This is a genomic window from Hyphomonas sp. UBA4494, assembly GCF_002388935.1.
In the GTDB taxonomy this organism is placed as follows: Bacteria; Pseudomonadota; Alphaproteobacteria; order Caulobacterales; family Hyphomonadaceae; genus Hyphomonas.
The window spans coordinates 1-44,686 of the sequence record NZ_DGNK01000010.1 but is presented as its reverse complement, the minus strand read 5'-3'; the positions used below and the strand labels follow the sequence as shown (position 1 = coordinate 44,686).

Annotated in this window: 46 protein-coding genes; 27 read left to right on the top strand and 19 right to left on the bottom strand. The window is 58.4% G+C overall.

Translation table 11 applies throughout. The features are described from left to right. The 3 genes from B2P82_RS03610 to B2P82_RS03600 all read left to right on the top strand — a co-directional run. The coding region (locus B2P82_RS03610; protein ID WP_290495193.1) for an inorganic diphosphatase at positions 1-294 on the top strand (294 nt) is incomplete at its 5' end. Positions 295-313: 19 nt separating this feature from the next. Further along, positions 314-1,480: a sialidase family protein gene (locus tag B2P82_RS03605; protein WP_290495191.1), complete on the top strand. Its 1,167-nt coding sequence runs from the start codon at positions 314-316 to the stop codon at positions 1,478-1,480. Beyond that, a complete protein-coding gene (locus tag B2P82_RS03600; protein WP_290483749.1) occupies positions 1,481-2,104 on the top strand; it encodes a LysE family translocator in 624 nt (207 codons plus the stop codon). A gap of 18 nt (positions 2,105-2,122) precedes the next feature. On the opposite strand, the gene B2P82_RS03595 is transcribed toward B2P82_RS03600, so the two are convergent. Beyond that, positions 2,123-2,746 carry a carbonic anhydrase gene (locus tag B2P82_RS03595; RefSeq protein WP_034817223.1) on the bottom strand — a complete coding sequence of 208 codons (624 nt, stop codon included), beginning with the start codon at positions 2,744-2,746 and terminating at the stop codon, positions 2,123-2,125. Between the two features lie 151 nt (positions 2,747-2,897). On the opposite strand from B2P82_RS03595, the gene B2P82_RS03590 reads away from it, so the two are divergent. Then, positions 2,898-3,497, top strand: a complete 600-nt coding sequence (locus B2P82_RS03590) for a TetR/AcrR family transcriptional regulator (RefSeq protein WP_290480313.1) — start codon at positions 2,898-2,900, stop codon at positions 3,495-3,497. A gap of 56 nt (positions 3,498-3,553) precedes the next feature. After that, positions 3,554-4,612, top strand: coding sequence for an acyltransferase family protein (locus B2P82_RS03585; RefSeq protein WP_290495189.1), 1,059 nt, complete (start codon positions 3,554-3,556; stop codon positions 4,610-4,612). Positions 4,613-4,628: 16 nt separating this feature from the next. Here the strand turns inward: B2P82_RS03585 and B2P82_RS03580 are convergent, their stop codons facing one another. Together B2P82_RS03580 and B2P82_RS03575 are read right to left on the bottom strand one after the other, a co-directional pair. Continuing rightward, a complete protein-coding gene (locus B2P82_RS03580) occupies positions 4,629-5,177 on the bottom strand; it encodes a DUF1465 family protein (RefSeq protein WP_290495187.1) in 549 nt (182 codons plus the stop codon). A gap of 63 nt (positions 5,178-5,240) precedes the next feature. Further along, the gene (locus B2P82_RS03575) at positions 5,241-5,426 is read right to left on the bottom strand and encodes a DUF1192 domain-containing protein (RefSeq protein ID WP_034817216.1); all 186 of its coding nucleotides are present in this window, start codon (positions 5,424-5,426) and stop codon (positions 5,241-5,243) included. A 93-nt stretch (positions 5,427-5,519) separates the two neighbouring features. Here B2P82_RS03575 and B2P82_RS03570 point away from each other — a divergent pair, with 93 nt between their 5' ends. The 4 genes from B2P82_RS03570 to B2P82_RS03555 all read left to right on the top strand — a co-directional run bounded on the left by B2P82_RS03570 (position 5,520) and on the right by B2P82_RS03555 (position 9,445). Further along, a complete protein-coding gene (locus B2P82_RS03570) occupies positions 5,520-6,497 on the top strand; it encodes an NAD(P)H-quinone oxidoreductase (protein ID WP_290495185.1) in 978 nt (325 codons plus the stop codon). A gap of 135 nt (positions 6,498-6,632) precedes the next feature. Next, positions 6,633-7,310, top strand: a complete 678-nt coding sequence (locus B2P82_RS03565) for a DUF1013 domain-containing protein (protein WP_206991779.1) — start codon at positions 6,633-6,635, stop codon at positions 7,308-7,310. A gap of 765 nt (positions 7,311-8,075) precedes the next feature. Further along, the gene (locus tag B2P82_RS03560; RefSeq protein ID WP_290495183.1) at positions 8,076-8,789 is read left to right on the top strand and encodes a hypothetical protein; all 714 of its coding nucleotides are present in this window, start codon (positions 8,076-8,078) and stop codon (positions 8,787-8,789) included. 188 nt (positions 8,790-8,977) lie between these two features. Beyond that, a complete protein-coding gene (locus tag B2P82_RS03555) occupies positions 8,978-9,445 on the top strand; it encodes a hypothetical protein (RefSeq protein WP_034813016.1) in 468 nt (155 codons plus the stop codon). Positions 9,446-9,516: 71 nt separating this feature from the next. Here B2P82_RS03555 and phaR read toward each other — a convergent pair whose 3' ends face one another. Further along, positions 9,517-10,089 (bottom strand): polyhydroxyalkanoate synthesis repressor PhaR, encoded by a 573-nt coding sequence (phaR, locus tag B2P82_RS03550; protein ID WP_206991777.1) that lies wholly within the window; start codon positions 10,087-10,089, stop codon positions 9,517-9,519. Positions 10,090-10,240: 151 nt separating this feature from the next. Between phaR and phbB the strand changes: the two genes are divergently transcribed. Continuing rightward, complete coding sequence (phbB, locus tag B2P82_RS03545; RefSeq protein ID WP_290495182.1) at positions 10,241-10,966, top strand: acetoacetyl-CoA reductase; 726 nt, start codon at positions 10,241-10,243, stop codon at positions 10,964-10,966. Here phbB and B2P82_RS03540 read toward each other — a convergent pair. The 4 genes from B2P82_RS03540 to B2P82_RS03525 form a co-directional block, all read right to left on the bottom strand. Beyond that, complete coding sequence (locus tag B2P82_RS03540; RefSeq protein ID WP_206991776.1) at positions 10,963-11,967, bottom strand: zinc-dependent alcohol dehydrogenase family protein; 1,005 nt, start codon at positions 11,965-11,967, stop codon at positions 10,963-10,965. The two genes, phbB and B2P82_RS03540, sit on opposite strands and share 4 nt — an antisense overlap. A 70-nt stretch (positions 11,968-12,037) precedes the next feature. Then, on the bottom strand, positions 12,038-13,501 hold the full coding sequence (locus B2P82_RS03535) for an AMP-binding protein (protein ID WP_290495181.1): 1,464 nt from the start codon (positions 13,499-13,501) through the stop codon (positions 12,038-12,040). Between the two features lie 20 nt (positions 13,502-13,521). Further along, positions 13,522-14,475, bottom strand: a complete 954-nt coding sequence (locus tag B2P82_RS03530) for an alpha/beta fold hydrolase (protein ID WP_290480307.1) — start codon at positions 14,473-14,475, stop codon at positions 13,522-13,524. A 75-nt stretch (positions 14,476-14,550) separates the two neighbouring features. Further along, positions 14,551-14,853: an SCP2 sterol-binding domain-containing protein gene (locus tag B2P82_RS03525; RefSeq protein WP_034812976.1), complete on the bottom strand. Its 303-nt coding sequence runs from the start codon at positions 14,851-14,853 to the stop codon at positions 14,551-14,553. A gap of 173 nt (positions 14,854-15,026) precedes the next feature. On the opposite strand from B2P82_RS03525, the gene B2P82_RS03520 reads away from it, so the two are divergent. Both B2P82_RS03520 and B2P82_RS03515 read left to right on the top strand, forming a co-directional pair. After that, positions 15,027-16,574: an acyl-CoA carboxylase subunit beta gene (locus B2P82_RS03520; RefSeq protein ID WP_290495180.1), complete on the top strand. Its 1,548-nt coding sequence runs from the start codon at positions 15,027-15,029 to the stop codon at positions 16,572-16,574. 78 nt (positions 16,575-16,652) lie between these two features. Next, positions 16,653-17,552, top strand: coding sequence for a DUF4349 domain-containing protein (locus B2P82_RS03515; RefSeq protein WP_290495178.1), 900 nt, complete (start codon positions 16,653-16,655; stop codon positions 17,550-17,552). Positions 17,553-17,591: 39 nt separating this feature from the next. Here the strand turns inward: B2P82_RS03515 and gltB are convergent, their stop codons facing one another. Both gltB and B2P82_RS03505 read right to left on the bottom strand, forming a co-directional pair. Next, entirely contained in the window at positions 17,592-22,133 is a 4,542-nt protein-coding gene (gltB, locus tag B2P82_RS03510; protein WP_290495176.1) for a glutamate synthase large subunit, read from the bottom strand. Between the two features lie 4 nt (positions 22,134-22,137). After that, a complete protein-coding gene (locus B2P82_RS03505) occupies positions 22,138-23,583 on the bottom strand; it encodes an NAD(P)-dependent oxidoreductase (protein ID WP_206991770.1) in 1,446 nt (481 codons plus the stop codon). 233 nt (positions 23,584-23,816) lie between these two features. Between B2P82_RS03505 and B2P82_RS03500 the strand changes: the two genes are divergently transcribed. Then, on the top strand, positions 23,817-24,668 hold the full coding sequence (locus tag B2P82_RS03500; protein WP_290480303.1) for an undecaprenyl-diphosphate phosphatase: 852 nt from the start codon (positions 23,817-23,819) through the stop codon (positions 24,666-24,668). Between the two features lie 2 nt (positions 24,669-24,670). On the opposite strand, the gene B2P82_RS03495 is transcribed toward B2P82_RS03500, so the two are convergent. From B2P82_RS03495 to B2P82_RS03485, 3 genes are all read right to left on the bottom strand, one after another. Next, complete coding sequence (locus B2P82_RS03495) at positions 24,671-25,675, bottom strand: complex I NDUFA9 subunit family protein (RefSeq protein WP_290495174.1); 1,005 nt, start codon at positions 25,673-25,675, stop codon at positions 24,671-24,673. 159 nt (positions 25,676-25,834) lie between these two features. Further along, on the bottom strand, positions 25,835-27,328 hold the full coding sequence (locus B2P82_RS03490) for a glycerol-3-phosphate dehydrogenase (RefSeq protein ID WP_290495172.1): 1,494 nt from the start codon (positions 27,326-27,328) through the stop codon (positions 25,835-25,837). A gap of 1 nt (position 27,329) precedes the next feature. Next, positions 27,330-27,953, bottom strand: coding sequence for a DnaJ domain-containing protein (locus tag B2P82_RS03485; RefSeq protein WP_034812959.1), 624 nt, complete (start codon positions 27,951-27,953; stop codon positions 27,330-27,332). A gap of 31 nt (positions 27,954-27,984) precedes the next feature. Here B2P82_RS03485 and B2P82_RS03480 point away from each other — a divergent pair, with 31 nt between their 5' ends. Both B2P82_RS03480 and B2P82_RS03475 read left to right on the top strand, forming a co-directional pair. Then, positions 27,985-28,257, top strand: a complete 273-nt coding sequence (locus B2P82_RS03480; RefSeq protein ID WP_034812955.1) for a BolA/IbaG family iron-sulfur metabolism protein — start codon at positions 27,985-27,987, stop codon at positions 28,255-28,257. Between the two features lie 78 nt (positions 28,258-28,335). After that, positions 28,336-28,680 carry a hypothetical protein gene (locus B2P82_RS03475; RefSeq protein WP_290480300.1) on the top strand — a complete coding sequence of 115 codons (345 nt, stop codon included), beginning with the start codon at positions 28,336-28,338 and terminating at the stop codon, positions 28,678-28,680. Here the strand turns inward: B2P82_RS03475 and B2P82_RS03470 are convergent. Genes B2P82_RS03470 through B2P82_RS03460 form a run of 3 tightly spaced genes read right to left on the bottom strand, consistent with a single transcriptional unit; the run spans position 28,660 to position 31,645 of the window. Further along, on the bottom strand, positions 28,660-29,922 hold the full coding sequence (locus tag B2P82_RS03470) for an HlyC/CorC family transporter (RefSeq protein ID WP_290480299.1): 1,263 nt from the start codon (positions 29,920-29,922) through the stop codon (positions 28,660-28,662). The genes B2P82_RS03475 and B2P82_RS03470 overlap by 21 nt on opposite strands. A 23-nt stretch (positions 29,923-29,945) precedes the next feature. After that, positions 29,946-31,088, bottom strand: coding sequence for a 3-dehydroquinate synthase (aroB, locus tag B2P82_RS03465; protein WP_206991764.1), 1,143 nt, complete (start codon positions 31,086-31,088; stop codon positions 29,946-29,948). Next, positions 31,073-31,645 carry a shikimate kinase gene (locus tag B2P82_RS03460; protein ID WP_290483036.1) on the bottom strand — a complete coding sequence of 191 codons (573 nt, stop codon included), beginning with the start codon at positions 31,643-31,645 and terminating at the stop codon, positions 31,073-31,075. The genes aroB and B2P82_RS03460 overlap by 16 nt, the downstream gene beginning before the upstream one ends. A gap of 95 nt (positions 31,646-31,740) precedes the next feature. Between B2P82_RS03460 and B2P82_RS03455 the strand changes: the two genes are divergently transcribed. The 5 genes from B2P82_RS03455 (at position 31,741) to B2P82_RS03435 (ending at position 36,766) form a co-directional block, all read left to right on the top strand. Further along, complete coding sequence (locus B2P82_RS03455) at positions 31,741-31,875, top strand: hypothetical protein (protein ID WP_256434941.1); 135 nt, start codon at positions 31,741-31,743, stop codon at positions 31,873-31,875. Beyond that, the gene (locus B2P82_RS03450) at positions 31,865-33,469 is read left to right on the top strand and encodes a hypothetical protein (RefSeq protein ID WP_290495170.1); all 1,605 of its coding nucleotides are present in this window, start codon (positions 31,865-31,867) and stop codon (positions 33,467-33,469) included. Before B2P82_RS03455 ends, B2P82_RS03450 begins: the two co-directional genes overlap by 11 nt. A 67-nt stretch (positions 33,470-33,536) precedes the next feature. Beyond that, positions 33,537-35,492, top strand: a complete 1,956-nt coding sequence (locus B2P82_RS03445; protein ID WP_290495169.1) for a DUF3604 domain-containing protein — start codon at positions 33,537-33,539, stop codon at positions 35,490-35,492. Between the two features lie 40 nt (positions 35,493-35,532). Then, positions 35,533-36,450, top strand: a complete 918-nt coding sequence (locus tag B2P82_RS03440) for a tyrosine recombinase (RefSeq protein WP_290483039.1) — start codon at positions 35,533-35,535, stop codon at positions 36,448-36,450. A gap of 91 nt (positions 36,451-36,541) precedes the next feature. Continuing rightward, complete coding sequence (locus B2P82_RS03435) at positions 36,542-36,766, top strand: hypothetical protein (RefSeq protein ID WP_206991759.1); 225 nt, start codon at positions 36,542-36,544, stop codon at positions 36,764-36,766. Here B2P82_RS03435 and B2P82_RS03430 read toward each other — a convergent pair whose 3' ends face one another. Beyond that, positions 36,767-36,940 (bottom strand): YqaE/Pmp3 family membrane protein, encoded by a 174-nt coding sequence (locus B2P82_RS03430; protein WP_084333150.1) that lies wholly within the window; start codon positions 36,938-36,940, stop codon positions 36,767-36,769. A gap of 211 nt (positions 36,941-37,151) precedes the next feature. On the opposite strand from B2P82_RS03430, the gene B2P82_RS03425 reads away from it, so the two are divergent. The 5 genes from B2P82_RS03425 (at position 37,152) to B2P82_RS03405 (ending at position 40,387) form a co-directional block, all read left to right on the top strand. Then, a complete protein-coding gene (locus B2P82_RS03425; protein WP_290495167.1) occupies positions 37,152-37,796 on the top strand; it encodes a putative 2OG-Fe(II) oxygenase in 645 nt (214 codons plus the stop codon). A gap of 64 nt (positions 37,797-37,860) precedes the next feature. Continuing rightward, positions 37,861-38,916 (top strand): HpcH/HpaI aldolase/citrate lyase family protein, encoded by a 1,056-nt coding sequence (locus B2P82_RS03420; RefSeq protein WP_290480294.1) that lies wholly within the window; start codon positions 37,861-37,863, stop codon positions 38,914-38,916. Positions 38,917-38,976: 60 nt separating this feature from the next. Next, positions 38,977-39,405, top strand: coding sequence for a hypothetical protein (locus B2P82_RS03415; protein ID WP_290495165.1), 429 nt, complete (start codon positions 38,977-38,979; stop codon positions 39,403-39,405). Positions 39,406-39,420: 15 nt separating this feature from the next. Then, positions 39,421-39,849, top strand: a complete 429-nt coding sequence (locus tag B2P82_RS03410) for a nuclear transport factor 2 family protein (protein WP_290495163.1) — start codon at positions 39,421-39,423, stop codon at positions 39,847-39,849. A 13-nt stretch (positions 39,850-39,862) separates the two neighbouring features. After that, positions 39,863-40,387, top strand: coding sequence for a GNAT family N-acetyltransferase (locus B2P82_RS03405; RefSeq protein WP_290495161.1), 525 nt, complete (start codon positions 39,863-39,865; stop codon positions 40,385-40,387). Here B2P82_RS03405 and B2P82_RS03400 read toward each other — a convergent pair. After that, complete coding sequence (locus B2P82_RS03400; protein ID WP_206991752.1) at positions 40,384-42,135, bottom strand: putative bifunctional diguanylate cyclase/phosphodiesterase; 1,752 nt, start codon at positions 42,133-42,135, stop codon at positions 40,384-40,386. The two genes, B2P82_RS03405 and B2P82_RS03400, sit on opposite strands and share 4 nt — an antisense overlap. Positions 42,136-42,258: 123 nt before the next feature. Here B2P82_RS03400 and hisB point away from each other — a divergent pair, with 123 nt between their 5' ends. Beyond that, positions 42,259-42,855, top strand: coding sequence for an imidazoleglycerol-phosphate dehydratase HisB (gene hisB, locus B2P82_RS03395; RefSeq protein ID WP_206991751.1), 597 nt, complete (start codon positions 42,259-42,261; stop codon positions 42,853-42,855). A gap of 6 nt (positions 42,856-42,861) precedes the next feature. Here hisB and B2P82_RS03390 read toward each other — a convergent pair whose 3' ends face one another. Continuing rightward, positions 42,862-44,298: an amidohydrolase gene (locus B2P82_RS03390; protein ID WP_290495159.1), complete on the bottom strand. Its 1,437-nt coding sequence runs from the start codon at positions 44,296-44,298 to the stop codon at positions 42,862-42,864. 111 nt (positions 44,299-44,409) lie between these two features. Between B2P82_RS03390 and B2P82_RS03385 the strand changes: the two genes are divergently transcribed. Further along, a partial coding sequence (locus B2P82_RS03385) for an imidazole glycerol phosphate synthase subunit HisH (RefSeq protein ID WP_524537547.1) occupies positions 44,410-44,686 on the top strand: 277 nt, incomplete at its 3' end.

Below are 44,686 nucleotides of genomic sequence, written 5' to 3'. Positions count from 1 at the left end.
CCGGGCTCGGTCGTGCGCGCCCGTCCCGTCGGCGTTCTGATGATGACCGACGACAAGGGCCCGGACGAGAAGATCCTCGCCGTGCCGCACAACAAGCTGACGTCATACTACGACAAGATCGCGACCTATCACGATCTGCCGCAAACCCTGATCGACAAGACCGCCCACTTCTTCGAGCACTACAAGGATCTCGAAAAAGGCAAGTGGACCCGGATCGAAGGCTGGTACGGCATCGAGAAAGCCCGCGAACTGATCGAAGCCGCCGTCAAGCGCGGCCAGGCAGAAGGCGCCTGATCGCAGCGGCGGGATGCAAATGTTTGAACGCCTGTTCGCACTTTGCCTGATCCTGCTGCTTTTTGCTTGCACCCAATTGCAAGACCGGCCGTCGGCGCTGCATGCACCGGCGGCCGATCTGTATGACGCCTCAGCGCCCGATCTCGGCCTCTCGCCCCTGCCCGGCGCGAAGACCATCACCGTATTTCGGCCCGGCCCCGGCACGGACCAGTTCAGCAATGGCGCCGTGCCCATCGCCTTCAAGGGCCGCGTCTTCGTCCAATGGCAAAGCTCGGCCCGCGATGAAGACGCCCCGGACACATGGGTTGCCTATTCAGTCAGCGACGACAATGGCGATCAATGGAGCGCGCCGCGTCCCCTGACCACACCGTCTGATGACGAGGAGATCCGCTCCAGCGGCGGCTGGTGGACCGATGGCGAAACGCTCGTCGCTTTCATCAATGTCTGGCCGGAAGGCTTCCACAAACGCACCGGCGGCTACACCGCCTATCGCCTCAGCCATGACGGCGAAACCTGGTCCGAGCCCCGCCCCGTGCTCGGCCCAGACGGAATGCCGGTGAATGGCGTGATCGAGCAGGATCCGCACCTGTATGACGGCCGCCTTCACACCGCCTTCCATGTGCGCCCCGGTATCCGGGCGCGCCCCTTCTACACCGACGACCCGCTCGGATTGACGGGATGGCAGGCTGGCGCGTTCGAGAACCTTCCCTCAGACCCGCCCATGAGCCGGGAGCTGGAACCCAGCCTGTTTCAACGCGGCGACTGTCTTGTCATGGTCTTCCGCGATCAGGCGTCGAGCTTTCGCCAGCTTGCATCGGAAAGCTGCGACCGCGGAGCAAGCTGGAGCCATCCGCAGCTGACTGCCATGCCTGACGCACGCACGAAGCAAAGCGCGGGCAATTTACCCGGTGGCACCGCCTTTCTCGTTCACGCGCCAAAAGGCGACAAACTGCGCATTCCCCTCGTCCTGTCGCTGTCAGAAGATGGCCACGTGTTCGACCGCGCCTTTCTCCTGCGCGGCGCCGATGACCTGCAGCCCCTGCGCACCGAGGGCCTCTACAAGCGGCCGGGCTATCATTATCCGAAAAGCAGGGTCGCAGGCGTCTTCCTCTTCATTGCCTACACCGCAAACAAGGAAGACGTCGAACTGACCCGAATTCCCCTTTCCGCGCTGGAGGCGCGCTGAATGGACCTGTCAGTCTGGCTCGCGCTGATGGCGCTGTTCTTCGCTGGCGGCCTGACCCCCGGCCCGGCCGTCATGATGGTGATGAGTGCATCCTTGCGCTATGGTGCGCCGACCGCGCTGGTCCCTGCCGCAGGTGTATCCGCCGCCAATCTTGTCTGGATTTCCCTCGCCGCAACCGGCATCGCGACCTTTGCGGCGCAGGCCCCGCTCGTGCTGATGGGCCTGAAGATTGCCGGCATCTGCTTCATTGCCTGGTTGGCCTGGACTATGGCCACCGCAGACCCGCACCGACCTCGCGCCCGCGCAGATCAGGCGCCTGCGAAGTCCAATTTGTTTGGTCGCGGCGTTGGCCTGCAATTGCTCAACCCGAATGCGCTCGTCTTCTTCGGACTGTTGCTGCCAAGCTATTTCGATCCGGACAAGCCGGTCGTCCAGCAAGCCTTGCTGATCATGCTGACCGTGACCATCACCGAAATGTTCGGCCTCGCCTTCTATGCCTGGCTTGCAGACGCCATGAACCGCCGGTTCCAGTCGCCCGTCTTCACGAAATGGTTCAATCGCCTGGCCGCGTCCGCCATGCTGGTATCGGCCCTGTTCGCGGCGCTTATGACCAGTGGAAACTGACCGCCACTCCGGGGCCAATCAGGGCTCGATCACCTCAAACCGGCTGGTTTTCGGGTTCCGCCAGTGCAGTTCGCCATGCTTGATCGCAAACCAGGCGCCATGCAGTTCCAACTCGCCCGCCTCGACCGCCCGCTTCACGAATGGAAACGACATCAGGTTTCCAAGAGACGTTTCGACACCTTCCAATTCGAGGGCAAATTGCGGATTGACCGATCCGCTTTCCACAACGCGCGCGCGGGCCGCTTCCAGCAAGCGTACCCAAGGCGTCACGAACTCGCCGATTTCCGGTGTACCTTCCCCGGCCAGAGAGGCCGCGACACCGCCGCATCCGCCATGTCCCATCACCACGATGTGCTCTATCTTCAACACGTTGACCGCATATTCGAGGGCGGCGCTCACGCCGTGCAGGCCGTCATCCGGCTGATAGGGCGGCACGAGATTGGCAACGTTACGGACGACGAACAATTGGCCCGGCGCGGCATTGAAAATGTCCGAAGGCTCGGCCCGGCTGTCGGCGCAGGCAATCAGCATGATGCGCGGATTCTGGCCTTCGCCCAGTTCCCGATACAATGCAGCCTGTTTTGAGTAGATTCCCTTCCGGAAGCTGCGATACCCTTGCAGCAGATCCTCGACCGTATTCATGCCAACAACTCCTGTTTCTCTGTAGCACTGACTAGTGCATATTGCAGTCGCGGCAAGCGGAAACGGGAGTTTGTTTACTACTTCACCCTTATGCTTGGCTGACAAAAGCTGTACCTAGTGCAGCGCAGCATTCAAGAAACTGGAGTTGTTCATGCCCACGCCCTCGGAGACCAGCAAGTCTTCCCGGAAGGGGCCGACGCGCAGTGAAGCGTCCAAGGCCGCCATTCTGGACGCAACACGCATAGAGATGGCGGAGAATGGCTGGCGCGGCTTCAGCGTAGATGGCGTCGCCAAACGTGCCAGTGCATCCAAACAGACCATCTACAAATGGTGGCCGTCAATCGGCGCGATGTGTGTCGATGCGGCTTTGGCCCTGATCCCCGACAGCCCGGATGGCGGGCGCGATCCGCAAGAACGGATTACCACGCTCATCGTGCCATTGGAGGCCGCCGCACGTACCGGAGCCGGGCACGCGGTTCTGCGGGTCGCCTTGACGGCCGCTGCTGACGACAAGGATGCAGGAGAATTGTGGCGCGCCTGGATGAACCGCGACATTCGTATGCCCATGCGCATGCTCCTCGCCGAATTGGCTGGAAAACGCGTGATTCGACGTGATTTCGATCTTGATGAAGCGATTGAAGAAATGCTGGGGCCTCTCTGGCACCGTATTCTGATCATGCGCGCACCTGTGCGGGAGGGCTTTTGTAGTGCCCAGTCCGCAAACTTCCTGAAAGTGTACGCCGCGAGCTGATTTCGCGTATGGCGTGAAATTTGCAGAGCTGCTCCTGAAGTTTTCGGGGGCATTGCATGTCTGTTACACGCATCAATTGGATCGATTACGCCAAGGGCGTTTGCATTATCGGGTTTGTCTTGGCGCAGTCTGTCTACGGGTATGTCGCCATGACGGGCCAGTCCAACTGGATGCACTTTGCCGCCGCCTGGGCAGCTCCCATCGTCCTGCCGACGCTGTTCCTCATGTCAGGCTTGTTCCTTCCCCGTACGCTATTCGGATCGAAATCGACGTTTTTCGATCGAAAAGTACTCCGATTCGTCTATTTCTATGTCGTTTGGCTGATCATCCAGACCGTCATCCTCTACGCACCGCACGTCACGTCAAACCCGCTTGTCATTGCGAGCGCAATGCTGAGCGGTCTGGCACATCCCACATCGGGGCTTTGGATCCTGCCCATGCTGGCCCTGTTTCATCTCGCCACATGGCTCGCACGCCGTAGCGCACCGACGAAAATCCTGCTTGTGGCCGCCCTGCTCCAGACGGCGCATGCGGCCGGCATGATCCAGACGGGTTGGCTCGTGATAGATGCCTTTGCGCAGTACTTCGTCTTCTTCTTCGCTGGCTATCACGGAGCAAACCTGTTCCGCCGGTTTGCAGCCCGCTTGTCCGAGGGCTTCTCGGATGTACCGGTCGCACTGATCATCTGGGCCGCCATCAACACGGTCCTGGTCGCGCAGGGTACGGCCACATTGCCCATCATCAGCCTGGTGCTCGGCTTTGCTGGCGCGTTTGCCCTGATCGCCCTGGCGACACGCTTGGCCAACACGCGGCATGGCGCCGCCATGCAATATATCGGGCGGGCGCAGTTCGTGATCTATCTGACCTATTTCCTGCCCATGACGGCCGCGCAAACCCTGCTGGTCCGGAGTGGCCTCCTGCCAGAGCCCGGCCTTACCAGCCTGGCGATTGGCCTGATCGCGATCGCCATGTCATTGGCGTTTCACCGGCTCGTGCGTCGGACCCCGCTCAAGGCGCTCTATCGTCGGCCGATGAGGTTCCGCCTCAAGGGCGCGGAACTCAGCCGGGGCGGCCAGCTGATCGGATCAGCCACCGACCGGGTCGAAGAAGCCTGATTGGAAAAGGTGCGCCTTATTTGGCGCGGTGCCACACCATCAACGGGTCAAACGCGCCGGTTTCGGCGGCCCGCTGCAATTGGCTGATCTGATCGATCACGGGATTGGCGGCCATCGGTTTGCGGGACTGGCCATAGAGCGCGTCATCCAGTCTGCAAATCTGCTCGAACAAGGCTTCCGACCGCGCAACCAGATCCAGGAACCGCGTAGGCAGGCCCAGACCTTGCTGCGCCGCCGCGTCCAGGGCCGGCTCTTCGCGGCGGATTCGGTACTTGCGAGCCGCAGCCTCGTCGCGACGCATTTCGCCATCGCGCACAGCTTTCTGCATCACCAGCCAACTCGCCGCCTGCATCAGGCGCGTCGTCAGTTCCATGCTCCAGGCCGAATAGGTGAGGCCAGCTTCACGGGGCAAGGTCGTCGCAGACTCGCGACCCGGACCGTCCAGATAGGAGGCCGTTTCTTCAACGAGTGCCATGCCGCGCGCAAAAACCGTGTCAAACAGCTTGCCGCCGGTAAACCCGTCCTGGATGTCGAGCTGATCGTCTGGTGACGTGTCTGCCGCCATGAATGATACCTCTATACGCGGGGGTGGAAATTTGGACTTTATCAATCCAGCCTTTCCACCCGCTTAATTGCCGCCCCCGAACAGGGCATCCGCCGCAGATTTCTGCGACTTCTTCTTCTCGATCTCCGCTTCGCAGGCTGCGATGCCTGCCTGGAGCACTTCTATACGTTCATGCAATTCCTGCACCGACATCTGCTCCAGCGTCTGTGGTGTGTTGACCAGAATTGGCTCTTCATCAGATGCGGCCATGGGGGTCACCCTTCAATTCGTGTTACAGCCCTTATCAAAGCAGAAACGCTGCCTAGATGCGACTCTGGAGTCAGAAGGGAAAACACAAGCGACATGGCAACAGAAATGATGAAAGCCGTCCTGGTTGAAGAGGGCGCGCCGCTCAAGCTCGGCGATTTTGAGAAACCGAACCTGAAGCCGGGTGAAGTGCTGGTCAAAGTGGCCGCTTCGGGTCTCAATCGGGCAGATCTGGTTCAGCGCCGCGGCGCCTATCCGCCGCCCCCCGGCGCCTCCCCCATCATGGGTCTGGAAATTTCCGGCACTGTTGTGGAAACGTCAGATGGCACCAGCCGATTCAAGACTGGCGACCGGGTTGCAGGCCTTCTCGCCGGAGGCGGCTATGCCGAGTTTGCGGCGGTCGACGAAGGCTCGCTTTTCCCCGTTCCAGACGGCATGGACATGGTAAATGCTGCCTGCTTCCCGGAAGCGCTGATGACGGTGTGGGCGAATGTATTCGACCGGGTTCACTTCCAGAAGGGTGAAGCATTCCTGTGTCATGGCGGAACCAGCGGGATCGGCGTCATGGCGCTGCAAATGACCAGGATCGCTGGCGCATCAAAAATCTACGCAACTGCCGGATCAGACGACAAATGCGCGCTCTCCAGAGAGCTCGGCGCAGATCGCGCGATCAATTACAAAACCGAAGATTTCGAGAATGTTGTCAAGGAAGAGGGCGGCGTCGACGTCACGCTCGACATGGTGGGCGGGGATTACATCCAGAAGAATATCTCGGTTTCCCGCCCGGATGGCCGGATCATTAATATCGCCTATATGAACGGCTTCACGGCAGAGGTGAATTTCGCGCCCGTCCTGATGAAACGCCTGACCCTTGCCGCCACGACCCTGCGGGCCCGGCCGGTCGAGGAGAAGCGCCGCATCCGCGATGCGGTCGAGCAGGATTTCTGGCCCCATGTCGTCTCCGGCAAAATCCGGCCAATCCTGGAACAGGCGTTCCCGGTGGCCGAAGCCGAAGCGGCTCAGGCCCTGATGGCCAGGGGCGGCCATTCCGGCAAGATTGTGCTGGTCTGGTGAAGCGCACGGCTTTCAATTTCCCAGACATGGCATTATAAGGCCAGCAAGGTTTAAGGCACGTCTGAAACCCGACCGCCCGGCACGATGTGTCGGGCGGCTGCATTTCTGGCGGCCATTTCATTCAGGGAGTTCCCCATGTCAGATATTCTGATGCCCAAGGCGACCGCCGTCTGGCTGCTCGACAATACCAGCCTCACCTTTACGCAAATCGCAGATTTTTGCGGCCTCCACTATCTGGAAGTCAAAGGCATCGCCGATGGCGACGTGGCCGAGAACATGCGCGGCGTTGACCCGATTGCGGGCGGCATGCTGTCGCGCGAAGAAATCCGCAAGGGCGAGGGCGATGAAGCCTACAAGCTGAAGAAGGCTGCCTCCAAGATCGCTCATATCCCACAGCCAAAGCGCAAGGGCAGCCGCTATACACCGGTCATCCGCCGTCAGGACAAGCCCGACGCCGTGGCATGGTTCATTCGCAACCACCCGGAAGTCTCTGACGCTCAAATTTCAAAGCTGATCGGCACAACCAAGTCGACCATCAACAATGTGCGGGACAAATCGCACTGGAACTCACCGAACATCCGTCCGGTCGATCCTGTGACGCTCGGCCTCTGTACACAGATCGAGCTTGATGAAGTGATCGCGAAATCGGCTGACAAGCGCCGCAAACTGGAAGCCGAGAAGGCCGAGAAGTTCGAAGGCCCGGGCCTTGCCCCGGCACAGGACGAAGCGAGCGCCTACGAACCCGAAGAAAAGCCTGCCGAGGACAATGGCGGCAACGTGTCAGCAGACGACATCTTCAAGAATTTCAGCTAGGCACGCCCTCGCAAACCCAAACCAAAAAGGCTGGCCACTGAGCCGGCCTTTTTTGTGGAGTGGGACGCCAGTCTCCTCTCCCCACTTCTCCGGCGCAGGCAGGGGTCCATCTCGGAACGCCTCCCCATGTGCATGAGGCAGCTTCAGGAGATGGATACCTGCCTGCGCAGGTATCTTCGGGGTGAGGGTTTGGTCTCCAATCCGTCTGAGAACTCCCTGCCCCATACTAAGCATCTGCCCTCACAGGAGCCGGATCAGGTACCGTTCTGGTTGTGGGGTCAGGGACAGGATGGTGCGGGTTGGGGCGACGGTCCGATGCGCGCCTAGGCAGGTCAGGCCAGGGTGAGCTTGCGAAAGCAGGTTGGGAAACCGCCTCGTCCGGTCGCACGGGAGAAATCCCCGGATGAGCCATGCGTGGGAAAGCACGATGGATCCGTTTGCGCGGCGCCGGTAACGAAGACCCGGGACCATGGGCCCCCATGAGGGTGCTCGCCGAAACTCCTGTCCGGCGCGGCGGGCGGTAACGCTCCATTCCGTAGCCATTCCAAATCATCCGGCGGAGCGCCACGGCGCCCGCCGCGCCTCGGCTTCGAGGGAGCACAAATCGCACTGCGATTTGCCCGAGAAGGCCCAAGCGCAAGCGCAGGGCTTGTGCTGGAACACGAGATACCCGGATGGCGCGCGCCAGTCCGGCTTTGGGTGCAGGGAACGAAATACATAGTTTCGTATCTTTAACGACGTTTTTATTTACATCATAAACGGGCGATGCGCTTCCTGCTCCTCATCCTCATCAGCCCCGCAATTGTCTGGCTTCTCAGCCCTGCTGCCGCGCAGCTGACAAGTGGAATCTCCGCGCCTGAAATCAGGGAGGGCGCGCATTCGGTCGGTTACCGGGCCGCTTATGACCCGGACAGGTCGGGACTCGCGCAGCGCATCCATGCTGAACGCGCGCTGACCGGGAGCGTCGCCGTGAGGGGCGTGATCCAGGCACGCAAGACAGAGGCCCGCGCGGTTGATGTCGACTATGTTCAGGGAGAGTTGCGCTGGCAAATCACCCCGGATGGGGCGCGGTGGGCATCCGGTCTTCGGCTGGACGCGCGCTTCCGGGATGGCGGTCGCCCGGGCCAGGTCGCGCTACACTGGCTGAATCAGGCGCAGTTGACCGACACAGTGCGGTCCCGGTTTTCGGTCATTGCAAGCATCCAGACCGGATCAGGTCGCGAATCTGGAACCTTCCTGCAAACACGGGGGGAACTCAGCCGGCGGCTGGAGGACGGAGTCGATATCGGCGCCGAAGTTTACAACACTTATGGCCCCGCGAACGATCTCTTGCCCGTGTCACAACAGGACCATCAGGCAGGCCCCTTTGCCTCACTTCCCCTGAAGGAGTCCCTGACTTTGCGGACCAGCGCCCTGGTTGGACTGACCGCCGAATCGACTGACGCAACATTTCGCGTTTTCCTGACCCAACGGTTTTAACCTCACAGAAGTCCCTCGCATCTGACGGATCATTACGGTAAACGTGATTTTAATGCAGACAAAGGACGGGTAAGTCCGCGATGGATCGCGAAACGAAATTGGCCGTCGCAGGTGCGGCTATCGCAAGACGGGAACAGAAGCGTCAAGAAAATGGCGGGTCTGGCGGCAAAACCGAGAAGGGGAATCTCATGCGCGCAATCTTCGGAATCTTCCCGCTGCTGGTTATCCCGGTAGCGCTCTACAATCTTCTGGCCATCGGTTTTGGCGGTTCAGTCGAAATGGCAAACGAATTCGGCGAGATCATTCGCGCGGATTCCGCGCCGATCCTGTCATTGTTGAACGACCGTTTTCTCGGTCTGCCGATGATTTCCGGCGTCGACTGGATCCTCACCAAAGGGGATGCGATCCTCTTGCTGGCCGTGGTCTTCCTGTTTCTGGAAATCCTGAAGTCGACCTCGACAGGCACGTCCACGATCATCAATCACGCAGTCTCGATGATCCTGTTCATCGTCTGCCTGATCCAGTTCCTGCTCTTGCCGAACTTTGCGACATCGACCTTCTTCATCCTGATGTCGATGACCTTGCTGGATGTTCTGGCAGGTGTTGTCGTCACGATCGTTTCTGCTCGCCGCGATTTTGGCGTCGGGGAAATGTAGACCGGTCCTGCCGGTTACAAAAAAGGGCCTGCCAGCCGGCGGGCCCTTTTTCGTTTGAGTTGGAGAGGAAGTCAGTCTTTTCCGTAAAGGTCTGACAATTGTTTCTGAATCGCGGCCATCTGGGCCTGCATGTTGGAAAGCGCCTCCGCCTGGTATTCCATCATCGGATTCATGGAGGGTGTGCCATTCCGGGACTGTGCATTCTTCAGCGTCGGCATGAAGAGTTTCATCGCCTCTTCGAACATCGACATGTTGCGCTTGGCCTGTTGCTCGAACATGCTCATGGGGTTGGCAGCCTTGCGCCACTCCTTCTGGGCTTCGGCAAAACTATTCATGGACATTTCCAGATACGAGGGCAGGAAAGTCTGGGCCCCGCCGCCATAAAAGCCGATCAACTGGCGCAAGAAGTTCAGTGGCAGCGCGCCTTCGCCCTTTGTCTCGTTCTCGAAAATGATCTGAGTCAGAACCTGACGGGTCAGGTCAGCCCCAGATTTTGCATCCCGCACCTCAAAGTCACGCCCTTCCCGGACGAGTTCAGAAAGGTGGTCAAGCGTCACGTAGGACGATGTCGACGTGTCGTAGAGACGACGGTTCGCGTACTTCTTGATAATGATCAGATCGTCTGATCCATTTCCCTTGGCCATGTCCTGCCCTCTGCTTCTCCGACTTGCGAAGCAATTATTGTGCTATGCAACAAGTCTGACACAAATTTGCCCTGCGACCAATGTGCTATTGCTATCGATGCAACAGAATGGCTAGCTGATTGCCGTCAAACAAAACGGGAGGAAACACGTTATGACTAGAGTTGCTCTGGTCACAGGAGGCACGCGCGGTATTGGGCGGGCAATCAGTGAAACACTAAAAAACAAGGGCTATAAGGTTGCGGCCAATTTCGCTGGCAACCAGCAGGCCGCCGACGAATGCGCCAAAGACCTCGGGATCAATTGCTACAAGTTCGACGTTGCAGATTATGATGCCGTTACGGAAGGTCTGGCGCAGATCGAAAAAGAGCTCGGTCCCGTTGACGTTGTGGTCAACAATGCCGGTGTCACCCGCGACGCACCGTTCCACAAGATGACGCGCGAGCAATGGCAGCAAGTGATCGATATCGATCTGACATCAGCGTTCAATGTAACGCGTCAGGTCTGGGAAGGCATGCGTGAGCGCGGCTGGGGCCGGGTCATCAACATCTCTTCCATCAATGGACAGAAAGGCCAGTTTGGTCAGGCGAACTATTCCGCCGCAAAGGCCGGCCTGATCGGCCTCAGCAAGGCACTGGCCCAGGAAGGCGCAAAGAAAGGCATCACCGTCAATACGGTCTGCCCAGGCTATATCGACACCGAGATGGTGCAGGCTGTTCCGGAAAAAGTCCTTGAGGGAATCATTGCGACGATCCCTGTCGGCCGCCTTGGCAAGGCCGAAGAGATCGCCTCAATGTGCGCCTATCTCGCCAGCGACGAAGCTGCCTTCATCACTGGCGCCACCATGACGGTGAACGGGGCGCAATACATCGCCACCTAGAGGCTCAATGTGATCTTGCCGAAATGCTGCTGGCTGGCTTGATGGGCAAAGGCGGCAGCAATTTCGGAAAGTGGGAAATCCTTGTCCAGCACGGGCTTGATGCCGTTGGCCTCGATGGCGGCAATCATGTCTTCCTGATGCCGGCGGGATCCGACCGTTATCCCCGACAGCGTGATGTTCAGAGAGAACAGAGCCGCTGTCGGGACTTCCCCGGACACACCCGTCAGCACACCGATAAGGGAAATATGACCCCCTGGACGCGACGCTGTTATGGACTGGGCCAATGTGCCTGGCCCGCCAATCTCGACAACCTCGTCCACGCCACGCCCTCCGGTCAGGGCTTTGGCTGCCTTTCCCCAGTCAGGCGTGTCCTTGTAATTGATCACATGATCTGCGCCCAGTTCTTTCACGCGCTGAAGCTTTTCATCAGAGGATGATGTGGAGATCACGCGGCACCCAGCCGCCTTGGCAAACTGGAGGGCGAAAATGGATACGCCGCCCGTGCCTTGGGTCAGCACCCAGTCACCCGGCTTGACCTTGGCCTCAACCATCAGGGCGCGCCATGCCGTCAAGGCCGCGCAGGGAAGCGTTGCCGCCTCTTGATAAGAGTATCCCTCAGGCATGCGCGTGAAGGATGTCTCTGGCGCGGCAACGAGTTCAGCGCCGAAGCCGTCAGCGCCATCTCCCGGAACACTGGCGAACCCAGCCGCTTCGATTTCGCCGGCCTGCCAGTTGGGGAAGAACAGCGACACAACCTTGTCACCTGGCTTGAATTTGGTGACACCCTCGCCAACTGCGACGACCTCACCCGCTCCATCCGACATGGGAATTCGTCCGTCATCTGTAGGGATGCCGCCCATGACCACCACGAAGTCGTGATAGTTCAGGCTGCTCGCATAAATACGAACGAGTATTTCCCCGACGGCCGGCTTGGGATCCGCGCGGTCTTCTATGATCAGATTTCCCGGCCCGCCGGGCTTCTTGACGGCAGCAACTTTCATGGTGGTCTCCTCCTGAGTTTCCGACAGGGGAGCTATGGCTCCGCTAGGGAAGTCAAGCGACAGGCGAAAACTAGGTGGTGCTCAATTGCAACCGCGCTTCCCTCAGCGCCTTTCTTCTCACTTTTCCCGCATCATCCCGTACGGGTTCAGGCACAAACTCGAAGCTCTTTGGAATCTTATAGCGCACCAGATGGTCGGCAAGATGTGCAAGCATCGCGTCGTCGTCCACTGAGCCTTCGGGACGGTCGATGATCGCATGCAGCCGGGCGCCCATATCGTCATCCGGCAGGCCAATTACCGCAGATGACCTGACCCCCGGATAGGCATCAATCGCCGCTTCCACTTCGGCGGGGTAGATGTTCGCGCCGCCAGACAGGATCATGTCGGAAAGCCTGTCCGTCAGGTAGAGATATCCCTCTTCATCCATCCACCCGAGATCGCCCAGACTTTCCCAGCCGCCTTCGATGGATTTGGCTTCCGCGCCGATGTAGCGATATGTCGTGCCCTGGCCCGTCAGGGGCCTGAGGAAGACTTCCCCGACGTCGCCGGATGGAAGCGTCTCGCCCGCCTCCCCGACAATCTTGATTTCGCATGCCTCAACAGGCCGGCCTACAGAGCCTTTGTGCGTCAGCCATTCATCCCCGCGGATCATGGTCGTTCCCTGCCCTTCGGTGCCGGCATAAAGCTCCCAGATCACTTCCGCGCCGAGCCACTCAATGAAGCATTCCTTCAGCCAGGCCGGGCAGGGTGCGGCCAGATGCCAGAGCGTCTGCAAGCTCGACAGATCGTAACCTGTCCGTACATCTTCAGGCAGCGCCCAGATGCGGCGCATCATAGTCGGCACCATATAGACGATATTGATCTTCAGGCGTTCCAAAGTCGCGAGAGTCTGCTCGGCATCGAAGCGCGTCGTGATGGCCACGGTACAGCCGCGAAACAGCGCAATCATGGCCCAGACGAACGGTCCGTTATGATAAAGCGGCCCCGGCACCAGCATGGCACCCTGTTGCGGAATTTCCAGATATGGCAGATCAGTATCCCAGGCCGCCGGTTGAGCAGAGACGATCAGCTTTGGCCGTCCGGTAGACCCCCCACTTGTCATCGCTTTCAGGGAAGCCGCTGTCAGCTCCGGTAGGGGCTCTGCGGACAAATGTTCTCCAGGTACAAATCCCTGAGGTACAGAGACTATCTGTTCAAATGCGCCGGTTTCGGCTCCAACGACCAGCGACGGCTTGCCCAGATCAGTAATCTGGTCCCGTTCGGATTTCGGCAATTTGGCAGATATGGGTTGAGGTGTGGCCCCCAACTTCCAGACGGCAAAGCATGCTTCGAAGAATTCTATGCCATTCGGCAGTGCGATGGTAACGAAATCATCTGGTTGTACGCCTAGCTCGGAATAGGCCCGAGCGAGGCGGTTGGTACGCTCTTCAAACTCACCCCAGGTGATGGCCCGTCCTTCATGATCGATTGCAACCCGATCAGCCTGTCTTGCTGCCCAGTATGAAATGATGCGCGACATGGATTGGACTGGCATAGTGTTTCCTCGCTACGTTTTTATATATTGGCTCGCCTGAGCAATCGCTGAAACCCCTCCCAGAATTCCTGTCGGCGGGTATCAGTCTCCATCAGGATTTCATGCATGGCACCTTCAATAACCCCATGTTCGCAATCAGGCAGCCGCGCGCAAATCTTTTCGTGTGCGGCATTGTCGACCAATTGCTCTTCCTCGGCAGATGCAACAAAGACGGGAATGGCGACCTGTTTGAGAGCCTTCGGTTTACTGAACGTATCAACAATGCTGAGTGAAGCACCAAGCCAGCCCCATGTCACCGGGCCCAGCTCCAAATCAGGCTGCGCATCAATTAGCGCGCGCTGCATTTGCCAACGCTGCTTGTCATGCGTGACGATATTTGTCTCAAACGTCTCCGGCGGACCGGGTTGGATGGCATAGTCCCCCGCGCGCCCCGTCGCGCGCATGGCCCAAACGAGATAGCGCATCCCGAAGAAGCGAGACTTCAGGCCCCACATTGGCGCACAAAATGCCGCAGCGTCCACTTTTACGAGACCTTGCGAGATGGCGGCCAATGCGATGGCGCCTCCCATGGAATGTGCGAGAGATACATGCGGACGTGGCAGGCGGTCCTGGAGTTGGTCCAACCCATTGGCCAGCGCGCCCATAAAGGTCTCGAACCGATCAATATGGCCCTTCTTTGTATCATCCAGAAGGCGTTCCGAAAGGCCCTGCCCAGGCCAATCAAGAATTACGACGGCAAACCCCATGGTCTGCAGCTCTCGTCCGACCTCAAAGTATTTCTCGATGAACTCCGTCCGGCCCGGACACACTATCGCAGTGCCACGCGGACCAGACTTCGAAAGCGCAGGGGCCACGCAGGCGCGAAGATTGCGGCCTTCGCTCCCCTTGAACCAGAGTATTTCCGCCCCGTCGGGAGGCGGGTTGCCCGGGATCAGCACAAAGGAGCTGTCCAGTGTGTGGGGACGCGTCGTCATATCGGACCTTCAAAAGAAAGAAGCCGCCCAAGGTTTCCCCGGACGGCTTCAGAGATCAAGTTCGATTCAGCGAAATTAGCTGAACTTCTTCATCAGGTTCTGCAGCTGCATGGCAACAGACATGTCACCTTCAACCTTCAGCTTGCCCTGCATGAATGCCATTGTCGGGTCCATGGCGCCTTCGGAAATCTTCTTGAAGTCGTCCCAATCGACCTTGATGGTCGCGTCGGCATCGGAATCGGAATTGTCAGCCTTGCCAGCAACGCCGTCGATGAAGAGCTTGCCTGCATCACCGAAGTCAAATTTCACCTTCTTGGTGAAGTCACCACCGGCTTCGACGGCCGAATCTGCTTTCGCTGTGAGTTCTGCGAGATCCATTGAATTCCTCCTTGAATGGACTTTGGCCGATAAAGCCGTTCCTTCTATAAGAATGCAAGCCCGCAACGGCCAGATTACCTTGATTTAGTTCAGTTGCGTGGCGGCATCCTCAAATCGCTCAGGTTTTTAAAACGTGTTGACCTCGCGTAGCGGAAGCGTGGAAATTGGACGCCATGAGCTGGCAGAAATCGATCGAAGAATTGCGTCGCCGAGAGCGACTGGCGGAAAAAATGGGCGGCGAGGAGCCCGTGTCCCGGCAGAGGGGCCGTGGAAAGCTGACGGTTCGCGAGCGCGTCGCCTTCCTGGCGGACCCCGGCAGCTTCCATGAAATCGGCAAGATCGCAGGCAAGGCAACCTATGGCGCCGACGACGAATTGGACGATTTCCTGCCCTCGAACTCAGTTATGGGCCGGGCCACCTTGAACAGCAGATCGACAGTGATTCTGGCAGACGATTTCACTGTTCGGGGCGGCGCAGCCGATGCTTCGATCTGGCAGAAAATGGTTCAGGCCATCAAGATGGCGGCCGAGTACCGCCTTCCGCTCGTTCAGATGATTGACGGCACCGGGGGCGGCGGTTCGGTCAAGATGCTGGAGAAGGACCCGCGCACCTATATTCCAGAGACACCTGGTTGGAACGAGATTACCCACGGCCTGACACAAGTGCCCTTCGTATCATTGGCCCTTGGCCCTTGCGCAGGAATGGGCGCGGGGCGAGTAGCCGCCAGCCATTTCTCTGTTATGGTCAAGGAATTGAGTCAGGTTTTCGTGGCGGGTCCGCCTGTCGCCATCGCGCTTGGTGAAGATGTCACCAAGGAAGAACTGGGCGGCTGGAAAATTCAGGGCCAGAATGGCACAGTCGACAATGTCGTGGATACCGAAGCGGACGCGTTCGAAACAGCCCGCCGTTTCCTGTCTTACCTGCCATCATCGGTGCACGAACTGCCGGAACGAGTCGTGGCTGGTGATTCGCCAGAGCGTCGGGAGGAGAGCCTACTCTCTATTGTGCCAACAGACGGGAAGACGCCGTACAAGCCGCGGAAAATTGTCGAGGCAAGTGTTGATACGGGCAGCTTTTTCGAGATCGGTCATGACTGGGGTCGGGGTATCGTCTGCGGGTTTGCCCGTCTGGATGGGTATCCTGTCGGGATCTTGGCCGGTGACCCCTTCTTCCTCGACGGCGCATGGACTGCGGATGTCTGCGACAAGGTCACTCGCCACATGGATCTCTGCTCGCAATTCCATTTGCCTGTTGTCCACTTCGTGGACTGTCCCGGCTTTGCCGTTGGCGTGAAAGCCGAAACGGCGGGTGTGACCCGTGCGGGCGTGCGCGCCATGACGGCGATCTATCAGGCCGATGTGCCGGTCTGTTCTGTCGTGATCCGCAAAGCCTATGGCCTGGCTGGATCCGCCATGATGAATCAGAGCCGGACCAAATGGCGCTATTGCTGGCCGAGTGGGGACTGGGGCAGCCTGCCCATGGCCGGCGGCATCGAGGCCGCCTTCCGCAAGGAACTGGCCGAGGCCGAGGATCCGGAGGCCCTGAAGGCCCAGCTCTACAAGAAATTCGATGCGATCCGGTCTCCCTTCAGGACAGCAGAATCCTTCTATGCCGAGGAAATCATCGACCCGCGGGACACCCGTCCCCTCCTCGTGGATTTCATCCACCACGCCTGGCGCACACTGGAGCCGGGCGAACGGAGAACAGGTTTCCGGCCCTGATCATCCGCCCGAATTCCAACGTGATCTTGCCATTTTGTAGGTTTCATGTGGAAGTCATAGTGGATGTGGAGGGAACAGATGAACATCAAAATTCCAGCAATTGCGACCGCTGCCGTCTTGCTCGCGGCATGTGGCGGTCCTGGCAACGAGTCGGCTGAGCGCGCGATGATGAACGCCCCCCCGGCCCCATCTCCGATGATGGAGCAGGACGTGGCACTGGACGGGTCGTTTTCTAAATCGGGCGGTGACAGCGGGCCGACCGAGGAGGCCGCGCAACAATATATCGCCTATTCGCACTCACTCGGATTGCGGCTGCCAGTGAAGTCCATCGAGCCAGTCATGCAGGGCCATGTTGCCGCCTGTAACCAAGCTGGCCCCTCGGTGTGTATCGTGACGAATTCCTGGTTCAACACCTATTCGGATGATGAAGCCTCCGCATCGCTCCAGCTTCGGGCAACGCCGGATTGGATTGAGACATTCCTGGAAGGCGTCGACGCCGAAGCCGAGCAAGCCAATGGCGACGTTACCAATCGCCAGACGACGGCCGAGGACCTTACCGTTTCGATCATCGACACCGATGCACGCCTGAACGCTCAGCAAACCCTTCAAAAGCGTTTGGAGGAGTTGCTCGCCAACCGGGACGGCGAACTGGGAGACCTATTGGCCACGGAGCGGGAACTTGCCCGGGTCAACGGTGAGATCGACTCGCTGAAATCATCGCTCAAGACTTTGATGCTCCGGGTTCAGATGAGCCAATTGAGCGTGAACTACGAGACCAAGCGCAATCCGGTCTCACAAGGCGCACTCTCGCCGATCGGAAGTGCGTTCGGAGATTTCTTCTATAACCTCTCCAGTGCGCTGGCCGCCGTGATCACCGCCTTTGCGATCGGCCTGCCATGGCTGATCTTGATCGGAGCCTTCCTCTGGATCTGGCTGAAGCTGATCTGGCCACGCATCCGTCGCAAGAAACCCCAATAATGTGAATGACCCCCGGAGCGATCCGGGGGCCATTCATCATCAGGCTTTCTCAGCCACATTTGCCTTCTTGCCCTTGGGCTTGGCATCACCAAGCAACAGGTGGGCTATCTCTTTCGGCACAATCATCAACATCTCGCTGGTGGACGTTTCCCAATTCTCGAGAATGTCTTTCGCACGAAGGGACTTGGTGCGCTTGAAGTGCTCCTCGATCAGCGCCCGGGCTTCTGCAATGTGCTCTGCCTGCATATCTGAGAGGGGATACCAATCAATCGAATCCGGGTTCGCCACCCGTTCGAACTGGCTTTCCGGATCCCAGATATAGGCCGTACCGCCGGTCATGCCCGCGCCAAAATTGTCACCGACCGGGCCGAGAATGACAGCCCGCCCGCCTGTCATGTACTCACAGCCATTCGCGCCGCACCCTTCAATCACCGTCACAGCGCCGGAGTTACGAACCGCGAAGCGCACGCCCGCCGTACCCGCCGCGAACAACTTGCCCGCGGTTGCGCCGTACAAACACGTATTGCCGATGATAGCGTCACCCGCCCGATGACGCTCTTTCGGCCGTGGCGATACGACAATCGAAGCGCCCGACAGGCCTTTACCTACATAATCATTGGCATCGCCGATGACTTCCAGCAGAAGACCCTGCACCGAGAACGCACCTAGCGATTGCCCTGCGGACCCTTCCAGCCGGATATGCAGGCGGCCCTCTGGCAGTGCCTGCATGCCGAACTTGCGCGTGATCGCAGAACTCGACCGTGCACCGATCGCGCGCATCGTGTTACGCACACCATATTCCAACTGCATCTTCTCGCCGCGCTCGAAGAACGGCTCGGCATCACGTAGAATCTGGGCGTCTAGGGTATCTGGAACCTCTTCACGGCGGTCAGGCTGGTAAATGACCGGATTTTCGGTATCGACTTGGACTAACAGCGGGTTCAGGTCGAGATCATCGAGATGTGTTGACCCTCGGCTTACCTGAGCGAGCAGGTCCGTACGGCCGATGGCTTCGTCAAGCGATTTGAGGCCGAGCGAGGCGAGAATTTCCCGAACGTCCTCGGCAATGAAACTCATCAGGTTCACGACCTTTTCCGGCGATCCGGTAAAGTGTGCACGTAGTGCCTCGTCCTGAACACAGACGCCCACAGGGCAGGTGTTCGAGTGGCATTGGCGCACCATGATACAGCCCATAGCCACGAGTGAAGCTGTGCCAATGCCATATTCTTCCGCACCCAGCATGGCTGCAATGACAATATCGCGCCCCGTACGAAGCCCACCATCTGTGCGAAGGGTGACCTTGTTGCGCAGATTGTTCAACGACAGGATCTGGTGCGCTTCGGCAAGGCCGAGTTCCCACGGCAGACCCGCATACTTGATGGAGGTCTGTGGACTTGCACCGGTGCCACCGACACCGCCTGCAATCAGTATGACGTCTGCCTTCGCCTTCGCCACGCCAGCGGCAACCGTTCCGACCCCGGACTGGGCAACAAGCTTCACGCAAACCCGTGCCTCCGGATTAATCTGCTTCAAGTCATAGATCAGCTGGGCAAGATCTTCGATCGAGTAGATGTCATGGTGTGGCGGAGGTGAGATCAGCATCACACCCGGCGTTGCATGGCGCAGCTTGGCAATGAATTCTGTCACCTTGAAGCCGGGCAACTGACCGCCCTCGCCGGGCTTTGCACCCTGAGCGATCTTGATCTCAATCTCTCGACACTGGTTCAGATATTCCGCAGTCACACCAAAGCGGCCAGAAGCCACCTGCTTGACGGCAGAGTTCATATTGTCCCCATTCGGCAGCGGACGAAACCGGGCGCGATCTTCGCCGCCTTCGCCCGATACCGATTTTGCACCGATCCGGTTCATGGCCACGTTCAGCGTGCCATGAGCTTCAGGGCTCAACGCGCCGAGCGACATGCCGGGCGTAATGAAGCGCTTACGGATCTCATTGATCGACTGAACGACGGATACTGGAACGGGGTCCCCAGCCGGCTTGAAATCGAGCAAGTCACGCAATTGTATCGGATCGCGCGAATGCACTGCTTCGACATATTTGCGATAGATAGAGTAATCGCCGCGATCACAAGCCGCTTGCAATGTGTGGATCAGATTACCGTCAAGCGCATGTGGTTCTTCGGACGCTCTCAAGCGGTAGAACCCGCCTACCGGCAGAGATACAACATCCTCGTCGAAGGCGGCCTCATGGCGAACAAGCGAGTTTTCTTCGAGGCCAGCGAGACCAAGACCAGAAATGCGGCTGTTCATGCCGGGGAAATAATCCGCGACAAGCGCACGCGAGAGTCCCAGCGCTTCGAAATTGTACCCACCCCGATAGGAAGAAATTACAGAAATTCCCATCTTTGAGATGATCTTCAACAAGCCGGCTTCGACCGCTTTTTTGAAATTCAACACGCACTCATTGAGCGGCATCTCTCCGAAAAGCCCTCGGGCTTGCCGGTCCGCAATGATGTCTTGCGCCAGGTACGCATTCACGCACGTCGCACCGACACCGATGAGTACGGCAAAATAGTGCGTGTCGAGGCATTCGGCCGACCGAACGGTGATGGAACAGAACGTACGCAAACCTTGCGCCACAAGGTGCGAGTGAACCGCACCAGTGGCCAGGATCATCGGAATCGCAATCTTGTCCGCAGACTGATACTGATCGGTCAGAATTATGTGCTCGCGGCCTTCGCGTACTGCATCTTCCGCCTCCTGACGGATTCTACTCAGAGCGTTCTTGAGCGCAACTCCATCACCTGCCGCATCTGCTTCATTGAACGTACAGTCAATCTCTGCAGTGCCAACACCCAGGCGATCGATCAGGCGGTCATACATCCCATTGGTCAGGACCGGGCTTTCCAGCACGAATACTTCCTGCTGGGACTTGTCGGTATCGAGAACGTTTCCAAGGTTTTTGAACCGAGTCTTGAGACTCATTACGCGCTCTTCACGCAACGGGTCGACCGGCGGGTTTGTGACCTGACTGAAATTCTGGCGGAAGAAGTGGCTCATTGGGCGGTACGAGAAAGACAAGACGGCCGTCGCAGTGTCGTCGCCCATCGATCCAATGGCCTCCTTGCCACCTTCGGCCATCGGAGAAAGGATCAATTCGAGTGTCTCAAGTGTATAACCCGCGGCTGTCTGACGACGCTGCAGATCTTCCTTGTTGAACATGAGAGGCTCAGGCCCCGGGCCGATTTCCGGCTCCAGTTCGGTCACGGCCTGCAACCACTCTTCATATGGCGCCTTGCCGGCGAGCAGGTCAATTAGCTCGCGATGCTCATAAAACTTTCCGGTCTTCAAATCAGCCGCGATCATGCCGCCAGCCTGGATCAGGCCGCGCTTGGTGACTTCATGATCGCCCAGCGGGCACATACCCGCCTCAGACCCAACCGCAAGAATACCGTCTGCCGTCAGAGCATAACGAAGCGGCCGCAAACCGTTTCGGTCAAGCCCAGCTACGGCCCAACGGCCATCATAGGCCGCGATTCCGGCCGGTCCGTCCCAAGGCTCCATCACGGAGTTGCAATAGTCGTAGAGCGCCTGGTGAGCAGTCGGCATGACCGAATCACGCTTTGACCAGGCTTCCGGGATCAACATGGCCTTGGCCATTGGTGCCGAACGGCCTGACTTGCAAAGAATCTCGAACACAGAATCAAGGGCGCCAGAGTCGGACGTACCATCCGGGATCACCGGCTTTACATCATCAACATGCTCGCCAAAGGCTTCGGATACCATGCGGATTTCGTGGCTCTTCATCCAGTTCTTGTTGCCACGCACCGTATTGATCTCGCCATTGTGCGCGATCATTCGGAAAGGCTGAGCCAGCGACCATTGCGGGAACGTGTTGGTCGAATACCGCTGGTGATATATTGCGAATGCAGAGACGAAACGCTCGTCCTTCAGGTCTAGATAGAAATTGTCGATGTCCTGCGCCAGGAACATGCCCTTGTAGATCAGGGATGAATGGCTGAGTGAACATACATAGAAGGATGGAATCGCGGCCTCACGTGCACGACGCTCGATCCGTCGGCGGCAGATATAGAGCGCACGTTCAAGCTCTTCCGGGCTGCGCCCTATACCATCGCGGAACATGATCTGCTCAATCGCCGGACGTGTATCCTTGGCCTTCTGGCCTATCACGGTCACATCCACGGGGGGCTGGCGCCAGCCATAGATGTAGAACCCGAAATGCAGAACCTCGGTTTCAACCAATGTCCGCGCAGCTTCCTGAGCCGCAAAATCCGTGCGTGGCAGGAATATCTGACCCACACAGATGGGGTCGTCCGTCGGATTGTGGCCTGTGCGAGTGACATGCTCACGGAAGAAATCCTGTGGCACTTCCACGCGAATACCCGCGCCATCTCCGGTCTTGCCATCCGCATCGACAGCGCCTCGGTGCCAGACATTCTTCAATGCCTCGATCCCCATCTCCACGATTTCGCGACGCGGCTTGCCATCGAGTGCTGCGACAAGGCCAACACCACAAGCATCATGCTCATATTCGGGGTCATAGGCGTGGCCGTCCATCAGCTTCTGACGGTTGGCCTCATACTGTTTTACATATTCTGACATCTGACTACTCCGCCGCTACTTTAGAAGCGCGCTCTTGTGCTCTCATCGCCTTGTGCATGGCTTCTGCTGCGTCCCGGCCATCCTTGATGGCCCAGACAACGAGCGAAGCGCCGCGAACGATATCCCCTGCCGCATAAACGCCGGGCAGGCTGGTTTCCATTGTTGCATAATCGACCCGAACCGCGCCCCAACGGTTTACGGTCAAGGTTTCTTCGCCAAACAATTCCGGCAGGTCTTCCGGGTCAAAGCCCAGCGCCTTGATGACCATGTCGGCCTTGATGTCGAATGTTTCCCCGGTCTTGACCGGAGACTGACGACCGGAGGCATCGGGCTCGCCCAGTTTCATCCGGCTCGCGCGAACAGCTTTAAGTTTGCCGGCTTTCGTATCGAGAATGGCATCGGGCGAAGCCAGCCATTCAAAGGTCACACCCTCTTCCTCGGCATTCGTCACTTCGCGCTGACTGCCCGGCATATTCGCGCGGTCACGGCGATACACACAAGATACGCTCTTGGCGCCCTGACGGATCGCCGTTCGCACGCAATCCATCGCAGTGTCGCCGCCACCGATCACAACCACGCGCTTTCCGTCTGCGTTCAAAGTCCCGTCATCATAGGCCGGCACGTCATCGCCAAAATTCTTGCGGTTGGAAGCGGTCAGGTATTCCAGCGCAGGGAATACGCCTTTGGCCCCGCTGCCCGGACATTTCAGATCCTTTGCTGCGTAGACACCTGTCGCGATGAGGATCGTGTCGTGCTGATCTCGCAGCGTTGAGAGAGACACCGTCTCGCCGACCCGCGTATTGAACTCAAACCGGATTCCGGAATCTTCCAAGCGTTTGATACGGCGCTCAACCACATCCTTCTCGAGCTTGAAGCCAGGGATTCCGTAGACCAACAGGCCACCCCCCCGGTCATAAGCATCGTAAACCGTGACTTGATAGCCCTTTCGGCGGAGCTGTTCAGCGGCAGCAAGGCCCGCAGGGCCCGCACCAATAATGCCTGCAGATTGGGCGCGTTCACGTGGGGGCGTGATCGGCTTCACCCATCCCTGATCCCACGCATTGTCAGTGATATACTTTTCAATAGATCCGATCGTGACTGTGCCGTGGCCCGACTGTTCGATGGTGCAGATACCCTCACACAGACGATCCTGCGGACAGATGCGGCCGCAAATCTCAGGCATGTTATTGGTCGCCGACGAGACCTGATATGCTTCTTCGAGCCGGTCTTCGGCGGCGAGCTTCAACCAATCAGGAATGTTGTTGGAAAGGGGGCAGCCCTGTTGGCAGAATGGGACGCCGCACTGCGAACACCGCGCGGCTTGCTCACCAGCCTTGTCCCTGCTGAACTCAGAATAGATTTCGTTGAAATCGTCTTTTCGGTCCGAGGCATCCCGCTTTGACGGCATGCTCCGCTCGACTTTGATGAATTTCAGCATTTTTTCTGCCATTTCGGCGCTCCCGGTATTAGAAGTGTGGGCTTAGAACTTTCCCTCCAAGCTCGCAAGCGCATTCGATCATTCACAACTCACAATGATATTTATAAACTGCACTCGGCCGCCCGTTTTGCCGCCTGTGCGGCTCAATACGGAAAAACAATATCATATTGATCTTTATACGAGTGGTGGCTTTTTTGGTAAATTCCCATAGTTGGGAATTGCGTTGAAACTGTAAGGCTCGCCTGATGTCCCTATTACAGCTCGCCATTATCGCCCTGCTGCAGGGCACGACAGAATGGCTTCCCGTGTCCTCTTCCGGCCATGTACTGCTCGCCGCAGGATTCTTCGAAGCTAGCCCCGGCGACGAGTTATTGATCAATGCCGTGTCAAATCTCGGCACCTTGTTGGCGATGCTGATCTATTTCCGAAAGGACGTGACCAGCGCCATTGCAGGAGGATTTGAACTGGTCGCCGCACCAGTATCAAAATCGCCACTGTCAAAAGGGGCTCGCCTTGCAGCCGCCGTGATTGTTGCAACGCCGGTCGCCGTTCTGGTCGCATTCGCCTACGAAAAATTCCTGCCCGAAAGCATGCTGGAAAGCATGCGCAGCATCTATGTCGTCGCCGCCACAACGATCATCTTCGGCGCCCTGCTCTGGTGGGCCGATGTGAAAGGTGCGCGCGATCGCAGGGAAGAAGACATGACGATGTGGCATGCTTTCCTGATCGGCGCGACCCAGGCAATCGCTGCAATCCTGCCAGGCACCAGCCGTTCCGGCATTACGATGACGGCCGCTCGTGCATTCGGGTATGACCGCACCGAGGCAGCGCGATTTTCAATGCTGATCGGCGCCCCAATCCTCGCCGCTGCCGGACTTTACGGAGCGATGGGATTGGTGACAGCCGATGCCACCGAAACCGTGCTGACCCTGAAGGATGGACTGATTGTGGCAAGCATCGCCTTCATCACGGGGCTGGCGTCCATCTGGTTCCTGATGTCGCTACTCAGCCGAATGAGCTTTCTGCCCTTCGTATTGTACCGCTTCGCACTTGGCGCCGTGCTGATACTGGGATCACCACTCGTCGGACTACTCTAGACTTAGGCCTCGGACGCCTTGTGAAACTCGCCATAGTCGCGGAACCGCCAGAGATAGGAAGGCACGATCGCTTCAACCGTTTCCAGCTCCGTGATGCCAAGATCCTTCAGCGTCAGCGCATCATCGGCGACCACATTGTCGGATTTAAGCATCTCGACCTGGTCTCCTGCGAGGGGCGGATCGCCGAGAAAGCCCCACGAGAATGGTGGAATATAGCGCCAGACAGCTGCTGTGAGATAACCTGCGGGCTTTGCGATGAAGAACGGCAACGGAATTTTGAATCGGCGCTTGTCAATCGTCTCGAGGATCACGTCATACAGTTCATTGAACGTGTAAGTGCGGGGGCCGCCCAATTCGTAAGTCTTGCCTGCTGTGGCTGCATCATCCACCGCCACAGCAATCGCCTCGGCCACATCACCGGCATAGACCGGCTGGAAGCGAGTCGATCCACCGCCAATGGCCGGCAACAGGGGCAATACACTCATCAACGGGGACGTTGCCATCGCAGCAAAGCGGTTGAAGAACTCGTCTTCCGACGCAAACACAATGGATGGGCGTAGAATGGTCGCTGTAGAAATGGCGTCGCGAACAGCGGCTTCAGCTTCTGCCTTTGTGCGTGCATAGTCAGCCGAGGAATCGGCATCAGCGCCGATGGCTGAAACTTGGACAAACCGTGCAATGCCTTTTTCGGCGGCAACTTGCGCCAGCAATCCAGCCCCTTCGCTCTGAGCCGACTCAAACGTCTGAGCGCCTTTCTCAAACATGATGCCAACAAGATTCACGACAGCGTCGGCGCCAACCAGCGCGCGCTCGATCGATTCTCGATTGCGGATATTGGCCTGAATAATATCGACCCAGCCTGGAGGCCCCGCAAGACGAACATCCCCGGCAGTGTTCACGTGCCGACAGGCAACGCGCACACGCCAGCCCTTCTTGACGAGTTCACGGGCGGCATACCGTCCAATGAACCCCGACCCGCCGAAAACAGTTACCAAGCCTTTGGTCATCTTCAGTCTCTCTCAAAGCGACCGCAGCCGCGATAATCCGAATGGCGCCTTTGACCATAGAGCCGTTCGCCTGTCTACCAAGGCACGGCGGGCGAAACAGCGCGGCATGACAGAATATACAGGTATGCCATCAACCTGTGCAGCGCGGCGTCAGAGCGGTCAGGCCTTCACTGCCATTTCAGTCGCCATCCATCCCGCGAACGCATCCCACTCCGCCGCGCTCATGTGCAAGCCCAGCTTGGAACGACGCCACAGAATGTCATCTGCGGTTCGAGCAAACTCTACTTCAACAAGGTAGCGCGCCTCAGTTTCGGTCAGGCTCGCACCAAACATTCGGCCAAGATCGCCGTCCGTTTCGGCTTGCCCCAACAAACGCCGCGCGTCGGTGCCGTAAGCGCGTGCTAGACGCTGCAGAAGGTTAGCGCTCAGCTTGGGATAATCCTGCCTCAATCCTTCATAGAAACCGTCGAAATCCGCGCGAGGCATGTCTCCGCCGGGAAGGTCAGCGTCGCGTGTCCACTCACCACCTGCCTCCGGAAAAACCTTATCCAGTGTCTGAAGCGCGTCTTCAGCCAATTCCCGATAGGTCGTTATCTTGCCCCCGAACACTGACAGGATCGGCGCTCCGCCGTCATCATCCAGTTTCAGGACATAGTCGCGCGTCACTTTGGAGGCGTTGGCAGCGTGGTCATCATATAGTGGGCGCACACCGGAATAGGTCGCCACCACATCTGCTGGAGTGATGGCCCGCTTGTAATACTCGCTCGCGCCCTTGCAGAGATACTCGATCTCATCGGGCGTAATTTTCACCTCGTCGCGATTTGCTTCATACGGAACGTCCGTCGTGCCGATCAGTGTGAACTCGCCGCGCTCATAGGGAATCGCGAACATGATCCGGCCATCACCATTCTGGAAGAAGTAGGCGTAGTCGCCTTCGTGCCAGCGCGGCACGATGATATGGCTACCCTTTACAAGTCGTAGGTGGGTCTCGTTTTTCTTTCCATGGTCGAGCCCCAGAACATCGTCGACCCAGGCACCTGCCGCATTGACGACCGCCCTGAATGACCGGTTCTCGGATCCTTTCGGACTTTCCAGCACTGCATCCCAATGGTCACCACTGCGCACAAGCGACGTACAGCGGGTACGCGTCATGACTTCAGCACCGTGCGATTTCGCATCGACGGCGTTCAGCACGACAAGCCGCGAATCCTCGACCCAGCAATCAGAATACTCGAAAGCAAGCCGGTATTCTTCCTTGAGCGAGTCAAGTCTGGCCGACGATTTGCGCCGAAGCGTTGTGGTTGCAGGCAACAATTTGCGTCCGCCAAGGTGATCATAGATGAACAGACCAAGTCGGATCAGCCAGGCTGGGCGAAGTTCCTTGTGGTGCGGCAGGACGAACCGCATTGGCCAGATTATGTGCGGCGCTGCCTTAAGCAGGATTTCGCGCTCGATCAGGGCCTTGCGCACCAGACCGAAATCATACTGCTCCAGATAACGCAGCCCGCCATGAATCAACTTCGTGCTGGCTGACGATGTATGCTGGGCAAGGTCATCTTTTTCGCAGAGCACCACGTCCAGCCCACGACCAGCAGCGTCGCGCGCGATCCCGGTTCCGTTGATCCCGCCGCCGATCACCAGGATATCGTGCATGTCAGCCCTTCATCAGGCCTGCGGCCTTCAGCAGCTTGCCGGCACGAAGGACGCGCTGGAGCTTGTGTTCTGATGACCGGTCGCCCTTGTTCGAATCCGGGTGGAACCGGCGAACATATTCTGCATAGCGCGCGCGAATCTCCGCTGGCTTTGCATCGGTTTCGAGATCGAGTTCCTTCAAGGCGCGCTTCTGCAGCGTGTTCCGGTGGCCGGACGAGGCCGACTCGCCACTCGCAACATCATCAACATTGAAGAACTTGCTGCCTGCCCAGCGCCGCGGGTCCAACTTCTGAGGTCCCTTTTCGCCGCGCATTGGACCTGTGCCAAATTTCCAGGTGCGCTTGTGACCATACCGCTCAGACCGGGCGAACGAAGCGGCCTCGGCCTGCGACATGCCTTCAAAGAAATCAAAGCTGCGATTGTACTCTGCTGCATGCGCCTGGCAGAAATAATGACGACCATTCCCCTGACGCTTGGGCGCAGGATGGGTCCCCTCAAGATCGCATTGCTTGTGGTCGCAGACACGAGTCTTCTGCGCACGCGCACGGGAAGCCTCGTCTTTGGGAGGCTTGATGCGTATATCTTTGAACTTAACGCGATAGGAAAATGGGTCACCGTCAGACATGACCCGGCATAATAGGGAGTGCAGGTTAAAGATGCCACAGCCAAGTGACAGGTTATCGCGAATTCGTGAGCTTTTAACTGAAGCTTTTCACCCGGTAGAGCTGATTATTACCGATGACAGCCAGAAACATGCAGGTCATGCAGGCGCCGCGCCGGGCGGAGAGACGCATTACACCGTGCGAATCACGTCCTCGGCATTCGAAGGTCTGTCCCGCGTCCAAGCCCAACGCGCGATCATGTTGACGCTGCAGTCCGAATTTGATTCCGGCCTGCACGCACTCGCCCTACACGCGAAAGCGGCATGAATCTTGAAAAATCCGACTCCACGCGGAACCGAAATATGACTCGATCATTAATTTCGCAGCCGTCGAGGAGAACGGGTGATGGTACAGAAACTCATGACTGCCGCCGCAATAGGCGCAATGATTGCAGGTTCAGCGATTGCGGAGACACCTTCCGACAAGGTAAATCTCGGCATGATGCACTGGATTCGCGACACGGTTTGCACTCAGGATAGAGAGATAGTCTTCGTTCCGGTGTCCCATGACGTCCCAACGCTCAGCGGCGAGTGGGCTGTTATCGCCATGGACAATCCCGATCCAGACTCCGCCCACATCGTAACGCTCACCGAGAAGAACTGGCTGAAGGCCAATGGCTGCGACGAAGATCCGTCGCCGCAGATGCATATGGCCAGCCGAGAGCCGAAATCAGGCCGTCTCGGCCTCTGATATGTTCAGGCCAGTGACCTGGTTGCGCTGACGCCTGAGTATGTTGAAGCGATACCCGTGAAAGACAAAGCTCTGTCCGGGCTCGGGAATGGTCTGCGCCTCGTGAATGACCAAGCCTGCAACGGTTACGGCTTCTTCATCCGGCAAGTTCCAGCCTGTCGCCCTGTTCAGGTCCCGAATAGGTACCCATCCATCCACGTTGACTGATCCATTTGGCTGGGGACGCACACCCTGAACGGCCACATCATGCTCGTCATGGATATGACCGACGATCTCTTCCAGAATGTCTTCCAGCGTAATCAGCCCCTGAAGCTCACCATACTCGTCAACAACCAACGCGAAGTGACTCCGTTTTTGAAGAAATGCGTCGAGTTGGTCCTGTACTGGTGTTGTCTCCGGTACAAACCACGGCTTGCGCAAGATCGAGTCGAGATCGAGCGCGCTCAGGTCGCCGCCAAGCGGCAGCGCCGCCCGCAACAGGTCCTTTGCGTGCAAAATGCCGACAATCTCCTCCTTCTCGCCCCGGTATAGCGGCAGGCGCGTATGCGGGCTGGCGAGCGCTTTGGTTACCAACTGCCGAGGCTCAGTATCCGCATTCAACATGCGAATGTTTTTCCGATGGATCATCACGTCTTCGACGGTCAGCTCCTTCAAATCGAGCGCCCCGACCAGTCGCAGACGATCTTCAGCTCCGACACCTCCTTCGGAGGCGTGTAGGTCAATCGCACCGCGAATTTCCTGTTCCGCCGTGACGAGTTCAGCAGGCGCACCAAGGCCGAGGATCTTCAATGTGATGGTGACGACAAATTGGATCAGTTTCACAATCCACGCCACAGCCCAAACCAGACCACTGATCGGCCGCGCTACGCTCATCGCCATAGTGTCGGGACGCGTGATCGCATAAGTTTTCGGCAGGACTTCGGCAAACACCAGTACCAGAATCGTCATCACGCCGGTAGCCAGCACCAGCGCGACACCGCCCGGTCCGAACAATGAGGTAAACAGCGACGTGGCAAGCACCGAGGCGAGGATGTTTACCAGGTTGTTGCCCAACAAGATCGCACCAATCAGATTTTCGCGATTACTGATCAGGCGATTCACTGTCTCGGCCCGCTTGTCACCATCCTTTTCAAGCTGGTGCATGCGCGCACGCGACGCGGCCGTCAGCGCCGTCTCAGACCCCGAAAAGAAGCCTGACATGCCGAGCAGCACGAAAATTGAGATGATGTAACCGGCAATCATGGGTGGGGTCTCATATGTGTGGATCAGCTCTCCAGCAATTCGCTACGGAGAAATGCTTCGACGGACGCAAGATCTGCATCCTTGTGGATGTAGGACTGGCCAATACCGCGTGCGAGGATCAAGGGTACTTTGCCGCCGCTGGCTTTCTTGTCCTGCTGCATTAGCTCGACCAGTCGCGCAGCGATGTAAGGCCCACCCTGACGTCCCGGAATGCTTGATTGCAACCCCGTCGCATTGAGGTGCGCCGTCACACGGTCTGCATCGGATTGCGGCGTGATACGCTGACTTGCGCCATAGCGAAATGCGAGCGCCATGCCGATGGCAACGGCCTCGCCGTGCAACAGATCCGGCGCATAGCCGTTTGCCGCCTCAAGTGCATGGCCAAACGTGTGGCCGAGGTTAAGCAGCGCCCGGACGCCGGTTTCGCGCTCGTCTTCCGCAACGATGGCCGCTTTGGCACGACAGCTGGTGGCAACCGCTTGCGCTATTGCCGCTGGGTCCAGTGCCAGCACCGCTTCGCCATGCTCTTCAAGCCACGCAAAGAAACCCGGATCATTGATCAATCCATATTTCACGATCTCGGCGTAACCAGCGCGCAGCTCTCGCGGCGGCAGCGTTTCAAGCAGGGACGTATCAGCTATCACCAATTGCGGCTGATAGAATGCACCAATCGAATTCTTCCCGCGCGGCGTGTTCACCGCGGTCTTGCCGCCGACCGAGGAATCGACCTGGGCCAACAGGGTCGTCGGCACCTGCACGAATTTCATGCCGCGCTTCATAAGGCTGGCTGCAAGCCCCGTAATATCACCGATCACGCCACCACCGAGCGCAATGAGTACATCGCTGCGGTCAGCAGAGGCCTCAAGTAACCAGTCGAGGATCTCTTCGAGATTGGAAAACGACTTCGTTTTCTCGCCCGGCGTCAGGGATTTCCAATGCGTCGTCACACCGGTTGACCGAAGCGCCTCATCCAGTCGATGTCGGTGCATCCGCTCGACCGTCTCATCTGTCAGCACGAAGACCCGCGGCTGTTTGATCATGGCCGACACGCGCGCACCGAGCTGGTCCAGCGCGCCGTGGCCGACGAGAATGTCATAGCTGCGATCTTCGAGCTCGACCGTGACGGTCTCAAGCGGTGGTGCGGTCACGTTCACTTCGGTGTCCATGTCTGGAGGGCCTTGTATATGGCATTGACGGTGGCCGCGTGCGGTCCGTCCTTTGACGGCACGACGAGATCGGCTTGGGAATAGATCGGCTCGCGCTCTGCCAACAGATTGGTCAGTACGTCCTTCGCATCCGGACGCCTCAGCAAGGGACGCGTATCGCGCTTCTGGACACGTCGCCAAAGAGTTTCGAGATCAGCATTCAGCCAGATGGTGACCGCGTTCTTCTGCATCAACAGGCGGGTCTCATCATTCAGGTAGGCACCCCCGCCCGTAGCCAACACGTGGGGAGGCAACTCCAATAGCCGCTTCAACACCTGATGCTCCCCGCGCCGAAAATCCTCTTCTCCGTGCAGTTTGAAAATATCGGTTATTGATAGGCCCGCCGCCTTCTCGATCTCCGAATCACTGTCATAAAACTCTCGGCCCAATCGTTCGGCCAAGCGGCGCCCGACGGTAGATTTTCCTGCCCCCATCAAACCGACAAGCGCGACGGTTCGCGACATGTAGGGCAATGTCGCGTCAACCGGTCTGGAAGTACTGTCACTGTCAGAAGGCATTCTGGACTTTCGGGCTCCGTTCGGTACTTGTCCTATAGTTGCTGTCGCGCCTTCGCAATCCAGCGCCGGAATTCTGTATCTAGGGGTAAATAGCCATGCGCAAGTTTCTGATCCTTTTAGGCCTGCTGGCAATACTTGTCCTCGGCGCGGCCTGGTGGCTGGGCGGACAGGCCGAAAAGGGTAAACCAGAGCCCGGTGAAGTCCGCATCGAGGTCGACAATGTCCTTTAAGGGCGTTGTCTCGGTCGTGTGCCTCATCCTCGCCGGGAGCTTACCGGCAGGCGCGCAAATCGAGGATTCCGGTCTAGAGCTGGTGAATCCGTGGGGAATGAGCTTCCTCGAGGCGGGCGAGCCTTCCCTGCCAACCGATATGTGGCGCGCGTCCGACGCTGATGATTTGCTGCCATTGATGCGAGATGTCCGCACACACGACCTGACTCCGGCTGAACGCACGTTGATGCAACGCATGGCCCTGTCGCCCGCCACACCACCAGCGGGAATGCAGGAACCCCTGCTAAGGGCCGAACGGGCACGTATCATGTACGACCTCGGCGAAGCCCAAGCCGCAGCCACCCTCATGGCACGACTCGATACTCCTCCTCCTGGCCTCGACGCGGATGAAATCGTTGCAGATCTCAATCTTGCGCTGGGCAATGAAGCAACAGCCTGCGATATGCTGAATGCGCCAGACCGTCTTTCAGGTTATTGGGCCAAATTGCGCGCGGTCTGCGCGGCACTGCAAGGCAATACTGCCGGCGCAGAACTCGCGATTGAAATGGCCTTGCAACAGGATGCCGTCGATTCCTGGCTTCTGGCCGCTGTGTTTGCGACATCCGGCGAACTGCCTGACGCGCCAGAGGCAGATTACTCTTCGGGACTGAACCTTGCCATCTCTGCCGAGGCGGGCCTCACGCCTCCGGAGGCACCCGTCCCCGCGAATCGTCCCGACCTTGCAGCCGCAATGGCCCTGCATCCGAAATTGCCAATCACTCTGCGTGTTCAATCCGCAGGAATGGCCAGCCAAGCTGGCATGCTGGAGACGGATGATTATCAGGCACTCTTCCTCAAGCTGATATCCGAACCGGGCTTCGTGCCCTCTACGCCTTTGGAGAGCGCGCTCTATGCAGCGCGCGATCCGCTTGTCACTGATGAAGATCGCGCTTTTGCGCTCGCCGCAGCACTGGAAGGCGCTATGGACACACCAGCCCATTTCAGCGCGGTCGCGCGGCTATTATGGGAGGACGTCGAACGCCTACCGATCAACACTTTCACGGCAGCCAACGCTCCGATCTTCGCGCGGGCTGCGCTGGCCACCGACCATTACACTGCCGCCAAGGACTGGTCATCCGCCAATACGATGGAAGGCGCGCGCGAAGATGGCAGCTTTGATGCCGCGCTCATGTCGGCTCTGGTGACACTTGCGGGCAGCGAGACGACACGCAGCGCCAGCGACTATATTGGAGAACGTCTAGCCACACTTGCCGAGTCTGACCTGCAAAAGCAGACCGCTGCTCGTCTTTTCGCATTATGGACCGCTCTCGGCATTGCGCCCCCGGCGGATGCGCGCCGCTTGATCGTGAATGCGCCCGAACGCAAATCCACCCCGGAAATAGATTTGCAATTGGTAGGCGTGCTTGCCTCCGCTGAGGCAGATGCTGCAGGAGAGGTTATTCTGTCCACGGTAGGCATGACCAAAGGCGATCCGACCGCACTCGATGACGCCAGCCTACTCTTGCTCCTGAAAGCACTGCAACGGATCGGCGCAGAGGATGCCGCCCGGGAGATGGCATTGGAATCAACTGGCTACTGGAAGGCGCTCAACTAGAAATTTCCCGAATTTCGTTGATCTTGCCTCCAGAAGGCTGATTGTGGACGAAAAACGGGAGGAATCGATGAGGGTATCCATACTGGCCGGGGCGTCTGCACTGGCACTTGCAGCCACGGCATGTGGGGCGCCAGACAAGACACAATCCCAAGCATCCGAACCAGAGCCCGCACCGGCTGCGATTGCCACGGCGAGCTCAACATCAATAGATCCCGCTGACAGGACTGCATTATTCGGCGACCTGCACGTCCATACCGGACAGTCCTTTGACGCCTTCATATCGTCCGTCCGGGCAACACCCGATGACGCATATCGCTATGCAAAGGGCGAGAAAATAATCACCGACGGCGGTTACGAGATCCAGTTGGACAGCCCGCTCGATTTTCTGGCCGTCACAGATCATGGCGAATATCTCGGCATCATGCCGGTCATGGCAACGCCCGGTACGAATCTGTCGCGCACGAATTTCGCAAAATCCGTATTTGGACCGGACGCGACGAACCCTGCCCAGTCATTCCATAATGTGGGCATCACCATCGTGACGGGCGAAGCAGTGGATGAGATCTACGATCGAGACGTCATCGACTCGGCCTGGATGAAGAACATTGAGACGGCCGAACGCCACAATGAGCCCGGCAAGTTCACCGCCTTCTCCGGTTACGAATTCACCGCCATGACAGAGGTCATGGACTCGGAAGTTCCCGCCGCAGCGAACCTGCACCGGAACGTCATATTTCGTGGAGACGCGCCGGACCGGCTTTTTTCCACCCTCGACTCCCCAAATCCGGAAGACTTGTGGGCCTGGATGGATGCGCGGCGCGCTGAGGGTCTGGATGTCATCTCCATCCCGCACAATTCCAACGCATCCAATGGCGAAATGTTTGCGTCCGAAACCTATGAGGGCGGTCAGTTGACTGCAGATTATGCGATCACCCGCATGCGCAACGAACCGGTAATTGAAATCTCCCAGGTCAAAGGCACCTCGGAAGTCCACCCAGCACTATCCCCGAATGACGAATGGGCAAACTTCGAGATCTACGACACCTTGGTTGGAAGCGCCGCAAAGTCGACGCCGCACCTCGGAGGTTTCGCCCGCAACGCGTTGGCGCGTGGACTGGGTTTCGAAGAAACAGAGAGCTTCAACCCTTACAAGTTCGGCTTCATTGGCTCCAGCGATACACATATCGGCGCCGGGTCTTTCGATGAGAAGAACTTTACTGGCAAGTTCCCCCAAGACGGATCCAATCCTGAGTTCCGACATTCCGTCCCACCAGCAGGTGCGGACAGTTGGGACGGTGTTGTATCGCTGAATAGCTTGCCGCCCGGCGCGGTAAAGCCCAGCATGCGACGCAAGCTGTCTGCCGGCAAGTACAGCGCATCCGGGCTGGCCGGCGTATGGGCCGACGAAAATACGCGGGATGCCATCTTCGACGCCATTCGTCGCAAGGAGACGTTCGGCACGTCCGGGCCGCGCATAAAAGCACGCATGTTTGCCGGATACGGATTTGATCAGGAAATGTTGGCAGATCCGGACCTGGTGTCAGCAGCCTACCGCACTGGCGTGCCACAGGGCGGCGACCTGGTCGGAAAACAGCAGGCCCCGTCATTTCTCGCTTGGGCGATTCGGGATCCGGCTTCTTATCCGCTGCAGCGTTTGCAGGTCATCAAAGTGTGGACCGATGCCCAGGGCAAGGCGCATGAGGCCGTCTACGATGCTGCATGTTCCGGCAATGTCGAACCAGATTCGGACACGCACCGGTGCCCCGACAATGGTGCCAATGTAGACATATCCGACTGCTCTACACGCCCCGGCAGTGGCGTTGGCGAGTTAAAAACACTGTGGACTGACCCAAACTACGATCCGACGCGCCGCGCAGCTTATTACGTCCGCGTTCTCGAGAATCCATCTTGTCGCTGGTCGACATGGGACGCGGTACGTAACGGATCACCACCCAATCCCGACATGCCCGTTCTCGTTCAGGAGCGGGCTTGGACATCGCCGATCTGGGTCAAACCGGAATGATGTTCACGCAATTTTAGGCGCGGCGCGCCAAGGTCGGGCAATGTCTGACCGCGCGCGCATCGAAGCCTTCCTTGAAATGATGTCTGCAGAGCGCGGCTCATCCGCAAATACGCTGGACGCCTATGGACGGGACTTGCTGGACGCATCCGAATTTTGTGGTGGCGGGTTATGTGATGCTGAAGGAAGTGAAATTTCAGGCTGGCTGAGGGATTTGTCCAAGCGAGGCATGGCTCCATCGTCACAAGCCCGAAAGCTGTCCGCGGTCCGACGCTTCTTTCGCTTCCTGTTTGAGGAAGGAGACCGCAAGGATGATCCCACCGCGAAGATTGACGGCCCAAAGCCCGGCCGGGACGTGCCCGATGTCCTGTCTCGCGAAGAGATGGCTCGTCTGCTGGATTGCTGCGGCGACGATTTGAGGCTGAAATGTCTTGTGGAGCTGCTCTATGGGGCGGGCCTGCGGGCAACAGAACTTGTCTCTCTCAAACTCGGCCAATTGCCGAGGCGCAAGGAAGCCCGCTGGGTCACAACGGATGTGATCGTTCGCGGCAAAGGCGGCAAGGAAAGGTTGTGCCCACTGGGGCGCCCCGCTTTGCGCGGGCTTACAGATTGGCTGAAAGTACGCGAAGATCACTTGCCGGAAGCCTCACTTACAAGGAGCCGAGCTGAACCCTTTGTGTTTCCGTCGCGAGGAAAATCAGGACATCTCACCCGCCGCCGCCTGGGACAGTTGCTCGAAGCCTTGGCACTGAAAGCTGGTATCCGCCCGGATAGAGTCCACCCGCACGCGTTGCGGCACGCTTATGCAACTCACCTGCTCATGGGGGGCGCCGATCTGAGAAGCGTCCAGACATTGCTGGGCCATGCCGATATCGCGACAACACAAATCTACACGCACGTCCTGACGGACGAGCTCGCGGAGCTTCTCGAAACAGCGCACCCCTTGGCCACAAAGATTTAGCACGAGAAAAAGTTTTCAGCATTGCTGAAACCGGGAGTCATGCCGATATATGACGACGCGAGTTCGCAATGCTTTTGTATGGACGTCTCAGATGAAACGCTTTCTGAATGCTCTTATTCCAACCATCCTGATCTCGGAAATCGCCGCGATCACCTTCATGACAGCGACTTGGGCTATCCTGTCCGAGCTTCATGCAGGACTGAACGTCATCATAGGCGGGGAGGTTGTCACCGCGATCGGAGTCGCAGCTCTTACCGTAGCGGTGTTCCGCCGGGCATCGCGGCCCGACGTAGAAACCGCCTCGGCAGAAGAGTGATCAGGCGGCGGTAGCGGATCCGCGCGACGCGACCCAAAAGGCATGAACAACGCCGGGCAGCCAGCCAATCAGTGTCAGTAGCACGTTGAGCAGGAATTGAAGCCCAATGCCTTCCTTGATCGCAACTGCGACAGGTGGGAGAAATATTGTGAGTAGGATCATGAGCAGGGACATGCAGGGTTTCCTTTTTGGATAAGCTCCCCCTGCAACGCCCGGAACAGGTGAAAGTTCCCTGCCTGACGTTCCACAATTGATTTCGACTTTTCCCGAGATCGACGTTGACCCAGGTTCAGCTGCGGGTTTAGACACCCGCTGAGGGCGTTTCCATCAAGTATAGTAACGACCGCACCGGGTGAGGTGTGCGGCCGCGCGACGGGAGTCCGCTGTGTCGGCCATATTCACGCCTTCTGGCGAGAAGGAATTCTTTACGCCCTTTGGCCCCATGATGGGCTATGTCCGCATACCGCCTGCGCTGGTCGCCCATCTGAACGCCTCAATGAGTGAACAGCTGGAAGATCATTCGGGCAGCCTTGTGGGCAAGGTCCGGCAGGAACTCCGTTTTCCCAAATCCCTCGTGGACGCCACCGCCGCTGCGCTCGGCAACGCGCTGATCGAGTACCATATTCGCGCCAGCCGCCGTGGTTCATTCGGCGACTATGACCATACGACCAAGCGCTTTGAGCTGAACGTCATGGCCGGATGGTTCGTCCGCCAGTTTGCACATGAGTATAACCCGCTCCACATCCATACCGGATGCGCGCTCTCATGCGTCGGCTATCTGAAACTACCGGACGGGATTGATCAGGAATGGGCCGAGGACGACCTCGACCATCACCCTTCTCACGGACATCTTCAGTTCGCGCACGGCACCGACACCCATTACTCGGTATCGAACTTCATGATCCGCCCACGCGTCGGGGATTTCTATATATTTCCATCCTACATGTTTCACAGTGTCTATCCGTTCAAGTCGCCGGGCGAGCGTCGCTCCTTCAGCATGAATCTCTCTGTCGTCGAATCACCGGCCTGAGCCTTTCTGTCTGATTGACGCGGCACAACCGCCCTCTATGTTGCGCCGCAACAAGGAGGAACGCATGAGCACGAAAACACCAAGAGACTTCTTCAAGCCCCTGGCCATCGGTGCACCCGCCCCGATGCACGACCTGCCCATCAGGCTGGAGCGGATGATCCATTTTGTCCCGCCGCATCTGGACAAGGTCCGGGCCAAGGTGCCGACCATGGCCGAAGGCGTGGATGTGATGCTCGCAAATCTTGAGGATGCCATCCCCGCTGACGCTAAGGATGCGGCTCGCGCCGGTGCTATCGAAATGGCGTCCATGTATGATTGGCAAGGCAAGGGAACGGGCTTCTGGAGCCGCGTGAACCCGCTGAACTCCCCGTGGTTTCAGGAAGATGTGAGTGAACTGGTTCTAAAAGCCGGTCATCAGCTGGACGTGATCATGCTGCCAAAGGTCGAAGGTCCCTGGGACATCCATTTCGCCGATCAGTATGTTGCACAATTGGAGGCAAAGGCGGGTCTCACGCGGCCGATCCTGTTCCACGCCATTCTTGAAACCGCCCAGGGGATGGCACGCGTAGAAGAGATCGCACTGGCCAGTCCGCGCATGCAGGGTATCAGCCTGGGCCCGGCAGACCTGGCTGCGGACCGCAAGATGAAGACCACTCGCGTCGGGGGTGGCCATCCCTTCTACCGCGTAATCGACGATCCGAATGAAGATGGCAGCCCACGCGACTCAGCCCAGCAGGATCCTTGGCACTATACGATCGCCCGTATGGTTGATGCCTGCCGGATGGCAGGGATCAACGCCTTCTATGGTCCTTTTGGCGATATTGCCGATCTTGACGCCTGCGAACAGCAATTCCGCAATGCCTTCCTGCTGGGTTGCTCAGGCACGTGGAGCCTTCACCCGAACCAGATCGCCATCGCCAAAAAGGTCTTCAGCCCCGATCCAAACGAGGTGAAATTCGCGCGCAAGATCCTTGATGCCATGCCGGATGGCTCTGGTGTGGCCATGATTGATGGCAAGATGCAGGACGATGCGACCTGGAAACAGGCCAAGGTGATTTCCGACCTGGCAGACCTCGTCGCTTCGAAAGATCCCGAGCTAGCCGCCGCATACGCGACCTGATCCCTCTTCACGCCGAGCATTTGCGTGATAGGGTTTCCCTTGGAAGAGGGAGTATCAGTGATGCGGAAATCCATTACGGCCTTGCTGGGTCTGAGCTTGATAAGCCTGTCTGCTATCGCAGATGAAGTCTGGTCCACACCGATTGGTGACGTCGTCTACGAAGATGAGACCGATGACGGCTGGGCCGTCTGGTCTTATCCGGGCCTGACCGAGCGCGGCACCGTCTACATCAAGGATCTGGCAGGCGTCTATGAGGGCCGAACCGCCTATGCCGGCATATGGATTGAGGCGGAAAGTCCGGAGATCGAGCTCTGTGATGTTGCCGTCACCGATCCGGCAACGGGGGAATCCCACTATAATTGGGGTCGCGTGGACATCGTGTTCACGGAGCCAGACTTTCCTGGCGGCTGGGTCGCACTTCGCGGGAGCTGTTTCAATGATCCGGGCGATTACCTGATCGGAAAACCGGTCACCGCAATACAAGAATAATCGAGAGGAAATCCGATGGCTGAACACCTTATCGCCATGACGGGCCATAGCCCAAACCTGCAACGCTGGTTTGATTGGATGAATGGTGACCATTCACCTGCTGGTCTGTCTGTCCAACTCGCTGACAATGTGGTCTTCAAGAGTCCGGTTGTGCATACACCGCAGGAGGGCAAGCCAATCACGATGGCCTACTTGACCGCTGCCGGACAAACGCTGGGCGGCGACACGTTCCGCTACACACGCGTATTCGATTGCGGCGACAAGGCGGTCCTTGAGTTTCAATGCGAAATGGATGGCGTGCTAGTGAATGGAGTTGATATGATCGCCTGGAACCCTGACGGACAGATTGAAGACTTCAAAGTTATGGTTCGACCACTGAAGGGCATGCAAGCCGTACATGCGGCCATGGGGGCCATGCTGGAAAAGATGAAGCAAAATACCTGAGGCGGCAACAGTCATGACCCTGCCTGTCATCATCACCGATCGATTGGTACTCTGTCCCCACGAGACCCGTCACTTCGAGCCATCTGCAGCCATGTGGGGGTCTCCATCAGTGACCCAACATATAGGCGGAACTCCGCGATCACGTCAGGAAGCCTGGTTTACCATCTGCCGCAATCGCGGAATGTGGGACCTGCTGGGGTATAGCTCCTGGGCAATCGAGGATCGTGAGACAGGCGCATTCATCGGTGAAGGCGGATTCGCAGACTTTATGCGCGGCATGACGCCGGACTTGTCTGAATGGCCAGAAGCCGGCTGGGTCTTTGCGGAAGTCGCTTGGGGAAAGGGTTACGCCAGCGAAGCCGTTGGCGCGATGCATGATTGGCTCGATGAGAACCGCCCGGGGCAAAGCGTCTGCATCATTGATCCGGACAATGCCGGGTCCCAACGAGTCGCTGACAAATGCGGCTATGAGTTTTGGCTGCAGGCGGAATACAAGGACGCAATCGTCAATGTGTACCGTCGCAATCCTGCGCGTTAGCCGACCTTAAGGCGCGATGCCTCACTCTTGCTACTCCAGCCCCGAATGAAATCCATGAAGGCCTCATGTGGCAGACCTGCGCTGTACAGAAAGCCTTGGGCCATCGAGCAGCCGCGCCGACGCAGGAAGTCTGCCTGACGCTCAGTTTCAACACCTTCCGCAACCGTATTCAGCCCTAGCGTTTCGGCCATGGCCAGAATCATTTCAATGATCGCGGGAGCTTGCTCGTCCGATTCAAGCGCAGAGACGAACTGGCGGTCGATCTTGAAAACGTCAAACGGCAGCTGGGTCAGAATGGACAAGTTGGAATGCCCCGTTCCAAAATCATCAATCGCCAGTTTCGTCCCAAGGCTCCGTAGAGGGCGCATCACCCGCGCAACCTTTTCAGGTTCGGACACGGCCATGCTTTCCGTGATCTCAAGCTCCAAGCGGTTCGGTGGCAGGCCAGTACGCTTGAGGATCGCCAGGACGGTTTCTGTCAGATCACTGGACTGAAACTGGCGCGGTGACACGTTTACCGCGACCGTTGCGTTGAAGCCTTCCTGCATCCAGATGCGGGCGGATTCGCAAGCCGCTTCAAGAACCTGTTCCCCAATCTGGGTCACGAGTCCGGTTTCTTCTGCCAGCGGAATAAATGTGTTCGGAGAGATGATCTTCCCGTTCGGTCGGACCCAACGAGCCAAGGCCTCGGCACCGACGACCTGGCCGGTCTGAAAATCGATCTTGGGCTGGAAATGCGTCTTGAATTCACGATTGGCGACTGCGTCGCGCAGTTCAGCTTCCAGCATATACTTGCCACGCGCAACACGGTTCAGGCGTGGCGAGAAGTAACGGAAGCCGGATCCGGTGTCGGTACGAACCTGGCGCAGGGCAAGCTCTGCGTGACGAAACAATTTGTGCATCGTATCGGCGTCTTCGGGCGCGATGACGATACCGCCAGAAATGCCCAGCGTTACAGACTGTCCGGACACGATGAAAGGATCCGCAAAGGCAAGCCGAATAGCGCGTGCAATGTTCGAGACGTAGTCGCGGCTGACCGCGCTTGGCAGGTACAAGGCGAAACTGTCGGCCTGCATCGCGGCCAGCATGGAGTTGTTCAGCCCGGCGCGAACCGGACCCTCGAGCGAGTCGAGCGCATTCGTCATACGCTGTCCACACGCCTTCAGGACGGCTTCGCTCGCAAGCGCACCAAGTCGCTCGGAAGCCCGCGTGAAATTATCGAGATCAAGGACGATGAGCGCGGCGGGCGTTTCGTATTTTGCGCGGGGCAGGGTCTTGGTTATGTGTTCTTCCAGCGCAATCAGGTTTGGCATGCTCGTGCGCGGATCTTCGTAGGCCGTGCGTCGAAGCGCATCATTGTCGCGCCGCAACTTGCCGACCGATCGGATGACAACCGACCGCAACCGGCGGAGCTCGACAAACGAAACATTGGACAAGCGCGCCGACGGATCAACCTGCGCCACTTCAAGATATCGTGTGAAATCAACCAGGACGTTCTGGAATTCCCGGGCAAAAAACCAGGCTGTAATGGCGGCCACGACCGATGAAGACAGCAGCAACAGCATGATCGCCCAAATCGGCAAAGACATGTCTGTCCATGCTTTACCTTCGATGAGCGCACCATAGGCCTGCTCAATCGTCCATACGCCGACAAAAATGATAATCGTTGCGACCGCTGCGCACCACGCGGCAAACCGGGGAATGGTCATCCGGCCCAGAAGTCTCGAGATGAAACTCTGTTTGTCCACGCTTAGATATTCCTCACCACTCGCCACCTATGTGTGCGGTAACTATGTTTTCCGGAATATGTTTAGGAATCAGTGAACAAAACGCGCTAGCTGTAAGACATTCAAACCACTATATGGGCCTAGATGACCAATAATCGTACCGCCACCGTTACCCGTACCACCAAGGAAACCGATATCTCGGTAACCGTTGATCTGGATGGCACTGGAAAGTCCGACATCGAAACCGGGATCGGCTTTTTCGATCATATGCTGGAGAGCTTCTCCAAGCATTCGGCTATCGACCTGACTGTGCGGTGCAAGGGCGATCTTCATATCGACATGCACCACAGCGTTGAAGATACAGGAATTGTTATCGGACAGGCGATCATGAAGGCGCTTGGCGACTTTGCAGGAATCACGCGATTTGGCCACGCCTATGTGCCGATGGATGAGACGCTGTCCCGCGCCGCGCTGGACCTATGCAAGCGGCCTTACCTGATCTGGAAAGTGGATTTCAGTCGCGACAAGATCGGCGAAATGGACACCGAACTCTTCAAGGAGTTCTTTCATGCCCTGGCCGGAAATGGTGGCATGTGCCTGCACATAGAGAACCTCTATGGCGAGAACTGCCACCACATCGCCGAGTCCTGCTTCAAGGCCACCGCCCGGGCGCTTCGCGCGGCAATTGCGGTCGACCCGAAACTGGGCGGCAAGCCGGCAAGCACCAAGGGTAGCCTCTAAGGGGTCTTATTTCCGATAATCAAGCGGCGGCTCACGGTCACCGAGCAGCGACTTGTACTCGTAATCCGGACCCCGGGCCGCGTCGAATTCCTCGCGGGCTTCAACACGCAGGCCTTTATTGGTGAACAGCTCCACTGCCGCCAGCGTCAGCGTCTCCGCGGCGACCTGTGTGCCCTTATGACCAATCGACGTGCCACTGGCCGCAACTGCCTGCCAGGAATGCGCCGATGTGCCCGGCACCCAAGTCGCTGTGCGCAGGCCGACCGTCGGGACCGCGTAGGAGACATCGCCCACATCGGTGGAGCCGTACCCCATGGAGACTTCGAAATCCTGCACTTCAGCCGCTGAGGCAATATCGCGTGCCGGGTTGTCAAAGGTCGAGGCGATGGTCTCGGCAAATTCGCGCTCAGCTGGCGTGTAGTCCACCCCGCCAACCAGCCGGAGTTTCTCGTCCATCATGCGGGCCAGTTTCTCATTCACGAGCAGCGGATTGTTGCCGTGAATGATTTCCCATTCCACGTCAGTGCCCGTGCCCAGCGCGGCGCCCCGGGCCGCGTCTTCGAGGCGGGTCCAGATGGCTTCAACGCCCTTCGGTGAAGGGTGGCGGACATAGTAGAAGACTTCGGCAAAGTCCGGCACGACATTGGGGGCAGAGCCACCGGACGTGATGACATAGTGCATGCGCGCATCCTGGGGGATGTGTTCGTGCATCATGTTGGCCATCATGTTCATCGCCTCGACCCCATCAAGCGCGGAACGCCCCCGCTCCGGCGCGCCAGCGGCGTGAGCGGAAATCCCCGAGAAGCGGAACTTCGCCGAGCGATTGGCAAGCGACGTGTTGGCTGCCGCTGAGTTCCGGTCGCCAGGATGCCAGTGCATGGCAATGTCGACATCGTTGAAGAGGCCCGCGCGGACCATGTAGACCTTGCCAGAGCCCCCCTCTTCTGCGGGCGTCCCATAAACGCGGATGCGACCCGGCGTGCCGCTGTCTTCCAGCCAGTGGCGGATCGCGACCGCCGCAGAGACAGAGCCCGCGCCGAACAGGTTGTGGCCACAGGCGTGGCCCGCGCCCTTGCCGTCGACTTCTTCGCGATCCGGTGAGGCCGCCTGGTTGATACCCGGCAGGGCGTCCATTTCCGCGAGCAGGGCGATGACCGGGCCACCAGAGCCGTACTCGGCCATGAAGGCGGTGGGGATGCCAGCGACGCCGGGCGTGACCGTGAAGCCTTCATCCGCGAGGGTCTGCTGGAGCAGGGCGGAGGATTTCTCCTCCTGGTACCCGACCTCGGCCCATTCCCAGAGCTTGCTCGACAATTCGCTGGTCAGCTCGGCCTGATTGCGCGCCTCTTCCAGCGCAGCAGACTCGGCTGCATCGGGCCAGGCGGGGGTGGCGGCGCAGGCCATGAGCAGGCAGGCGGACAGGGCGGGCAGGATGGATCGCATGGGCAGGCTCCGTGTGAGGTCGTTTCCTGTCGAGATTGCGGCACCTTGCCCCTGGGCGCAAGGGAGGCTTGCCCCTTCCCTCACGGGCGCGGCGAGGCTAAGAGCGCGGCCATGAGCCTTGTTGCCCTTATCGACTACGGATCCGGAAACCTGCACTCGGCAGGCCGCGCCCTGCGCGAAGCCGCGCGCCTGTCCGGCAGTGGGCATGAGATCCGCATCACGAACCGCGCCGAAGACATCCTCGCCGCCGAGCGGGTTGTGTTGCCGGGCGTGGGGCACTTTGCCGATTGCGCAGCGGGCCTGCGGGCGCAGGCGGGCGTGGTCGAGGCGCTGGAAGCCGCCTGCCTGAATGGCAACACCCCCTTCCTCGGCATCTGTGTGGGCATGC

What these genes read in the sequence shown, in the direction of transcription:
- B2P82_RS03605 (WP_290495191.1), top strand. Translation starts at nt 314, where the DNA reads ATGTTTGAACGCCTGTTCGCACTTTGCCTGATCCTGCTGCTTTTTGCT.
- B2P82_RS03600 (WP_290483749.1), top strand. Translation starts at nt 1,481, where the DNA reads ATGGACCTGTCAGTCTGGCTCGCGCTGATGGCGCTGTTCTTCGCTGGC.
- B2P82_RS03595 (WP_034817223.1), bottom strand. Translation starts at nt 2,746, where the DNA reads ATGAATACGGTCGAGGATCTGCTGCAAGGGTATCGCAGCTTCCGGAAG.
- B2P82_RS03590 (WP_290480313.1), top strand. Translation starts at nt 2,898, where the DNA reads ATGCCCACGCCCTCGGAGACCAGCAAGTCTTCCCGGAAGGGGCCGACG.
- B2P82_RS03585 (WP_290495189.1), top strand. Translation starts at nt 3,554, where the DNA reads ATGTCTGTTACACGCATCAATTGGATCGATTACGCCAAGGGCGTTTGC.
- B2P82_RS03580 (WP_290495187.1), bottom strand. Translation starts at nt 5,177, where the DNA reads ATGGCGGCAGACACGTCACCAGACGATCAGCTCGACATCCAGGACGGG.
- B2P82_RS03575 (WP_034817216.1), bottom strand. Translation starts at nt 5,426, where the DNA reads ATGGCCGCATCTGATGAAGAGCCAATTCTGGTCAACACACCACAGACG.
- B2P82_RS03570 (WP_290495185.1), top strand. Translation starts at nt 5,520, where the DNA reads ATGGCAACAGAAATGATGAAAGCCGTCCTGGTTGAAGAGGGCGCGCCG.
- B2P82_RS03565 (WP_206991779.1), top strand. Translation starts at nt 6,633, where the DNA reads ATGTCAGATATTCTGATGCCCAAGGCGACCGCCGTCTGGCTGCTCGAC.
- B2P82_RS03560 (WP_290495183.1), top strand. Translation starts at nt 8,076, where the DNA reads ATGCGCTTCCTGCTCCTCATCCTCATCAGCCCCGCAATTGTCTGGCTT.
- B2P82_RS03555 (WP_034813016.1), top strand. Translation starts at nt 8,978, where the DNA reads ATGCGCGCAATCTTCGGAATCTTCCCGCTGCTGGTTATCCCGGTAGCG.
- phaR (WP_206991777.1), bottom strand. Translation starts at nt 10,089, where the DNA reads ATGGCCAAGGGAAATGGATCAGACGATCTGATCATTATCAAGAAGTAC.
- phbB (WP_290495182.1), top strand. Translation starts at nt 10,241, where the DNA reads ATGACTAGAGTTGCTCTGGTCACAGGAGGCACGCGCGGTATTGGGCGG.
- B2P82_RS03540 (WP_206991776.1), bottom strand. Translation starts at nt 11,967, where the DNA reads ATGAAAGTTGCTGCCGTCAAGAAGCCCGGCGGGCCGGGAAATCTGATC.
- B2P82_RS03535 (WP_290495181.1), bottom strand. Translation starts at nt 13,501, where the DNA reads ATGCCAGTCCAATCCATGTCGCGCATCATTTCATACTGGGCAGCAAGA.
- B2P82_RS03530 (WP_290480307.1), bottom strand. Translation starts at nt 14,475, where the DNA reads ATGACGACGCGTCCCCACACACTGGACAGCTCCTTTGTGCTGATCCCG.
- B2P82_RS03525 (WP_034812976.1), bottom strand. Translation starts at nt 14,853, where the DNA reads ATGGATCTCGCAGAACTCACAGCGAAAGCAGATTCGGCCGTCGAAGCC.
- B2P82_RS03520 (WP_290495180.1), top strand. Translation starts at nt 15,027, where the DNA reads ATGAGCTGGCAGAAATCGATCGAAGAATTGCGTCGCCGAGAGCGACTG.
- B2P82_RS03515 (WP_290495178.1), top strand. Translation starts at nt 16,653, where the DNA reads ATGAACATCAAAATTCCAGCAATTGCGACCGCTGCCGTCTTGCTCGCG.
- gltB (WP_290495176.1), bottom strand. Translation starts at nt 22,133, where the DNA reads ATGTCAGAATATGTAAAACAGTATGAGGCCAACCGTCAGAAGCTGATG.
- B2P82_RS03505 (WP_206991770.1), bottom strand. Translation starts at nt 23,583, where the DNA reads ATGGCAGAAAAAATGCTGAAATTCATCAAAGTCGAGCGGAGCATGCCG.
- B2P82_RS03500 (WP_290480303.1), top strand. Translation starts at nt 23,817, where the DNA reads ATGTCCCTATTACAGCTCGCCATTATCGCCCTGCTGCAGGGCACGACA.
- B2P82_RS03495 (WP_290495174.1), bottom strand. Translation starts at nt 25,675, where the DNA reads ATGACCAAAGGCTTGGTAACTGTTTTCGGCGGGTCGGGGTTCATTGGA.
- B2P82_RS03490 (WP_290495172.1), bottom strand. Translation starts at nt 27,328, where the DNA reads ATGCACGATATCCTGGTGATCGGCGGCGGGATCAACGGAACCGGGATC.
- B2P82_RS03485 (WP_034812959.1), bottom strand. Translation starts at nt 27,953, where the DNA reads ATGTCTGACGGTGACCCATTTTCCTATCGCGTTAAGTTCAAAGATATA.
- B2P82_RS03480 (WP_034812955.1), top strand. Translation starts at nt 27,985, where the DNA reads ATGCCACAGCCAAGTGACAGGTTATCGCGAATTCGTGAGCTTTTAACT.
- B2P82_RS03475 (WP_290480300.1), top strand. Translation starts at nt 28,336, where the DNA reads ATGGTACAGAAACTCATGACTGCCGCCGCAATAGGCGCAATGATTGCA.
- B2P82_RS03470 (WP_290480299.1), bottom strand. Translation starts at nt 29,922, where the DNA reads ATGATTGCCGGTTACATCATCTCAATTTTCGTGCTGCTCGGCATGTCA.
- aroB (WP_206991764.1), bottom strand. Translation starts at nt 31,088, where the DNA reads ATGGACACCGAAGTGAACGTGACCGCACCACCGCTTGAGACCGTCACG.
- B2P82_RS03460 (WP_290483036.1), bottom strand. Translation starts at nt 31,645, where the DNA reads ATGCCTTCTGACAGTGACAGTACTTCCAGACCGGTTGACGCGACATTG.
- B2P82_RS03455 (WP_256434941.1), top strand. Translation starts at nt 31,741, where the DNA reads ATGCGCAAGTTTCTGATCCTTTTAGGCCTGCTGGCAATACTTGTCCTC.
- B2P82_RS03450 (WP_290495170.1), top strand. Translation starts at nt 31,865, where the DNA reads ATGTCCTTTAAGGGCGTTGTCTCGGTCGTGTGCCTCATCCTCGCCGGG.
- B2P82_RS03445 (WP_290495169.1), top strand. Translation starts at nt 33,537, where the DNA reads ATGAGGGTATCCATACTGGCCGGGGCGTCTGCACTGGCACTTGCAGCC.
- B2P82_RS03440 (WP_290483039.1), top strand. Translation starts at nt 35,533, where the DNA reads ATGTCTGACCGCGCGCGCATCGAAGCCTTCCTTGAAATGATGTCTGCA.
- B2P82_RS03435 (WP_206991759.1), top strand. Translation starts at nt 36,542, where the DNA reads ATGAAACGCTTTCTGAATGCTCTTATTCCAACCATCCTGATCTCGGAA.
- B2P82_RS03430 (WP_084333150.1), bottom strand. Translation starts at nt 36,940, where the DNA reads ATGTCCCTGCTCATGATCCTACTCACAATATTTCTCCCACCTGTCGCA.
- B2P82_RS03420 (WP_290480294.1), top strand. Translation starts at nt 37,861, where the DNA reads ATGAGCACGAAAACACCAAGAGACTTCTTCAAGCCCCTGGCCATCGGT.
- B2P82_RS03415 (WP_290495165.1), top strand. Translation starts at nt 38,977, where the DNA reads ATGCGGAAATCCATTACGGCCTTGCTGGGTCTGAGCTTGATAAGCCTG.
- B2P82_RS03410 (WP_290495163.1), top strand. Translation starts at nt 39,421, where the DNA reads ATGGCTGAACACCTTATCGCCATGACGGGCCATAGCCCAAACCTGCAA.
- B2P82_RS03405 (WP_290495161.1), top strand. Translation starts at nt 39,863, where the DNA reads ATGACCCTGCCTGTCATCATCACCGATCGATTGGTACTCTGTCCCCAC.
- hisB (WP_206991751.1), top strand. Translation starts at nt 42,259, where the DNA reads ATGACCAATAATCGTACCGCCACCGTTACCCGTACCACCAAGGAAACC.
- B2P82_RS03390 (WP_290495159.1), bottom strand. Translation starts at nt 44,298, where the DNA reads ATGCGATCCATCCTGCCCGCCCTGTCCGCCTGCCTGCTCATGGCCTGC.